Genomic DNA, 55,360 nt, shown 5'->3' with positions numbered 1-55,360 from the left:
CACCCGCCGCACGCCGCGATCTCCCAGGCCCTCGGCCTCGCCACCGCCCTCGACCCGAGCGGCGCCCTGGCCCGCCCGATCCACGCGATCCTCGCCGCCATCGACCGCGACGGCGCCGCCATCGACGCCCGCCTCGCCGCCGGCAAGCCGCTCGACGTCCTCGCCAACCGCTGGTCGATCCCCCGCTGGCTGGCCGGCCGCTGGCTCGCCACCCTCGGCCCCGACGTCGCCCTCGCCCGCGCCCGCGCCCTCGCCAGCCCGCCCGCCGTCGAGCTCCGGGTCGACCTGTCCCGAACGACAGCCGAGGAGGTCGCCGCCGCCCTGCGCGAGGCCGACCCCAGGGCCGTCGTCGAGGTGATCGCCGACCAGCCGCAGGCCCTGCGCGTGCGCGGCGGCGGCGAGCTGGTGCGCCACCCGCTGTACGAGCGCGGCCTGTTCGCGATCCAGGCCCTGGGGGCGCAGCGGGCGGCCCTGGCTCTCGCGCCATGTCCTGGAGAACATGTCCTCGACGCCTGCGCCGGCATGGGCACCAAGTCGCTGCAGCTGGCCGAGCTGATGCGCCGCCGCGGCCGCCTGGTCGCCGCCGACGCCAGCGAGCTGCGCCTCGGCGAGCACGCCGGTCTGCGCCGCCGCGGCGAGCTCGACGCGCCCGGGCTCGAGTTCTCCTCGGTGGTCGCCGACCTCGCCGCCCCCGAGCCGCAGCCCGGCGTCGACGAGGCGACCTACGACGCCGTCCTGCTCGACGCCCCCTGCACCGGCCTCGGCAACCTGGCCCGCCACCCCGAGCTGCGCGCGACCGTGCAGTACGACGACATCGCCGCCTGCGCCGCCCTCCAGCGCCGCCTGCTCGACCGCTGCCGCGCCCGCGTGCGCCCCGGCGGCCGCCTGGTCTACGCCGTCTGCAGCCTAGAGCCCGAGGAGGGCCCGCTGCTGGTCCGCGCCGCCTGCGACGCCGGCCTGTTCACGCGCGAGCACGAGGAGACCTGGACCCCCGAGACGCACCACACCGACGGCTTCTACCTGGCCCGCCTGCGCCCGACCTGAGCCGCGCGACTTCGGCAACCGACCGCGTCGCCGAAATCACCATCCGCAGCGCTCACTCGAGCTCACTCTGTCTTTCGCAGCATGTTCGTCAAGACAGGTCCTCGGCGCCCTGTCCTCGACGACATGGCCTTTATTAAAGCGGCTCCTCTTACCGCTCCGCCGGGTCCGCCCCGCCGGCCGGGGCCGGGGCGACGCCGCCGAGCATCCCCTGCAGCTTGGCCACGTTGGGGTCGTCGGGGGCGGCCTCGATGAACTTGCGGGCGTGGTGCTGGGCCTCGTCCTTGACCCCCGCCTCCCACGTCAGCACCGCCAGGTTGAAGCGGGCCGGGTTGTAGTTCGGGTCGGCCTTCAGGGCCGCCAGGTAGCGGCTGCGGGCGTTGTTGTACTTGCCGCGCTTCTGCGCCACGAGCCCGAGGTTGTAGAGGACCAGCGCGTCGCCGCCGTCGGCCGCGAGCGGCTCGAGCAGGCGGGTCGCCTCGTCGAGGTCCTCGCGGAGGATCGCCAGCTTGGCCGCGAGCAGCTTGGCGTCGCGGCCGGCCCCGCCGGCGATCGCCTGTTCGACGGCGATGCGGGCCTCCTCGTGGCGACCCGCCGCCTCCAGCTCGAGCGCCTCCCGGTACTGGCGCTCGGCCTCCGGCGACGCGGCCGGCTCGGCCGCCGGGGCCTCGGAGGCCGGGCGCGCGGGCGGGGCGGCCGGAGCCGAGCCGTCGCAGGCCACGGGCAACGCGAGCAGGAGCGGGAGCACGACACGGCGCAGACAGGGCTTCATCCAGGACCTCGGTGGGCCCCGCTGTCTTATCATTAAATAGGCGGCCTGCCCTCGCCCATCGACTCGCGAGCGCCCGCGCGATCTCCGCCGTCCCCCTATCCCACCCCGACCGCCGCGCGCCGGCGCTCCACGACCTGTTCTTTCAGTCCTATCGAATGAGACGTCCGCGTCCTCGCTCGCGGAATGCATACATGTCTCTCGGGACATACGCATAAGCAGCCGTGCAGCGGCCGTCGCACCCGCTCGCGCGAAACTGTGCCTTGTCGGCCCGCGACGGCTCGTGATATTTTCGGCGAAATCGCGTCGACCGCCGCGATGCATGGATCGGGGGTGAACATGCGCCGAACCGCGCGTTCGCGCAGGTGTGGGGCTGTTTTGGGTTTGCTGTGTGCCGCGACCTTGGCGGCGAATGGTTGCGCCGACGACACCACCGCCGGCACCGACTCCATTGGTGGTAGCGAGAGCGAGTCGACCGATACCGCCGGTCCGTCTCCGACCACCGATTCGCCGACGTCTCCGCCCACCACCGACACGCCCACCACCACCAATCCGGTGACGTCCACCGATTCGACGACCACCGACCTCCCCACCACCACCGTCGAGCCCACCACCGACACGTCGACCACCACCACCACGGGCGACACCGACACCACGGCGACCACCACCACCACGGACACCGACTCGACCACCGGCGATCCCCTCGTCGGCCGCTCGATCACCCAGACCGTCAACAGCGGCACCGTCGCCTCCAGCCCCAACTTCCGCATGGTCTTCACCCTGGGCCAGCCCACCCAGAATCAGGGCATCTACACCTCCGCCAACTTTCGCCTCCAGGGCGGCCTCATCGGCGCCAACGGGAACCCTCCATGACAACCTGGGCTCGCTCCTCTATCAAAAAGTGGTGGCTCGGCGCCGTGCTCGCGTCCGCCTGGATGCTCCCGTTCGACGCCAGTGCCCTCGCCGTACCGGCCCTCGTCACCCACCAGGGCCGCCTCTTCGACGCCAACGGCGGGCCCGTCACCGGAACCCAGGACCTCACCTTCGCCATCTACGACGCCGAGGTCGACGGCAACGAGATCTGGTCCGAGACCATCACCGTCGACTTCGACGAGGGTTTCTTCTCCGTCCGCCTCGGCGAGCAATTGGTCCTCGACGAGCTCGTCTTCGACGGCTCCACCCGCTGGCTCGGCATCACCGTCGGCGCTGACCCGGAGATGACCCCCCGCGCCGCCATCGTCAGCGTCCCCTATGCCATGTTCGCCGGCGACGTCCGCGGCGAGATCAACCCCACCAATGTCAACATCCAGGGCTTCGGCCAGGTCATCAACGAGAACGGTCAGTGGGTCGGCGATCCTTCAGGATTGATCGGCCCCGCCGGCCCGCCCGGACCTGCCGGCCCCGCCGGTCCTGCCGGCCCCGATGGAGCTGCCGGCCCCGAAGGCCCTGCGGGCCCCGCCGGCCCTGCCGGGCCCGAGGGTCCCGAAGGCCCGGCCGGCCCCGCTGGCGCCGATGGCCCGGCCGGTCCCGCCGGTCCCGCCGGCCCTGCGGGCCCTGAAGGCCCGGCCGGTCCCGCCGGCGCCGACGGCCCTGCTGGCCCTGCCGGCCCTGCCGGCCCTGCCGGCCCCGACGGCCCCGCCGGTCCTCAAGGCCCACAAGGCGATATCGGCCCCGCCGGCCCGCAAGGCCCGCAAGGCGATATCGGCCCCGCCGGCCCGCAAGGCCCGCAAGGCGATATCGGCCCCGCCGGTCCTCAAGGCCCGCAAGGCGATATCGGCCCCGCCGGTCCTCAAGGCCCACAAGGCGACATCGGCCCCGCCGGCCCTCAAGGCCCACAAGGCGATATCGGCCCCGCCGGTCCGCAAGGCCCACAAGGCGATGCCGGCCCTGCCGGTCCGCAAGGCCCACAAGGCGATGCCGGCCCCGCCGGTCCTCAAGGCCCGCAAGGCGATGCCGGCCCCGCCGGCCCGCAAGGCTCCGACGGACCTGCCGGCCCCGCCGGTCCCGCCGGCCCTGCCGGCCCCGCAGGTCCCGCTGGCGCACAAGGTCCTCAGGGCCCGATTGGCCCGATCGGTCCGATGGGCCCCGCCGGTCCTGCCGGCGCCGTTGGTCCTGCCGGCCCTGCCGGCCCTGCCGGCCCCCAGGGCCCGCAAGGCGCCACCGGTGCGCAAGGTCCCCAGGGACCGCAGGGTCCGCAAGGTCCGCAAGGCGTTCCCGGCCCCAGCAGCGTGCCCGCCTGCCCCACCGTGAACTTCGCCAATCAGATGGCCTCGGTGAACACCACCCGCTCGCTGCTGTGCGTGTACCACGAGAACTTCGGCACCAACTGGAACCTGTCCGCGAGCGACTGTTACAACTTCTACGGCGGCGCTCACCTGTGCCGCCACGAGGAGATCCGTCGCGCCTGCATCGCCGGCAACGGATTCGTCCCGATCATCGACTCGTGGCTCGCCGACCGCGTCGACGACGACGACGCCATGTTCGTCAACATCGCCGACTGCAACAACTTCGACGGCCAGACGGGGGTCGGCAACGGCATGACCGGCAAGTACTGCTGCTCCGAATGGCCCAAGTACTGACCGTCCGCCCCGGCCGCACGGCCGGGCGGCGACAATGATCGTACATGTCCCGAAGTTCAGACACCATCGCCCGCAGCGGTCGACGGATCGCCGCCTCCCTCGCCGGCAGCGCCGCGCTCCTGCTCGGCGGCTGGTACGCGTTGTCCGGCGCGGAGCCGCAGCCGCCCCCGCCCGCAGCCGAGCCCGAGCTCGCCGTCGCGCTCGGCGTGCGGCCGGCCGACGTCGACCCCGCGCGGCGGACGTTCGACGACTTCGACCCGCGCCCCGACCACGTCGCCGCCTCCCCGCCGCCGATCGAACCTGTCCCCGAGGACATGTTGACCCCCGAGCGCCGGGCCTGGCTGGCCGACCCCGGGCCGCGCTTCGAGGTCGACACGAGCGCCCAGGCGCGGACCGAGGCCGCTCGCGCCGCGGCCACCGCCGAGCTGCAGAGAGCCCTCGACGGCCAGCGAAGCGGGCTCCTGCGCGCCTGCGGCGGCAAGGACTCGCGCGGCGTCTTCCTTCAGGCCACCTTCGGCGCCGACGGCAAGCTGCTCGCGCGCCAGTTCGCCGACAACGGCAGCGCCGCCGCCGTCAGCGAGTGCCTCCAGTCGCAGCCGTTCGCCATGTCGATCCCTCCCCCCGGCGTCGAGCTCACGGTCCGCGGCGTGGTCGCCCCGCCGTGATCGCGTACCTGTCTTCAAGGACACATCGCTCGGACCCGCGCGCAATGCAGACGTCACTCGTCGAGTGACGAATCGAATCGGCGAGCCGGCTCTGCGTAACTACCTGCGCACCGGCCCGCGCGAAACTGTGGCTTGTGGGCGTGCGGCGATTCATGATACCTTCCAAAATCGCCGCGTTCAAAAAGGCGCGACCGATCTTTGGACTGGGGGGTGAACATGCGCCGAACCGCGCGTTCGCGCAGGTGTGGGGCTGTTTTGGATTTGCTGTGTGCCGCGACCTTGGCGGCGAATGGTTGCGCCGACGACACGACCGCCGGCACCGACTCCATTGGTGGTAGCGAGAGCGAGACGACCGATACCGCAGGTCCGTCTCCGACCACCGATTCGCCGACGTCTCCGCCCACCACCGACACCCCCACCACCACCAATCCGGTGACGTCCACCGATTCGACGACCACCGACCTCCCCACCACCACCGTCGAGCCGACCACCGACACGTCGACCACCACGACCACGGGCGACACCGACACCACGGCGACCACCACCACCACGGACACCGACTCGACCACCGGCGATCCCCTCGTCGGCCGCTCGATCACCCAGACCGTCAACAGCGGCACCGTCGCCTCCAGCCCCAACTTCCGCATGGTCTTCACCCTGGGCCAGCCCACCCAGAATCAGGGCATCTACACCTCCGCCAACTTTCGCCTCCAGGGCGGCCTCATCGGCGCCAACGGGAACCCTCCATGACAACCAGGGCTCGCTTCATTAAAAAGTGGTGGCTCGGCGCCGTGCTCGCGTCGGCCTGGATGCTCCCGTTCGACGCCAGCGCCCTCGCCGTACCGGCCCTCGTCACCCATCAGGGCCGCCTCTTCGACGCCAACGGTGGGCCCGTCACCGGAACCCAGGACCTCACCTTCGCCATCTACGACGCCGAGGTCGACGGCAACGAGATCTGGTCCGAGACCATCACCGTCGACTTCGACGAGGGCTTCTTCTCCGTCAGGCTCGGCGAACAATTGGTGCTCGACGAGCTCGTCTTCGACGGCTCCACCCGCTGGCTCGGCATCACCGTCGGCGCAGACCCGGAGATGACCCCCCGCGCCGCCATCGTCAGCGTCCCCTATGCCATGTTCGCCGGCGACGTCCGCGGTGAGATCAACCCCACCAATGTCAACATCCAGGGCTTCGGCCAGGTCATCAACGAGAACGGTCAGTGGGTCGGCGATCCTTCAGGATTGATCGGTCCCGCCGGCCCGCCCGGACCTGCCGGCCCCGCCGGCCCCGCCGGCGCCGATGGAGCTGCCGGTCCTGAAGGCCCTGCGGGCCCCGCCGGCCCCGCCGGGCCCGAAGGTCCCGAAGGTCCTGCCGGCCCCGCCGGCGCCGATGGCCCCGCCGGTCCCGCCGGTCCTGCTGGCCCTGCGGGCCCTGAAGGTCCTGCCGGCCCCGCCGGCGCCGATGGCCCGGCCGGTCCCGCCGGTCCTGCTGGCCCTGCGGGCCCTGAAGGCCCGGCCGGCCCCGCCGGCGCCGACGGCCCCGCCGGCCCCGCCGGCCCCGCCGGCCCGCAAGGCCCCCAGGGCGACGCCGGTCCGCAAGGCCCGCAAGGCGACGTCGGCCCCGCGGGCCCGCAAGGCCCCCAGGGCGACGCCGGTCCGCAAGGCCCGCAAGGCGACGTCGGCCCCGCGGGCCCGCAAGGCCCCCAGGGCGACGCCGGTCCGCAAGGCCCGCAAGGCGATGTCGGCCCCGCCGGCCCGCAAGGTCCCATGGGCGAGCCCGGCGCGGTCGGTCCCGCCGGCCCGCAAGGTCCGCAAGGCCCCCAGGGCCCGATCGGCCCGATCGGTCCGATGGGCCCCGCCGGCCCCGTCGGCCCGCAAGGCCCGCAAGGCCCGAAGGGCGACCCCGGCGCGACCGGTGCGATCGGCCCGCAAGGCCCGCAAGGTCCCCAGGGCCCGCAAGGTCCCCAGGGCATTCCTGGCCCCACGAGCATGCCGGCCTGCCCCAACTATCCCGCGGCGCAGTTCCACAGCGTCGTCACGGCGCACTCTCGCCTCTGCGTCTACCGGGACAACGTCGGCACGGGCAACTGGATCTACGGCCAGAACCGCTGCCGCACCGCCTATGGCGGCGCCTACCTCTGTCGTTACGAGCAGGTCCAGCGCGCGTGCGCCACCAACATGCCGCTCGTGCAGGGCGTCCTGATGGGCGACCGCATCGGCGACGACGACATCATCGCCACCAACTCCTTCGACTGCGGCAACTTCGACGAGAACCACGGCTACCAGACGAACTTCAACAGTCGCTACTGCTGCCTCGAGTGGATGACGTACTGAGTCGTCGTTCTCTGCCACGACCTCGATCCGCTCGTGGAATTCGTCGACCGGCCGCTCCCGCGGCCGCGAGGGGTCCCGAGCGCCCGGGCCGCGACCCGGCGAGGGCGGCCCGTACACCCTCGCCGGGATCCGCGCCACCGCCCCATGCGCCCTCCGCACCGCTTGCGAGATCGGCCTCGGCGACGCCCACGCGGCGTCAAGGCCGCCTGTCTCGCCGACATCGACCCCGAGCAGCAGCACGGCGATCTGTCCATCGCCGCCGGATCGATCTATAGCGGCATCATCCTCGGCGCCGCCGCCGAATGACCCGACGTGCCGTCATGAACCAACTGCTCCCCTGCGTCGAGGTCGACGCCAAGGTCCCCGCCACCGCCAGCGTCATCTTCCTCCACGGCCTCGGCGCCGACGGCCACGACTTCGAGCCGGCCGTCCCGCTGTTCAACTTGCCGTGGGCGCGCTTCATCCTCCCGCACGCCCCGTCGCTGCCGGTCACCATCAACGGCGGCTACGTCATGCCCGCCTGGTACGACATCCGCAGCCTCGGCTTCGACCCGCACGCCGGCCCGCGCGAGGACGAGGCGCACATCCGGGCCAGCGCCGAGGCGATCACCCGCCTCATCGCCCGCGAGAACGCCCGCGGAATTCCCAGCGAGCGCATCGTCCTCGGCGGCTTCAGCCAGGGCGGCGCCATGGCCCTCTACACCGGCACGCGCCACCCCGAGACCCTCGCCGGCCTGCTCGTCCTCAGCGGCTACGAGGTCCTGCCCGACCGCCGCGACGAACAGACCCGCGCCAATTTCGACACTCCCGCCCTGTTCTGCCACGGCCGCCTCGACCCCCTGGTCCCCGCGTTCGCCGGCCGCGCCGCCTACGAGGCCGCCCTCCGCCCCGGCCGCGACGTCCGCTGGCACGAGTTCCCCATCCAGCACGAGGTCTCCCCCGCAGAGCTCCAGCTCGCCGCCGGCTGGCTGCACGAGCGCCTGCCCCGTTGAGCATGTTTTTCAAAACATGCCCGTAAGGGCATGGTCTGTCGGACATGGTCCATGAGCCATGCCGACAGGCGAGCCTCATCGGAGGGCGGAGCCGCGGCGTTCGTCGCGAGGCGGACGGTCGCGACGCCGGACCTGCCATGCCGATAGCCGCCCACGCGACGCTCGTCATGTCATCGGAGGGCGAGGCCGCGGCGATCGTCGGGGGGCGGACGGTCGCTACGCCGGACCTGCCATGCCGATAGCCGCCCACGCGACGCGCGTCATGCCATCGAAGGGCGGGGCCGCGGCGATCGCCGTGGGGCGGACGGGAGGCGGCGCAGCGGGTCCCGTCGCGACGCCGGACCTGCCATGCCACGTGCTCGCCGCCGATGCTTTGCCGTGTCCGCCGATCGGATCGGCGTCTGCGCGCGAGGCATGAGGCCCCCGGCTGCTCCCACTGCGCCGCCTCCCGTCCGCCCGTGGAGAGCGTCGTGGGCCCCGCTTGTCGCGGTTGAAGAGAATCGCGGCGGTCCAGGGAGGATGAGGAGCCGGCCCTCCTGTTCCCCGGGCCATCCAGGCCCTGTCCCTTCGGACAGCTCAGAACCGCAGCAGGAGCCCCGCCCCGCCGAGCGCCACCTCGGCGCGCCCGGCCTGCCAGCGGAGGAACGCGCGGCGGCGCAAGATGCCATGCGTGAACAGGCCCCAGCCGACCGCCGCCGTCACCAGGCCGCCGCCGATCAGCGGCACGCCGGCGCGGCGGTCCTCGCCGAACACGTCGCTCGTGCGGGCGGCGATGCCGAGGCCGAGCACCACGAGGCCGAGCGTGCCGACGATCGCGCCGACGATGATGCGCGGCGTCCCGTTCGGCGGCGCAATGTTCGGATCGACCGGCGTCTCGGACACCTCCACCACTGCCGGCATCTGCCCGTTCGGCGGCCCCCAGCTGTGCTCCGCGCCGGGCAGCGGGCGCTGGTAGATCTGCCACGTCCGCGGCCGCGATCGGCCCGGCTCCTGCGGCTCGGCCTCGACCGGCACCGCGCCGCCCGGGGCCGTCACCGGAGCAGCGGGCGCCGCTGCGGCTGGAGCCTCCGGTGCAGGGGCCACGGTCTCGCTCGCGGCCGCATCGGTCGGTGGTGCCGTGGTCGTCGCCGCGCTCTCATCCGTCTTCGTCGCCGCGGACGCGGCACCGGTCGCGGGCGAGCCGAAGTTCGCCGGCGTCGTTGCGGGCGCCGCGTTCGCCTCGACGGGAGCGGCGTACACCAGCGACGGGATCAGCGTCAGCGACACCGTCACGCAGATCTCCCGCGAGCGCGCGAACCTCATGGCGGGCGCATCCTCGCACATCCGTGTCGCGAAGTCGCCCGCGTGCGAGCCCCGCGCCGACTCGGTATGCTGCCCGCGCATGGCGCCGCGCATCAACGGAACCCTCGCCCCACCCGGCTCTCCCTGGTACGAGCGTCTGTTCGCCGACCAGCTCTGCACCGTCATGATCGCCTGCGGCTTCGACGAGTACGGCTCCAACCGCTCGCAGGACGACCTGTTGGAGTCGGGCCTCGTCGCCCGCGGCTTCACGCGCGACGACGTCGGCGCCGGCGCGCGGATCGCTGCCGCCGGGCGCGTCGCGCCCCAGCGCCTCGCCGAGCACTGGATCGCCCGCGCCGCCGCTCACGACGTCGCCGGTCGCCCGGTCGACGTCGTCGTCACGCTCGTGCGCACGGGCGACGGCAGCGCCGGCGGCGACGCGGCCTCGGCCTTCCTCGAGGGCCTCGGGCGCTGCGACGTGGCGATGTACGGCGGCCACGGCCGCTACGGCACCGGCCCCGACTTCGACTACAACTTCACCGCCGACCTCGTCGACGGCAAGGGCGCGATCGAGGCCAGCTTCAGCGAGTACAAGGACCTCGAGGAGTTCCTGGTCGAGCGCGGCCGCACGAACAAGCGCTCGCCGCTGGCCGAGTACCGGGCGCTGGTGGCCAAGGGGCGGCTGCAGATCCGCCGCGTCAACTCCGGCAACATCGTCATCAACCTGCGCAACTATCACACCGCCGAGTTCGGCGCGCACGTGATGGTCGACCAGCTGAAGAGCGACCCCAACATCCGCCGCATGTCGAAGCAGGCGTTCGACAAGCGCTACCGGCTGTGGCTGTTCAACGGCTGCCGCACCAACGACTACTTCTACAACCTGCGCAAGCTCAACCCCAAGGTCAACGCCGGCGGCCTCGACCTCATCGGCACCCGTCGCGTGACGTATTGGAGCATGATCGGCGACACCATGCTGAAGCTGCTCGACGAGCTGCTGCAGCGCCGTAACTTCTCGCAGATCTTGCAAGCACTCCACTCGGTCAACCCCGACAACCCGGGCGACGACGCGAAGGGCCCGAGCCACGTCGCCGACCTCGGCCGCCGCGCCTGAACCTCACGGAGCCGACCATGCCGACCCCCGACTTCGAAAGCCGCGTCCAGGCGTTCGCCGACAACCCCTCGCCCGCAGCCGCCAAGGACCTCGCCGCCGCCCACGACGACCGCGCCTTCGCGGCCCTCGTCCAGGCGATGAACGACTTCATGGAGGGCCCCGACGCCGTCGCCTACCGCGAGGCCGTGCGCACCGCCGCCACCCCCGAGGTCCTCGCCAAGTGGATGGCCGGCGACCTCGAGGCCCGCCGCACCGCCGCCCACGCCCTCAGCGCCCGCTTCGCCGCCCACGTGCCGTTCATCGCCCGGGGCCTGCGCGACGCCGACGACCAGGTCCGCGCCGTGTGCCGCCGGGCTCTTCGGTCATGGACTTCGAGCCCTGAACTAAAGGACCTGTTCCTCGAGGCAGTTCGTCACGACGACCCGCGCGTGCGCCTGCTCGCGGCCGAGGGCCTGGGCAAGCTCGGCGACGCCGCCGACCTGCCGGCGCTGCAGGCGGCCCTCGACGCCGAGCAGGACGACCGGACGCGCGACCGCCTGGCCTGGGCGATCGAGCGCATTGAGGACCAGGCGGCGGACGAGCCGGCCTGAGTGACGCGCAGCACGGCCGGCGAGCGGCCGCACCGACCGGACCCGCGGCGACGCGAGCGTCACACGAGCGGAGGACGCGGACCCTCGGCCGGCACGCATCGCCACGCGGCGGCGTAGCGGTCGGCCCCGCGGGTGTGCTAGCTTCCCGCGCCTCCATTCCAAGCCACATGGCCAGCCGCTCCACCGCCCGCAAGCTCCCCCTCGCCGAACAGGCCGACCGCTTCGCCCTCTACCAGGAGGCGGTCAACGCCCCCGCCGACAACATCGAGTTCATCGAGCGCGTCTACACCGAGATGCGCGGCGTCCGGCCCCGCGTACTGAAGGAGGACTTCTGCGGCACCGCCCTGCTCGCCACCGAGTGGGCCAAGCGCGGCCCGCAGCGCAAGTCGATCGGCGTCGACCTCGACGCCGAGGCGCTCGCCTGGGCCCGCCGCCACAACCTCGGCCCCGCCGGCCCGGGCGTGTCCGGCCGCGTCGAGCTGGTCCACGCCGACGTCCTCGCCCCCAACGACCTCCGCGCCGACGTCGTCTGCGCCCTCAACTTCAGCTACTTCCTGCTGCCCACCCGCCAGCAGCTGCTCGCCTACTTCCGCAACGTCCGCCGCTCGCTGCGCCCGCGCGGCCTGTTCATCCTCGACTGCATCGGCGGCACCGAGGCCGTGGCCGACTACCACGAGCAGCGCGAGTACGACGGCTTCTCGTACATCTGGGACCACCAGGAGTTCAACCCGCTCGACCACACGGCCCGCTGCTCGATCAGCTTCGCGTTCCCCGACGGCTCGCGCATCGAGCCGGCCTTCGCCTACCGCTGGCGGGTGTGGACGCTGCCCGAGCTGCGCGACCTGCTCGACGAGGCCGGCTTCACCGCGCCGCGGGTGTTCTGGGAGTACACCGACGAAGAGGACGGGACCACCGAGTACCGCGAGATCGCCCACGAGCAGAACCAGGAGATCTGGCTGACCTACCTGGTCGCTTCGACATGACCTGAGGGACAGGCCGCAATGACGAACCTGCGCAGCGACAACAACGCCGGCCTCGTGCCCGAGGCCCTGGCCGCGTTGGTCGAGGCGGCGCAGGGCGAGGCGCTGGCCTACGGCGGCGACGACGTCACGCAGCGCGCGAGCGCCAGGGTCGCCGCGCTGTTCGGCGCCGACGCCCGCGCGGCGGTGTTCTTCGTCGCCACCGGCACGGCCGCCAACACGCTCGGCATCGCCTCGCTGACCGAGCCGTGGCAGCGGGTGCTGTGCCACCGCTACAGCCACTACAACGAGGACGAGTCGACCGCGCCCGAGCGGATGACGCTGTGCCGCACGACGCCGATCGACCCCGGCTCCGACCCGACGCGGCTCACCCCCGAAGACCTGATGCCGCACCTGCTCGGCCGCCGCGGCGACGTCCACGAGCCGGCGCCCGGCGTGCTCACGCTGTCGAACCCGACCGAGTTCGGCACCGTCTACGCGCCGGCCGAGCTGGCCGCGCTGTGCCGCGTGGCCCGCCAGCACGGCTACCGCGTCCACGTCGACGGTGCCCGCTTCAGCCAGGCGGTCGCCCACGTCATGCAGACGCAGAGCCTGTCCGAAGAGGCAGCCTGCCGCGCGCTCACCGTCGACGCCGGCGTCGACGCGCTGTCGTTCGGCGGCACCAAGGCCGGCCTGGCGCTCGGCGAGGCCGTGGTGCTGTTCGCCGGCCGCTCCGCCGCGGCCGCCCGCGCCGCCGAGCGCCTGCCGTTCCTGCGCAAGTCGACCGGCCACCTGCTGAGCAAGCACCGCTACGTGTCGGGCCAGTTCAACCGCGTGCTCTCCCACGGCGCGTGGGTCCGCCACGCCGCCCACGCCGCGGCGATGGCCGAGCGCCTCGCCGCCGGCCTGCGCGCCCGCGGCCTCACCCCCGCGTTCGCGCGCGAGTCCAACGCCGTGTTCGTCGACATCCCGACGACCCTCGACCGCCGCCTGCGCAGCCGCGGCCACACGTTCTACCCGTTCGCCACCCCCCTCGGCACGCGCGCCCGCCTGATGTGCAGCTTCGCCACCACGCCCGCCGACATCGACGGCTTCCTCGCCGACATCCCGGTCTGATCGCTCGCGGTCACAGGTCGAGCGCGTCGCGACGCGAGCGTCATCGCAGCCACCGCGGCTCGTCGCCCCCGGACACATGGCCAAGAGTCTTTCGAGACATGCCCCTTTCGACATGTCTCTCCAGTCAGCTCGAAACCGCCCACCTGCGGTCTTCTGCCCTCTCTGATATCTGGAGCCAAGCGCGACACACGCCGTGACGGCTAGAGCCGGAATTGGCGCAGAGGCGTGTTTTGAGGCTCAAAGGTCGCGTCCGGGCTGCGCGCTTGCACGCCTGAGCACGACTCTTCACGCTCGGGGGCGATGGCCATCATCTTCGCCTGCACCGTCGCCGCCCTCGTGTTCGCCGCGCCCGTCGCGCCCGCCACCACGGCTCCCGCGACGGTCACCGCGCCCGCCTCGAAGGTCGCGCCGCCGGCCGCGAAGAATCTGTCCTCAGGGACATCCAGCAAGGCGGCCCCCGGCGCGACCGCGACGCTGCAGCTCGACTGGCGCCAGCGCCTCGCCATCGGCGTCGACGCCATGCAGACCAGCGACCCCGCGCGGCTCGCCCGCCTCGAGCAGCTGCAGCCCGATCGCAAGGTCGACGAGGCCGTGTTCTTCTCGCCCGGCGAGCTGCAGGACCCCAAGGTCGCGCCTGTCCTTTTGCGCAGGCTGCTGCGCAGCGCCGACCCGGTCAAGGTCCGCTGCGCGCTGGTGGAGGCGCTGCCGCTGACCGGCGGGGACTGGCAAGAGGGAGCGGCCGCGCTGATCGGCATCGACGCCTCGCCGCTGGTGCGCAAGCAGCTGGTCCAGGTCATGCGCTACGCGTCCGCCCCGTACAACATCGACGGCCTGCGGCGCGGCTTCAAGGACGAGGACCCCGAGGTCAACATCGCCGCCGCCCGCACCGCCGGGTTCGCGCGCAACGGCGAGGAGCTGTTCCCCGAGCTCTACTCGAGCACCTTCGACTCCGACTGGGACCTGCGCGCCGCCGCCGTGCAGGCGCTCGGCATGCTGCGCCTGCCCAAGTCGCGCGACGTCCTGATCAAGGCCCTCGCCGACGACGAGCGCGAGGTCCGGCTGCAGGCCTTCCTCGCGCTCGAGCAGATCGACCCCGAGGGCATCATCTGGCTGCCCGAGCTCGAGTCGCTGGCGAAAGATCGCAAGAGCCACCGGATCGCGCGCAAGGCCGAGCTCTTGCTGCGCAAGCGGCGAGCCGCCGAGAAGGCCGCGAAGAAGGCCGGCCGCACCGCCGGCCCGGGCACGCCCGAGCCGAGCGCGGCGCCTCGGGCCACCGGCGCCGCCGCGAGCGGCTGAACCAGCCGCGAACCTCGGTGACGCGGCATGAAAGCGATCGGTCAGACCATCCACGGCGGCCCCGAGGTCCTGCACTTCGTCGACGTCCCCGAGCCCGAGCCCGGCCCGCGCGACCTCGTCGTGCGCGTCCACGCCACCGCCACCAACCCCGTCGACACCAAGGTCCGACGCGGCGCCACGGCCGGCGCCGCCGTGGCCGCGCCGCCGCTGATCCTCGGCTGGGACGCCAGCGGTGTCGTCGCCGCGACCGGCAGCGACGTCGAACACTTCCGCGTCGGCGACGAGGTCTACTTCGCCGGCGACGTCACGCGCCCCGGTTCCTACGCCGAGTACGTCGCCGTCGACGAGCGGATCGTCGCCCGTCGCCCCAGGACCCTCTCGCACCGCGACGCCGCCGCGATCCCCCTGACCGCCCTCACCGCCTGGGAGGCGCTCGTCGAGAACATGGGGATCGCCCCCACCGATCGCAGCAGCGAGCACGCGCGGACCTTGCTGGTCGTCGGGGGCGCCGGCGGCGTCGGCTCGATCGCCATCCAGATCGCGCGGCAGGTGTGCGGCCTCCGCGTGATCGCCACCGCCTCGCGGCCCGAGACCGTCGCGTGGTGCGCCCGGCTCGGGGCCGACGCGGTGATCGACCACACGAAGCCGCTCGCCGAGCAGCTGCGGGAGCGCGGCGACGACGGCGTCGATTTCGTGCTCAACACCGTCCAGCCGACGCAGAACCTGCCGCAGGTGCTCGAGGTCGTGCGGCCGTTCGGCCACGTCTGCGGGATCGTCGCCCCGAACGGCCCGCTCGACCTCGGCCCGCTGTTCCGCCGGCGCGGTCACATCTCCTTCGAATACATGTTCGCCCGACCCCTCTTCGGCGCCGCGCCCTCGCGCCAGGGAGCGATCCTCGCGCGGGTCGCCGACCTCCTCGACCAGGGGGTTTTGCTCGGCACGCGCACCGCCACCATGCCGTGGGACCAGGTTCAGGCCGCGCACCGGCTGCTCGAGTCGGGGCGTTCGGTCGGCAAGACCGTGCTGGAAGTCGTCCCGTAGCGCCGCGCGAGTGCGCCGCGCGCCGGCGGACTTGGTCTGAGCCAGATCGTCGGCTCGCCCCCCCTCGCCGGGAGTTCCGGGTATAACCCACGCGTCGCCATGCTCAGTCCACGCATGCCCATCCCGACGGTGGAACAGCTCGGTCCGCGCTTCGCCGACTTCCTCCGCGGACTCAAGCGGCCGCTCATCTTCTTCGACACCGAGACCACCGGCACCGACCCGGCGCTCGATCGCGTGGTCGAAATTTCGATGATCCGCCTCAGCGCCGAGCGCGGGGTCGAGCCGGCCCGCACCTGGAGGATCAACCCCGGCGTGCGGATCCCGATCGAGGCCAGCGAGATCCACGGGATCACCAACGAAGACGTCGCCGACAAGCCGACCTTCGGGCAGATCGCCGAGGAGCTGCTGAGCTACCTCCGCGGCTGCGACCTCGCCGGCTTCAACATCGGCCGCTTCGACGTCCGCGTGCTGCAGACCGAGTTCGCGCGCGTCGGCAAGGCCTTCGACCTGTCGGGCGTGCGCGTCATCGACGCCCAGGTCATCTACCACCAGAAGGAGCCGCGCAACCTCACCGCCGCGATGCGCTTCTACTGCGAGAAGGAGTTCGTCGACGCCCACGGCGCCGAGGCCGACACGATCGCCACGCTCGAGGTGTTCGCCGGCCAGCTCGGCCGCTACGGCGAGCTCGGGCTCGACATCGAGTCGCTGCACGAGGTCTCCAACATCACGAGCGCCGGCTACGTCGACGGCGCGCGCCGCTTCATCTGGCGCGACAACGAGCCGGTGTTCAACTTCGGCCGGCTCAAGGGCAAGTCGCTGCGCTGGGCCGCGAGCGAGCCGACCGAGCGCGCCTACATGCGCTCGATCGTCACCGGCAACTTCGACGAGGACACCAAGGGCATCGTCCGCGACGCGCTGACCGGGCGGATCCGCCTGCGCCCGCGCGAAGGCGAGGGCTAGCGCCGCGACCCTCCTCGCGCCTTGCCAGCCCTGTCGGAGCCCGGCGCGAGGACGACTCGAAATGACCCGGTCGAGGTGCTAGCCGAACGGGCATGTCGTGAGGGGCATGTCGCATCGGACATGCCCTGAATGACATGTCCACATAACCATGCGCGCGCGCGTCCGCGGTCGCGCACGCTCTCACCGTCTCTCGGCTCGCCGGTCACGACGTGCCGGGCTTGTCGCCGTTCTTCTCGAGCGCGTGCTTCTCGATCCCGTTCTTGTCGCCGTTGAGGGCGAAGAAGCGGAGCGAGGGCGTGTCGAGGACCACGGTGGTGCCGGGGGGGACGCTGCGGGTGAGCCACACGTTGCCGCCGATCGTGGAGCCGCGGCCGATCACCGTGTCGCCGCCGAGGATGGTGGCGCCGGCGTAGACGGTGACATCGTCTTCGATGGTGGGGTGGCGCTGGACCCTGCGCCCGGCCTCGCGCGACTTGACGGACAGCGCGCCGAGGGTGACGCCCTGGTACAGCTTCACGCGGTTGCCGATGATCGAGGTCTCGCCGATGACCACGCCGGTGCCGTGGTCGATGAAGAAGCTGCGGCCGATGGTCGCCCCGGGGTGGATGTCGATGCCCGTGCGGCTGTGCAAGATCTCCGCGATCATGCGGGGCAGCAGCGGCACGCGCCGGCAGTACAGGTGGTGAGCGATGCGGTGACCGGCGATCGCCGTCACGCCGGGGTAGCTCATGATGATCTCGGCGTCGCTGCAGGCGGCCGGGTCGCCGGCGAGGGCGGCCTGGACGTCGGCGGCGAGGGCGGCGCGGATCGACGGGATGGCCTGCAGCAGGTCGAGCGCGTGCTCGTGGGCGGCCTCGCCGGTCTCGTCGGCGGGGCGGCCGGCGTGGCTGCAGTCGACGGCGAGCGAGCGGGTGACGACCTGCTCGAGGCGGCGCAAGATCCGGGCGCAGCGGGCTCCGACGAAGTAGCGGACCGTGAGGTCGTCGAGCGGCTCGTAGTTGAAGTACCCCGGGAACACGATCGACAGCACGTCGTCGAGCAGCTCCGACACCTCGCTGCGGGCGGGCAGGTTGTTGCCGTCGATGTGGTTGATGTTCCCGTGGTCGCGGTACGACTCGAGGACCCCCTCGACGACGCTCGCGAGCCGGCGTTCGTGGTCGTTCACGGCGAGAACCATATCCGAGGCGCGGGCGGTCTCCACCGCTCGCGTGGATTTTTGGCGTCGCGCGCGGACCGGGTTTAAGCTGGTGCAGGTTTGCCCGCGTTACCGCTCCACATGCTCGTCCAACAGTTGCTCCTCGGTCGCACGGAGGGGCTGAGCGGGCCGCAGCTCGCGGCTTTCTTGTCCGGCTGGACGAGCGTCCTCGAGTTGTTGCGGCGCCCTGAGCTCTGCGTGCCCGACGCCGCACCGGAGGTGCACGAGGCGTTGCGTTCGCTCGCGGAGCAGATCGAGCGCGCGCAAGCGGAGATCTTGAGCGACGACGACGACTCGGACCTCTGAGGTCGGCGGCGAGCTTGTGAATCAGCCAGCGCGTGTCTGAGCGTTGATCGGGCGGGGTCGCGCGGCGCGTTGCGCGGATCGACACCTCGCAAGTCCAGCGCCCCGGCCTTCGAACTCGAGCCGAACCGTTGTTCAGGCTCACTCAACTTGCAGCGAAGTAAAACTGCTTTTTCGGACGTCGCCGAACCGGATTTGGGCGGTTCCGCGCCGGGTCGAGAGTCGACCAAATCTCCTAAACGGCGGTCGACTTCGGGATGTTTTCGCCCATTCTGGCAAAAAATACACTCCTGCCGACTGTCCTCGCGGCCGAGTAAAACTCCCGAAACGATATCCACACCGTAGGTTCGGGTAAAAACTTGGAGAGATCGCCCGTGAGATCTCCCGCCCCTCTACGCGCCCTTTCACGGCCCATTCGCGCTGCCGAGAACGCCGGCGAAAAGCATGCGCAGGCGACGCCGACGGGCTCCTGATGCCAAACAGGGGCGCTTAAAAGGCAACAGCGCGTGACCGGGAGGGTCACGCGCTGTTCAGGGACGGCGGAGGTGAGGAGGCTCCGACGCCCGGGAGGTCAGGAGACCGTCGCGCTCACCGCGGCGGAATCGCTCGCCACGGTGCCGTTCGGACGGGGCCATTCGATGCGGTGCTTGATAATGCGACGCTTGAGGGCGTGGCGAGTGATTCCAAGCAGCTGAGCGGCTTCGACGATGCTGCCGGCGGCGTTGAGCGCTTCCACGCACAGGAGGCGTTCGGCGGCATTCAGATTCAGATCTTCGAGGATGAGGCGCATGGCGGCAGGATAGGCCAAGGCATGGGGACAGGGAAGGACGATTTTGTAAGCCGGCATCCCAAAAGTTCAGTCGTGTATTCTGAACATCGTTTTGTATTATGCAGAAGATAACATCGTTTGTGCGCGAGCTCGCCCCTCGTGGCACCCAACGACAGCCCGACCGGTGGGGTGCTTCACACACTTTGCCGTCGAGGGGAGCTACACTTGCCGGCCTCCTGGGGAACGGTCTGAAAAGCTCAAAACCGATCCGGATGGCACGAGACACCCCCGAGCTCTTGGTGGATTCACCATGGTCCGAGCGCACGGGGCCCGAGGCCGGTCCTAGGTTGCATAAGAGCCCTGTCGCAAGGGCGCGCAGAGTAAGATAGGGAGCCGCGTGCCGCAGAACGCCCGATCGAAGTCGTCCGTCGTGATCCACACCCTCGTCGTGGTCGACGACATGCTCTTGCAGGCGGCGATCGAGCGCCGTCTCAAGCACGAGGGCCACGTCGCGGCGTCGGCGAACGGCTCGCGCGAGGCGATCGACCGCCTGCGCCGCGAGCTGTTCGACGTCGTGCTGTGCGACCTGCACACGACCTCGGGCGACGGCGCCGAGCTGCTGCAGTGGCTCGGCAGCTACTTCCCGTCGGTCCCGGTCGTGCTGATCGTCGAGGCGCTCAGCCCCGAATTCCGCGGGCAGTACGAGGGCGGCGGCTCGGTGCGCATCGTCGAGAAGCCGATCGACCTCGACAAGCTGGTCAAGGCGATCGAGGCGTGCGGGCCCCGCAAGGGCTTCTACGGCAACCAGATCGAGGTCGAGTTCTTCGACTACGTGCAGATGGTCGCCGGCTCGGGCCGCGACAAGGCGGTGGTGCTCACGACGCACGCGGGCACCGGGTACCTGTGGATCGAGCACGGCGACATCGTCCACGCGCAGTGGGGCGAGATGCGCGGCGAGCAGGCGTTCTACAAGATGCTGTCGGTCGGCCGCGGCAGCTTCCGCGAGAACCTGTTCCGCTCGCCGCCGGCCCGCACGATCGTCCGCTCGAGCATGCACCTGTTGATGGAGGCCGCGCGCCAGGCCGACGAGGGCATCCTCGGCCAGACCGACGAGACGGTCGAGGAGCGTGAGGACGAGAAGCCCCGCGCCGCCCCGGAGCCCGAGCCGACGCCGCCGCCGCGCCCGGTGCCCGAGTCGCGCCCGCCTCAGCGCGCGCCGATGCCGAAGCCGGCCACCACGCCCGCGCGCTCGGCCCCGCCGTCGTCGCAGCCGTCGCACGGCGGCAGCGGCCTGCGCCGGGCGTCCGAGATCCGCCCCGACGACATCGACATGGCGAGCGTCGCCGACTCGGCGATCGCTCGCATCGACGACCTGGCGCTGCCGCAGGACGACGAGGAGGTCGAGGCCCGCAGCGCCAAGGCGCCGCCGTCGCGCACGCCGGAGCGCTCGTCCGAACGCTCCGGCGAGCGCGCCCCGGAGCGCTCGTCCGAACGCTCCGGCGAGCGAGCCCCCGAGCCGTCGAACGACGGCGTGCCGGTGCTGCGCCGCCGCGTGCAGACGCTCGAGCGCCGCGTGGCCCAACCCGCGATGCCGACGCCCGCCCGCGGCACCCCGACGTCGGTCCCGGCCCTGCGCGCCACGCCGGCCTCGGTGCCCGCGCGCCACACTCCGGCGTCGATCCCCGCCGTGCCCGCGCGCGCGACCCCGACGTCGATCCCCGCGGTGCGCACCACCACGATCCCGCCGGGCCACGGCTCGGTCGCGGCCCGCGGCGCCGCGCCGCCGCCGCGACCCGACGCCCGGCCGATCAAGAAGGCCAACACCGTCGACCTCCTCGAAGACCCCGAGACGCGCGAGCTGATGCTCGGCCAGTTCTGGCAGTTCGAGGGCGTCAACGGCGTGGCGATCATCTCGAGCACCGGCAAGGTGATCGCCGAGGACATGCGCAACAACAGCACCGTCGTCACGCTCGCCGGCTTCTACATGCGAGGCGCGGCGCGGATCGCCCGCACCCTCGGCTACCACGTGTTCGACGGCGTGATCGCCCGCTCCGCCAGCGGCCAACAGATGATCATGGTCGGCATGGGAGCCACCTCCGCAGTGCTGTCCATCGCGCCGGGACATGACCCCGAGGCCATCCGCGACGCGATTATGGGAGTCGATACCAAACGATGAGCGCCGAGCCGAATCGCCAGCTAGTCAGCCTCCTCGAGGAACTCGACCGGCTCCCCGGCGTGCGCGGCTCGCTGGTCGCGACCGTCGACGGCGGCTACACCGCCAGCGAGAGCAACTTCGACGCCGCGACCGCGACCGACATCGCCAAGACGGTCCGCCGCATGGTCGTCGCCTCGGCCACCGTCGGCTCGCCCATCGAGGAGCTGCTGATCACCTTCCACACCGCGCGCATGATGATCGTCCCCGTCCGCGAGGAGGCGACCCTCACCATCATGCTCGAGCGCGACTCGGCCCAGCCGTCGGTACGAGCTGTCCTGAAGACCAGGCTCGCCGGCCTCCGCTCGTCGATCGGCAGCTCGTCGGCCGAGAGCAGCATGTCGGCCGGCTCCGCCCCCGTACCCGAGCCCGAGGACGAGGTCGACCGCCTGATGCTCGGCGAGCTCGGCCCGGTCCTCCGCGAGGTCCAGAGCGTGTTCACCTCGTACCTCATCCGCGCCGGCAAGACCGCCGGCGAGGCCGGGGTCATGATGCGCGAGCAGATCCGCGAGTGGCTGCTGATGGTCAACCCGTCGCCCTACACCTTCCCGGTGCTGGTCGACGCGCTGGTCCAGCTGACCCTCCGCGACGAGCGCGAGAGCTTCAAGATCGACGTGCAGCAGGCGATGCGTAACTCGCGGCTGTGGCCGAAGAAGAACGTCCGCTGAGTCCGGGCGCCTGCCGGCGCGTGCACGTCACCGTCGGCCGCCCGACGCGCGCCGGCGCGGAAGAGCCACGGGCGTGTCCTCCGTCGGCCTGCCGCTCGACCGCGGGTCGAGCTCCCACCGGCGTACGTCGCGTTCGTCGAGGAGCTCCGCCGGGGTGCGCAGGCCGGCGCCGGAGGCACGGTCATCATCCTCCTCGCTGATCCCGGCGGCTCGACCGATCTCGTCGACGTTGTTCTGGTCGGGCGTGGGATCGCTGGCGCCCGGGAGCTCCTCGCCCGAGAACAGGTTTCCCAGCGGGTCGACGTCCGGATCGCCCGCGCGCAGCACGTCGTCCTGGCCCGGGACCTTCTCCTCCACGCGCTCCGGAAACACCCCGGAGCGCAGCGTCTCCCCGGCGATCGCCGTCAGCGACTCGTCGTGCCGCGGCTCCTCGCCCTCCTCGCTCTCGCTCATGAGCTCCTCGGGGTCGGCGGCGTGCTCTTGCACGTTCTTCTCCGCGAGTTTGTCCGGGTCCGGCACCGACTCGACGGGTACGACGGCCTCGACCGGGATGTCCTCTCGTCGTCGCTTGTTCATGGCATCTCCCTCCTCCTTGCGCGCCTGGCCCGCGACCGCGATCTCGCAGCCGTTCGCCCAGAGGAGTGACGCGCCCGACGCGGGGCTGCAAGCGCGCTCTGGTGCAGCTCCGCGTACTCCCGGGGCTCCACGAGTGGTCCTCACCGGGATGCCGACCTCGACTCGCACTCACACCCGCGGCCGAGCCCGTCGTCCTGCCGCTGCCGACGCTATCGGCGCCGAGCCGGCGGCGAGCGGTCCGAGCCGGACAAAAGGTCCGATCTGGAAACCTCTCGCGCGAGGTCGACGACTCGTTCGTTCGGTCGAGCCTGGCGCTCCCATTTGCTCATGGACAGCGGTCGCCGCATACAGGGAGGCGGAGGCGCACGTCGACGATGCGACACAGGTACGACTGGACGGTCACGAAACCCTACCCGGCGGGCAGCTCCACCGGGCTGGACGCGTGGACGACGCTCCCTCTGACCGGCGGAGCCACCGAGCCGCCCGAGAGCAACTTCGCCGGGCGCGGACCTCGCGGCTACCGCAGGCCCGACGCGTCGATCCGTGAGGAGTTGTGCGAGCGACTGGCGCGCGACCCGAGAGTCGACCCCTCGGACATCGAGGTGATGGTCACTGACGGCGAGGTCTTGCTGACCGGGAGCGTCGACACGCTGGCGACGAGGCGGTGGATCGAAGATGTCGCCTACCGGGTGTCCGGGGCCCGGCACGTCGACAATCGCTTGCGCGTCGGCACCGTCGTTCACGCGCCGCACCCCGAGATCTCGGCCGCCGACTTCGACATGCCCTGGCCACGGGGGTGAGGCGTGCAGTGCTGAGCTGGCCGATCGAGCATGTCCCTTAAAAAATGTCTGAAGGGACATGCCTTGATGAGCATGTCCCTTCGGACAATCACACCGGCACGTCGAACTCGCGCAGCGCCTGATTGAGGCTCGTGCGCTCGTCGGTGCTCTCCTTGCGGCGGCCGATGATGAGCGCGCAGGCGATCTGGTACTCGCCGGCGGGGAAGCGCTTGGGTCGGGTCCCTGGGACCACCACCGAGCGGGCCGGCACGCGGCCCTTGTGGGTGACGGGTTCGGGCCCGGTGACGTCGAGGATCGGCGTCGACGCGGTCAGGGTGACGTTGGCGCCGAGCACCACCTCGCGCTCGAGGTGGACGCCCTCGACGACGATCGCCCGCGAGCCGAGGAAGCAGCCGTCCTCGACGATCACCGGGGTCGCGCCCGGCGGCTCCAGCACCCCGCCGATGCCGACCCCGCCGGAGAGGTGGACGTTGCGGCCGATCTGCGCGCAGCTGCCGACGGTCGCCCACGTGTCGACCATCGTCCCGCTGCCGACGTACGCGCCGATGTTGACGTAGCTCGGCATCAGCACCGCGCCGGCCTCGATGAAGCTGCCGTGGCGCGCCGTCGCCGGCGGCACCACCCGCACGCCCGCGCGGGCCCAGTCGCGCTTCAGCGGCATCTTGTCGAAGTACTCGTAGGGCCCGAGCTCGATCGTCTTCATCTCGCAGACCGCGAAGTAGAGGAGGATCGCCTGCTTGACCCAGGCGTGGACCGTCCACGCCTCGCCGGCGGCCCCGGGCGTGGCGACGCGGAGCTGGCCGCGATCGAGCGCGGCGATCGTCTCCACCACGGCGTCCCGATACACCTGGTCTTTGAGCAAGGTTCGATCGGCGAACGCCTCGCCGATCCGGGCCTGGAGGTCCGCGTGGTCGTGGGACGATTTCTGCATGACCGGGGCATCGCACAGGCCGGCGCCGGGGCGCAAGCGCCCGGCCGGCCGCCCCCGGCGCCGCCGGCCGTGGTACCCTCGGCGCCGAGGTGTCCATGATGTCCTGCCTCCGCCGCGTCCCGCTCGCGCTCGTGCTGTCCCTCGCGTTCGCCCCGCTCGCCCGCGCCGGCGAGCCGCAGACCGTGTCCCCCGCCGAAGAGGAGGCGCTCTACAAGAACGAGCGCGCCACCGCCGTGCCGGCCAAGGAGAAGCCCGCCGGCGTGAAGTTCGCCCGTGAGGGCTGCTTCGCCGACCCGGCCAAGTGCAAGTGCCAGAACAACGACGCCACGCAGAGCCAGTTCTGCGGCACGATGCTCGGCCACTTCTGCCCCGACAGCACCCTGCGCTACCTCGCCGCCGCCTGCATGGACCTGTTCGGCGGCGCCACCCTGTGCCAGTGCGCCGCCAGGCAGCAGATCGAGGGCCACATCAAGGCCGAGGACGCCGCCAAGGCCAAGGCCGAGAAAGAGGCCGCCAAGAAGGCCAAGCAGCAGAAGAAGAAGGCCAAGTAGCGCCTCTTCGTCGGCTGTCCCTCGGGACACCTCGGGAGAGGTGTCTCTCCGAGCATGCCCCGGGGGACAGGCGACCGCTCGGCCGACGGCTCAGCGGTCGAACAGCGCCATCAGCTCGGAGTGGCGGCTGGCGGCGTCCTGGTAGCCGAGCTCGATGAGCTGGCGGCAGTAGTCGGGGTCGAACAGCAGGTACGAGGCGAGGTCGCTCTCCTGCCGGGCGTCGTCGGCGGCGACCGCCCAGCGGATGAGGCGCGCGACGAGCCCCGAGTAGCGGCTGAGACCGGTGCGCCGCACCGTCTCGAACGCGATCCGGCCGATGTCCTGGCTCGGCCGGATCAGCACCGTGTCGATCGACTCGTACGCGGTGGTCTTCTCCTTCTGCATGCCCACCGCGAGCCGCTGGGCGAAGTCGGGCCCGAACTCGCGCGCGCCGGCGGCGAGGATCTGGTTCATCCGCGACACCCGCTCGATGTCGGCCTCGACCTTCTCGAGCAGCAGCACGTTGAGCACCTTGCCGAGCATGAACATGGCGCTCGGGAAGGTGCCCTCGGCTTCGTGACGGATCTGCCGCACCTCCTCCTCGCCGGGGGTGTGGCGCAGGCTGACGACCAGCAGCCGCGTCGCGCCGAGCCGCATCGCCGGCCGCAGCGGCGTCTGCTGGCGCAGGCCGCCGTCGGCGTACAGCAGGTCGCCCACCCGCACGGCCGGGAACAGCACCGGGATCGCCCCCGACGCCAGCGCGTGCGAGGCCGTGATGGGCGTGAGCACCACGTTCTGCCGCTGGCTCTCGGGCCAGCGCTGCGGCAGCTTGCCGTCGGCGGTCTGCACGAAGGTCGTGACGGTCCCGGTCGCGACCTCGGTCGCGGTGCAGGCGACCGCCGAGAGGTGACCGTGGTGCAGGTTCTCGGTGATACCGCGCCACGGCAGGCGCGCGCGCACGAAGTTCTGGATCGCGCGCGGGTCGATGAGCCCGCCGATCTGCTGCCCGTGCCCGACCTTGTCGCCGGTGCGGCCGAACAGCACCTGCGGCAGGCTGCGCATCTGCGTCCAGCCGAAGCGACACACCTCGTCGAGGTCGAGCTCGGTCCACACGCGCGCGAGCAGGCGCCCCTGCGCGCGCGGGCGGTCGGCGGTGGCAGCGACGTAGGCGCCGTTGATCGCGCCGATGCTGCTGCCGGTGATGATGTCGAAGCGACACTCGCCGCGCAGCCGCTCGCGGATGTACCGCAGGACGCCGACCTCGTAGGCGCCCCGCGCTCCGCCGCCCGACAGCACGAGCCCGACCTTGGGCCGCTCACCGCTCACGCGCACGCTCCGGGCGAGACGGCGGCGGCGGCTCCGACGCGCGCGCCCAGCACTAGAACCCGATCTCCTTGCAGGTGCACTTCGACTTGTCCTTGCAATCGGCCGGCGCCTTCGGGTTGTTGATGTTCATCGACAGCGAGAACACGCGGCCCGCGTCCTGCGGATATCGGTAGATCACACCCCACACCGCGTCGAAGTTGTTGGTGCCCGCGATCTCCTTGACATCGGCGTTGGTGAGGAACGGCAGCTCGAGCGTGCCCGTGCCCGTGATCGCGCCGGAGCTCTGCGTCGACAACGGACCGGCGGACGCGTCGATCGTCACGGTCTGACAATTCGCCTTGGGGAACTTGCCGAACGCGTTCGCCGGGCAGTTGGTGCCGACGGCGTCGGGCAGGTACGTCACCAGCACCGCCTCGCACACCGTGCCGTTGCACTTGTACTGACTCTTGAACTTGTGGCCATTCGCATTGATGCACGGGTCGACGCACATCTCGATGTGCACCGGGATCTTGTCGCCCGGCTGGATGTTCGTCGCCGCGCACACCGTGCCGCGGAAGAACGGCAGCGTCTCGGTGAAGGACGCGGGCGCGGGCTCGGGGCCCGTGGCGTCGACGTCGAGCACCTGCGGCTCGCACGTGTTGGTCGCGTCGTCACACGCCTCGCCGCGCTGTGGGCACGGCGCACCGGCACCGCACTCGCCGCTGTCCTCGGCGAAGCATCCGAACACGAACCCGACGAGCGCGAGGCTCGTGACACCGAACACTCTTTGTATGCGATTCATGATGATCTCGTTCCTCTTTTGCTCTCACCTCGAATCGTAGCCGATGTTTCGCCGACCACGCACCCCCGCGATCGCCTGGGTGAGACCTGGCGCCGACCGTTGTTCCCTGGCCGTGCGCGGGCAGATCGGGCGAGCCCACATTTCAACCCTGGGTATCTAGCGCTTGACACCGGGATCGCGGGAGCCGGTACGCATCGCCGTCTGCCGCTCTCCCCTTCTAGGAGTTCGGTTTCATGCGCTCATTCGCCCTTCTCACTCTCTCCACGGTGCTCGCTTTCGCGGCGTGCAACGAAAAAGAATCCGCCACGTCGGCGACGGAAAGCATGGCTGCGGGCACCACGATGGAGCCGGAAACCACGGCAGAGCCGGCAGAAACGACCACCACGACGACCACCGGGGAGACCACGACGACCGCCCCCGGCACCGCCACCGAGGCCATCCCCACCACCGGCCCCACGCCGACGACCGGCACGACCGCCGAGGACGCCACCACCACCACCACCGGCGAGACCACGGCGGAGACGACGACCACCACCGGCGAGACCGAGACCGGCGGCGAGACCACCGGGACCGTGATCCCGTCGACCGGCCCGTTCGAGAGCTGCAACAACGTGACGGACGTCGACTGTGACGGCAACGCGGTCTGCGTCGACGGTGCGAGCACGTCGGGCAAGATCACCGGAGCGTTCTGCGCCCCGAAGTGCATGGGTCAGGGCTCGTGCCCGCAGATCCAGGGCCTCGCCCCCAACGTCCAGCCGGTCTGCGCCTTCGACACCGACATGGACTCGAAGGCCGACATCTGCGCGCTGTTGTGCGTGATGGCCAGCGACAACTGCCCTCAGGGCTCGAAGTGCGAGGACATCGGCATCCCCGAGATGCAGATGATGAAGTTCGGCGTGTGCACCTGGCCGCCGGCCTGACCGGCGACTCGCAGCTCAGGCCGCCGCGGTGGCGGCCTTGAGCTTGCTCTCGAGTTCGCCGTTGGCGTCCATCTCGCGGACGATGTCGCAACCGCCGACGAACTCGCCGCCGATGTAGAGCTGCGGGATGGTCGGCCAGCTGGCGAACTGCTTGACGCCCTCGCGCACGGCGGGGTCGGACAGCACGTTGAAGGTCTCGAACGGCACCGCGTGCTTCTTGAGGATCTCGACCACCACCGCCGAGAAGCCGCACTGCGGGAAGCTCTTGTTGCCCTTCATGAAGAGCATGACCTTGTTGTTGGCGACGAGGTGGGCGATGAACTTCTGGACGTCCTCGTGGGCTTGCATCGTCGGTCTCTCGATCAGGCAGGCGTGGTGCAGACGGGTGCGGGCGGCCGCCGTCCGCGCGCATTCGACCGCGGCGGGCGGCTCTCGCCGCGAGTGATACACGCTGGCCCGCACCCCAGCAAGGCGCCGTGAACGCTCTTCTTGCGGAAGGTCGCCCGCTCGGGTCATAACCACTTCCGCTCGCATGGCCCCGCGGACCCTGCCCTCGCCCCTGTGCTCACGTCGGATCTGGCTGCACGGCCTCGCCGCCGCCGCCGGGGCCGCCCTCTTGCCCAGGCCCGCGCGCGCGGCCGAGTCCGCCCCCGCGGCCCCGGGCAAGCGCATTCTCATCGTCGGCGACAGCATGATCGCCGGCGGCGTCGGCCTGTTCCTCGAGAACGGCCTGAGCAAGACATTAGGCTACGTGGTGCGCCGCAAGGGCAAGAGCAGCACCGGCCTGGCCCGCCCCGACTTCTTCTCGTGGCCGAAAGAGGCGCAGAAGCAGGTCGACGAGTTCCTGCCCGACGCCGCGGTCGTGATGTTCGGCGGCAATGACGTCCAGGGCCTGCGCATGCCCGACAAGGGCTGGATCACCTGGCCCGAACCCGAGTGGCCGGAGGAGTACGCGCGGCGCGTCAACGCGTTCGCCGACATCGTCGCCCCCGGCGGCAAGCCGCTGTTCTGGATCGGCATGCCGGTGATGCGGCCCGAGAAGTTCCACACGCGGGTCCAGCGGGTCAACACGATCTACCGCGCGGAGATGGCGATCCGTCCCGGCGCGCACTTCATCGACATCTGGCGCCTTTTGGCCGACGACGAGGGCAACTACACCGACCGCCTCGATGTCGACGGCGAGCCCGGCGGCAAGAAGGTCCGGGTCCGCGCGGGCGACGGGATCCACCTGAGCGTGGCGGGCGCCCATCACGTCGAGGCCCACGTGCGGGCGATCGTCCACGCGGTCCTGTCCGGCAGTTCGGCCGACACGCCCGTCGACGTGGCGGTGGCAGGCGCGCCTCCCGAGGCCATCCCGGCCGGCTGAACCTGTCCTCACGGCCCTCCCTTCACTACATCGGGACGCGTCTTCACGGCGAAGCGTGTCCGGATCCGTCCGCGCCCACAGGGTCCTCCTGGCCTGCGTGGCAAAACTCGACAAGCAAACTCACCCGCAGAGCGCGCCCGCGTGCACATGCACCTCGCGCTCGGCCGGCCGCTTGGGGCAAGATGGCCCCGCCCGTGCCCGAGGCCCCGCACAAGCGCCTGCGTGAACGGTGGATCGCATGGGTCCTCGCGCAGCACCGCCTCGTGCTCGCGCTGGCGCTGCTGCTCACCGTCGTCTCCGCCTACCTCTCGTCGCAGCTGCGGGTCGACAGCGACCTGCGCTCGCTGCTGCCCGAGGACCACGCGGTCCTCACCAGCCTCGATCGCATCGAGACCTCGTTCGGCGCGCTCGGCAGCGTCAACGTCGTGCTCAAGGAAGGCGCGCCCGAGCAGCGCCGCGCGCTCGCCGACGCGATCGCCGAGCGCACGCGCCAGAGCCCGCTGGTGCGCGACGTCGAGTACCGCCTGCGCAGCGACTTCTTCGCCGAGCACGCGCTCTACTACCTCAGCGACACGGAGATGGAGGCGCTCGACGAGCACTTCCAGGCGTGGACGCACTACGAGCTGTGCCGCGCCGAGCCCGACGTGTGTCTCGACGAGCCCGACCCCGAGGCGCCCAGGGCCCTGCGCAGCTTCATCCGCAGCAAGCAGGACGCGGCGCTGTCGCGCACGACCTTCAAGGACTACTTCGAGCGCGACGACATCTCGGCGCTGGTCCTGCTGATCCATCCGACGAAGTCGTCGAGCGACCTCGACTTCGCCGAGGCGGTGTCGAACCAGATCCGCGGCGACGTCGCGGCGGTGCTCGCCGAGCCGGGCGCGCCGTGGGCCGGCGCGAACATCACCTACAGCGTGGTCGGCCCGTACCCGATCAAGGCCGAGGAGCGCGAGACGATCCGCCGCGACATGCTGCGCAGCGGCGCGTTCGGGGTGCTCGGCGTCGTCGTGATCCTCTACCTGCTGTTCCGCTCCGGCCGCGCGGTGCTGACCCTGCTCGTGCCGCTGGTGTGCGGCGTGACCTGGTCGATGGCGCTGACGCAGCTCGTCCTCGGCCGCCTCAACGCGATCACCAGCCTGATCTCCACCGTGGTCGTCGGCATGGGCATCGACGCCGGCATTCACTTCCTCGTGCGCGTGCGCGAGGAGCAGAGCCGCGGCAGCGACCGCGAGGCGATCACCCGCGCGTTCGCCAACCTGATCGGCCCGCTGCTGATCGCCTCGGCGACCACGCTCGGCGCGTTCGCGGTGATGTCGAGCTCGGTGTTCCCGGCGTTCCAGGAGTTCGGCCTGATCGCCGGCTTCGGCGTGCTCCTGTGCCTGCTGGCGATGCTGACGGTGTACCCGGCGATCCTCTGCCTCGTCGGCGTGAAGCGGGTCGGCGACGCGCAGACCCGGCGACCGGGGCGCGGGGCGGTGACCCGCGTGCTGCTGGCGCGGCCCGGGGTGGTGCTGGGGCTCGTCGCGGCGCTCACCGTCGGCGCGGCCGTGGTCGCGCCCGGGGCCGAGTTCGAGAACTCGACCCGCGAGCTGCAGTCGGCCCGCACGCGCGCGCTCTACAAGCCCGAGGTGTTCCTCATCAGCAAGATCTTCGGCAAGGACATCCACGCCGGGGTGCTGGTGGTCTCGACGCTCGAGCAGGCGCGCGCGGTGCTGACGCAGGCGCGCGCGGTGCAGGCCGAGCGCCTGGCCGATGGGACAGGTACCGTAGTAGCAGAGCTGCTGGCCGCGCCCGACCTCCTGCCCGACCCGGCGATCGACGCCGCCAAGCGCAAGGAGGCGATCGCGGCGATGACGGGCGACGTCCCCGAGCGCACGTGGAAGCGGCTCGAGGAGCGCGCGGCCGGCCGCGGCGAGGACGGCGACGAGGCCCTGACGCCCGAGGACGCGCGCCGGCTGCAGAACATGCTGAAGGCCGAGCCGGTGACGGTGGAGCGCCTGCCGCCGGCGATCCGCGACAAGGTGTACAGCCGGGACGGGCGCTTCGCGGTCTACGCCTACCCCAACTTCGACGCGGCCGACATCTCCATGGGCCTGAAGTTCATGGAGGAGACGGCGAGGTACACCGAGGGCGTCGAGGGCTTGCAGGCGGACGACGCGCTGTTCGTCGGCGAGACCACGGTCTACGCGCTGATGTACGAGTTGATGCAGTCCGAGGCGCCGACGGTGCTGGCGATGGCGCTCGGGCTGATCGCGGTGATCGTGGTCGCGCAGATCCGTTCGCTGCCGCGCACGCTGCTGACGCTGGCGCCGCTGCTGCTCGGGTTGCTGTGGCTGGTCGGCCTGATGGCGGCCGCGGGCGTGCGCTTCACCCTGTTCAACATCCCGATCCTGCCGGCGATCCTCGGCATCGGCGTCGACAACGGGGTGTACTTGACCGACCGGATCCGTCACATGCGCGACGAGGTCGGCGGCCTCGCCCACGCGCTCGGCGAGACGGGCGCGGCCATCGGCGCGGCGACTGCGACCACGGCGATGGGCTTCGCCGCGTTCATCATCGCCGACTCCGGCGGCCTGCGCGGGATCGGGGTGCTCGCCGTGTGCGGGATCGGCATCGCGGCGGTCACCGCGATCCTGGTGCTGCCCAGCGTCGCCGCGCTCGCGGCCCGGCTCCGCCGCAGACCGTGACCCGCGCCGGCCGGCGACATGCCTCCTTCGACATGTCGGATCGGACATCTGCCGCGCGGCTGGCCGGGCGACCGGCGAGCTGGTAGCGTGCGGACGTGGGCGAGGCGACCGGCGAGCGGGGGTCCGAGCTTCGGGGCGCGGCGGTGTTCGCCGCGGCGATCGCCTTGCTGGGGGGAGCGCTCGCGCTGGTGCAGGCGCGGCTGCAGCCGCCGCCGGCGCGCGGAGAAGATGCCCCCGAGGACATGTTCTCTGCGACACGTGCGCTCGCTCGCCTCGACCGGCTGATCGGCGACGACGCGCCGCACCCGGTCGGTTCGCCCGCGGCGGCGCGGCTGCGCGAGAAGATGCTGGCCGAGTTCGCGGCGCTGGGCGTCGCCGCCGAGGTGCAGGAGGGCTTCGCCTGCGGGCCGCGCAGCGCCGGCTGCGGGCGGGTGTGGAACGTCGTCGCGGCGCTGCCCGGGCGCGAGGAGGGCCCGGCGTTGCTGGTCTCGGCCCACCACGACTCGGTGGCCGCCGGGCCCGGCGCAGGCGACGACGGCTCGGGCGTGGCGACCGCGTTCGAGGTGGCGCGCGCGCTGCTGGCCGGGCCGCGGCCGCGCAACCCGGTGGTCTTCGTGCTGGTCGACGGCGAGGAGTCGGGCCTGCTCGGCGCGCAGGCGTTCGTCGACGCCCACCCGCGCGCGGCCTCGATCGGCGCGGTCATCAACCTCGACGCCGGGGGCACGCGCGGCGTCACCTCGCTGACGCGCACCACCGCGAGCAACGACGGCCTCGTCGCCGCGGTCGCCGAGGCGGTGCCGCGGCCGTACGGCGCGAGCGTGATCGGTGCGGTCTACGGGCTCACGCCGTACGACACCGACTTCACCGTCTACAAGAACGCCGGCTGGCCGGCCCTCGACTTCGGCTTCGGCGAAGACAAGGCCCACTACCACACGCCGCTGGACCGCCTGGCCAACCTCGACGCGCCGAGCGTGCAGCACCTCGGCGACACCGCGCTGGCCAGCGTGCACGCGCTCGCCGAGGCCGACCTCGCGGCGCTGCCGGAGCGCTCGCGCGTCTACGTCGACGCGCTGGGCGGGGCGCTGCTGCACGCGCACGCGCTGTGGATGCCGGTGTTCGCCGCGCTCGCGCTCGCCGGGCTGTTGCCCGCAGCGCGCCGGCTCGCGCGCGCGGGCGGCGGCGATCGACGGGCGTGGTGGCGACGCGGGCTCGGCTTCGCGGCGCTGGTCGCCGGCCCGACGGCGGTCGGCGCCGGTTTGATGGCGGCGATCGCCTGGCTCGGCGGGGCCGAGGTCGCCGGGCACGCGCATCCGCTGGCGCCGCGGATCGCCCTGTGGACGGCCGTGCTCGCGCTCGGCGGCGCCATCGTCGGCGGGCTCGCGCGCGGCGACGCGGTCGCGCGGGCCTGGCTGTGGCTCGGCCCGTGGCTGGCGCTGGCGCTGATCGCCGCGATCACGGCGGTCGCGCTGCCGGGCGCCAGCGTCGGCGTGCTGCCGCCCGCGCTCGTCGCTGCGCTGCTGGCTCTTGCGACATGTCGTTTCCGCCATGCGCCTTCGAGCATGTCGTGGAGGACATGGCCTTCGGGGTGGGCGGTCCTGCTCGGCCTGGCGCTGCCGGCGCTGATGTGGCTGCAGGCGGCGGTGCGCGTCGAGGCGGTGTTCGGCCTCGGGCCCGCCGCCGCCGGCGTGCTGGCGCTGCTGGGTTCGTTGCTGGCGCCGCTGTGGTTCGGGCTGGGTCGGCTGCGCCGGCCCCTCGTGGTCGGGCTGGCGGGCGCGAGCGTGGTGGCCACGGCGATCGCCGTCACGCAGCCGGCGTACACCGAGGAGCGCCCGCGCCGCCTGAGCCTGCTCTACCACCTCGACGCCGACAGCGGCGCCGGGCGGTGGATCGTCGGCGCCGACGCGCCGCTGCCGGACGCGCTGCAGGCGGCCGCGCCGTTCGGCGCCGAGGGGCCCGCGTTCGCGTGGGACACCGACGAGTCGCCGAGCTTCGTCGCGCCGGCTCCCGCGTCCGAGCTGGCCCCGCCGGTGGTCGAGCTCGAAGCGGACCGCGAGCCGCCGCCGACCGAGGGGCGCCGGGTGACCCTGCGCGTGCGGTCGGCCCGCGGCGCGCGGGTGATGGCGATGTTCGTGCCCGAGGCCGCGGAGCTGCGCGGCGTGGCGATGAACGGGACCGTGCTGCCGCCGTATCCGGAGCACCGGCGCAGGTACGTCGCCGGCGGCGAGGTCTACGGGATCGTCGCGCCGCCGCCCGAGGGCGTGGTCGTCACGCTCGAGCTGGACAACCCCGCGTCGGTCGAGGCTGTTGTTTGGGACCTGTCGGAAGGGCTGCCCGTGGCGGGTGACGCGCTGAGGGCGGCGCGCCCGGCCTGGGCCATTCCCTCGCACGGCGGCGACCGGACCATGGTGTCGCGCCAGATCTCGCTGTGACGACCCGCGCGCAGTTCCGTCCACATCGCCGCAGATGCCCCGCGACGCAGGTGGCGGGCCGTGCGGGTCGATGGCCCTCGGGCGACCCCGAACGGCGGTCCCCCTGCGCGACTGCCGGGCCGCGTCGGCGAGCTCACCCGCGGCGCGAAGCTGCCCCGATCTGTCGCCCTCCGCACGTCCGGCGGCGACGCTCCGCGACATTTGCTATGGTGATCAGGAAGGCGGCACGCCGCGCGAGCGACGGGCCGTGACAACCCTTCACGACGGACTACTCTGGCTCACTCATGAATCGCCTCCGGCCCACGAAGGGGCGTCGACCCCTCGGCACTGCGCGTCGCCTGCGCCCCGACCTCGCACGCGAGGGCGCGCTCGAGGTCGATCGTGAGGCCGCGGAGTCGCAAGCGCTGGTGCGGCGCGGCGTCGGCTGGGACCAGTCGGCCGCGCTCGAGGCGGCGCCGTTCCGCGAGACCGACCCGCTCGATTCGCCGCTGTCGGCGCGGATCTTGAGCCTGCTCTCCGACCCGCGGATCGACTTCCTCACCGTCGCCTCGGCCGCCGACGCGCTCGGTTCGCCGCGGCAGGACATCGAGAACGCGCTCGAGGCGATGCGCCAGGCCGGCGTGCTGGTGGCGATCGGCGGCGGCTCGGTGGTCCGCTACGGCGTCACGCCCGAGACCAAGGGCGAGCTCGAGGCCGAGTTCCGCGCCGCCGCGCAAGAGCTCGGCGAGCACGCGCTCCTCGCTCGCCTGTCCACCGAGACAGCTCTGGTCCCGTTCGAGGACGAGGAGCCGCGCCTGCCCGCGACCGCCGGCCTGCTCAGCCTGTTCCTGCCCGGCACCGGCCAGCTGCTCAACGGCGACATCGGCCGCGCCTCGCTGGTGTTCGCGGTGTGGAGCCTCGCGTGGATCACCCACCTCTCGCCGGTGTGGACCTTCGTGTGCCTGTACGCCGGCGCCGAGGCGTTCCTGACCGCGAAGATCCGCAGCATGGAGCGCAAGCTCGCCGAGGACAACCACGCCCTCCCGCCGGGCGCCGCCGGGCCGAAGAAGCTGCCCTCGCCGCGGCCGACCTGAGCTTGCCTCGAAGGACATGCTCGTGAGGGCATGCCCGCACGGACATGCCCTCGCAGACATGTTCACTCAGCCATGGTCGACCGGGCCGGCCTGGACGCCGCGGGCGCGGCTCGGCAGGGTCAGCGGCACGTAGGGCAGGCGCTGGGCGCCGGTCAGCTCGGCGGGGGCGTGGATCCACCGGTAGCTGAGCCAGCGCTCGAGCACGGACTGGGTGTACGCGCGGGTCTCGTCGTAGGGGATCGCCTCGATGAAGAGGTCGAAGTCCCAGTCCTTGCGCTTGTCGAGCCACTTTTCGACGGCGCCGGCGCCGGCGTTGTAGCTGGGGATCGCCAGCGGCACCGCCGACTCCTCGCCGCCGAAGCGACGCACGAGGTTGCCGAGGTAGAGCGTGCCGAGGTCGAGGTTGAGCGACGGGTCGAACAGGCGCGCGTCGTTGAAGCCGTCGACGCCGGCCTGGCGCGCGAGGTCCTTGGCGGTCGCCGGCATCAGCTGCACGAGCCCGCGGGCGCCGGCCCACGACGTCACGCCGGGCTCGAAGCGGCTCTCGGTCTGCATGATGGCGAAGGTGAGGAACCACGGGACCTGGTGCGCGCCCTCGCCGGCGCGCACGAGGTCGGAGAACGCCAGCGGGTGGGCGATCGTCCACAGCTCGCGGTTGGGCCCGACCGGCGGGGTCTGGCGCCAGCCGCTGCCGAGTGCGCCGAGCAATCGCTGCGACTCGCCGTAGAGGCCGGCCTGGGCCAGCACCGCGGCCGCGGGCCAGCCGTCGATCTTCGCGTCGCTGAGCTCCTCGCGGGCCTCGTCGCCGAGGCCGAGGCGCGCGAGCAGCAGGGCCCGCTCGGCGGCAGGCGTGGGCGGCAGGTCGAGGCGCACGGCGGCCTGGGCCTCCGACTTCTCGAGCGCCGCGATCGCACGCGCGAGCGGCTCGTCGCCGGCCTCGCGCAGGCGTGACATGGCCTGAAGGCCAGGATAGCTCAGCGGCGCGGTGGCGACGACGTCGAGCCACGCGGCCACGGCGTCGTCGGCCCGGCCGAGGCGGTGCAGGCCGCGGCCGCGGAAGTAGTGCAGCTTGGCGCGCTCGCGCAGGTCGAGGCCCTTCTGCGTCAGGCCGTCGTCGGCCAGCTTGAGCGCGTCGGCCGGGCGGTCCTGCGTCAGCGCCAGCACCAGCAGGCGGCGCCGCGCCTCGAAGGCCATGTCGCCGCCGGGGAAGCGCTCGAGCATGCCCTCGTAGGCCTGGCGCTCGCGCGGCTTGTCGCCCTTCTCGGCCCACGACTCACCGGCCAGCAGCAGCGAGTCGTCGGCGTAGCTGTGGTCGGGGAACTCGTCGGCGACCGCCTGGAATTGCTTGGCCGCGCGCTCGTACTCGCCCTCGGCGTAGCGGCCGCGACCGGCCTGGTACAGCGCCTTGACGAGCGTGTCCTTGCGGCCAGCTCCGGCCTTGCGGCACGACGCCGCCGCCTGCTCGAACACCGGGCGCGACTTGGCCCGCTTGCGCTGCTTGAAGATCGCCGTGCCCTTGAGGAACAGCGCCTCGCAGCGGTCGGCCTCGGGCGGCTGCAGGCCCAGGAACTCGTCGACGTCGCGGATGACCGCGGCGTAGCGGCCGCGCGCCTGCTCGTCGCGGATCTTCGCCAGCGTCCGCTGGCGCGCGGCCTCGCGGTCCTCGGCGAAGCTGCGCCGCAGCCCGATCTTCTGCGCCAGCGCCGGCAGCCGCTCCTCGGCCTCGCGGCCGTAGTCGGACAGCGGCACGTCGAGCAGCAACTTCTCGTACAGCTCGATCGCCTCGCGCAGCTCCTCCGGCGCCTCGCCCTCGGCCAGCAGCCGCGCCCGCTTGGCCCGCACCTCGTGCCGCCGCGGCGACTGCGGGTACTTGGCGATGAACGCCGCGTACTGCGCGAGCGCGCCGGCGCGGTCGTTGGTGCGCGCCCTGGCGTCGGCGCTGGTGATCGTCGCCGCGGCCTCGATCGCGGTCCCGGCGGCCGCCTCGACGAGCCCCGCCAGCGGCGCGCGGGCCTTCTCGGGCATGCCGGCGTCGAGCCACGCCTGCGCCTCGAGCAGGCGGATCCGCGGCGCCACCGCGGCCAGCCCCGGCGCGGCGCGGGCCTCGGCCAGGCGCCCGGCGGCCTCGGCGAATCGCTGCGCCCGCAGGTCCTCGAGCGCGCGCAGCCACAGCGCGGCCGCGCGGTCGTCGGCGGCGAGCGAGCTGTCCTGCAGCACCTCGTCGAGCAGCTTGGTGGCGGCGGGGAAGTTCTGCCGCTCGCGCGCGAGGATCGCGTCGCGGCCGGGTCCGCTGGAGAACCACAGCTTGCGCTCGGGCTCGGCGACCGCGGCCGGCTCCTTGTCGACGTCTTTCTCGGGGCGGGTGAGGTCGCCGGTGAACAGCGGCGGCGTCGGCTCGCCACGACATGCCCCCAAAGACAGGCTCATCAGGGCGAGCAGGGCGATCGGGCCGCGAATCGATGGGCGTTGCATCACCTGCTCCTTAGACCAGCCGCGTCGGCTCGTTCTCGGGGTCGTAGATCTCGACGCGGTCGCCGCCGGCGCGGCGGGCGATCGTCAGCGCCGACTCGGCCGCCTTGATCAGCGCGTCGGCGGTCGGCTCGTGCAGCAGCGCCAGGTCGGCGACGCCGAGCGACAGGGTCAGCCGCAGCGACTCGGGCCCGGCGAGCTCGCGCGCGGCGATCGTCTCGCGCAGGCGGCGGGCCGCCCGTGAGGCGCGCAGGGCGTCGACGTCGCGGCACAGGAACGCGAAGTCCTCGTCGCCGAGGCGGGCCAGCAGGTCGTCGCTGCGGGTGCTCTCGACGATCGTCAGGCACATGTTCCGCAGGACATTGTCCGCGGCGCCGTCGCCGAGGGCCTCGCGCACGCCGGCGAAGCCGTCGAACTCGAAGCGGACCAGCGCGAGCGGCTTGCCGTGGCGCAGCGCGACGGCGACGTCGCTCTCGAGCCGGTTGAGGAAGTAGCCGCGGGCGAACAGCCCGGTCAGGCGGTCGCGCAGCGTCGACTCGTACAGCTCACGCTGGTGGTCGTCGTCGCTGTCCTCGTGGAAGGTGAAGCGGAGCACGCTGGCGGCCCCGAGCTGGATCTTGTCGCCCTCGCGCAGGGGGTGGCGGTCGACGCGGTCGCCGTTGGCGAACGTCCCGTTGGTCGAGCCCGCATCCGAGAGGTAGTACACGCCCTTGTCGACCGTTACGGCCGCGTGGGTGCGGGAGATTCCCTCGTCGTTGATCCGCACCGTCGCCGTGAGCCCGCGGCCGATCGTCGTGTACGCGGGGTCGAGCTCGAACATCTCGCCCATGCGGTCGCCCGCGAGCACGACGACGAACGCCTTCCGCGGCCCCTCCTTGTCGGAGGCGCGGTCGGGGGCTTGAAAACGTCCTGGCGCGGCGGCCACTTGCACGCATCGTAGGGCCGCAGTCCCCTTCAGGGCAACAATTGGGCCCTTCTGCCGCCGAGGCGCTCGCGGCGCGCACCCGCGGCCTTGCGCGGGCTCTCAGGCCGACTCATACTCGTCGTTCTCACCGAGGCGCCCGTCGCCTCGGCGAAGTTCTCTTCCACGTCCACACGGGGGTGTCAGGTTTCGACGGGGGTACTGAACGTGACGGATCGCGTGCCGGGGCTGCTCACTCAGCCACGTAAAAATGAGTGGGAATCATAGCTGCCAACGACAACAGCTACGGCCAGATGGCCCTCGCGGCGTAAGAACCCGCGACATCCCCGCCCGAGAGGCTCCGATAGGAACGGGGGTGTGATTACCGGAGCTGGCGTGAGCGCCTCGCCCCGAGCGCACACGTGAGATGAGGGGATCGCACCGGAGAGGGCCTGCCGTGGGCATGCTCCGGGGCTAAATCAAATACAGCGGCTACGCACGTAGTGGTCCCACCGGATGGCTCGCGGACCCGGGTTCAATTCCCGGCGCCTCCACTCACGCCGCACCAGCCCTTCATGCCTGGTGCGGCGACCCTCTTCGCACGGTGACGAGCGCGGTCTCGTCGACCATGCCGCCTCGCTGGCAGTCCGCTGTCCAGGGCCTCGCGCCCTCGACGCGGCCTGGGCAAGGCGTTCTTTCTTGGGTCGCGCTCGCAACGCGACGCACGACCTCGAGCGCAGACGCGGACATGCGCGCCGACGATCTCTGCCGTCGCTGCGTCTGCCGCCCCCCGCGCACTCGCGGCTAGGAGATGCCGTCGATGCAGTCGGCCACCGCGAACAGCGCCTGGTCGCCGGCATCGTCGGGGTCGAAGCTGGTCTCGTCCACACTGTGGGCGCCCGCCGGCAGGGCGGCGATCCGGCGAAAGCCCTGGCCGGGCCGCAGCCGCGGCGAACGCAACAAGTAGACCCGTCCGCGCGCGACGTAGAAGACCCGGCGATCGTCGGCGTAGAAGCCGTCGCGCACGCGCACGAGCGCGAAGTCCTCGCCGTACACGTGCATGTCGTGGGTCGTCGGAGCCGGGCGCTCGGCGACCCGCGTCTCGGGGGTCATGAATGTCTCGAAGTCCAGTTGCACGCCGGCCTCGTAAGCACGCATCGATCCCCTCCGACTCCAGGGACATTTAACAGCGGCCACCGCCGCGCCCGTCAAGCGAGATCGATCGCGGGCCCGCGAGCCGGCCGACCGCGATCGTGAATTCGCGCCGCGGAAGGCCCCGCAAACCCCGTCCGGAGCAGCGAGCATGGTCACGACGGCAGGCTCATGCGTGACCTCGACCGCGACCGGCCCGGAGACCGCGCACTCGCAGCGGACCGGCAGCGCGCGCGGACGCGCGCACGCGATCTGGCTGCGCGGACATGTCTGTTGCGACATGTCCGTTCGCGCATGCCGTCCAGGACATGCTCGAACGGACCGCCGCGGCGCTCAGCCGAGCTCGACGCGCACCGTGGAGATCAGGCGGCGCAGCGCGCGGGCGACCACGTCGGTGTCGGGGTGGCGGAGGATCGCGTAGCCCTCGCCCTCGTACGACTCGGCGCGCGGCTGACCGACCTGCGGCAGCTTGACGTCGACGACGAGGTCGCCGAGCTCGCGCTGGGCCTCGGCGAGGCCGTGCACCGCGACGACCCGCGCGCCCGGGCGGACCTTGCCCTGGCCGCGGAAGAACGCCGCGCCGGCGGCGTACTTGCGCGGCGGCGCGTCCCACTGGTCGAACACGACCAGCCGCGCCCACCGCTCGTAGAAGTCGACGCCGTGGGCGTACGAGTTGATGCTGACGATCTGCGCCCCCGGAGGCCGCGCGCCGACCTCGGAGATCGCCACCGGCGAGCCGCCCGGACGGTCGCGGCGGAACCACTCCATGTGCGACAGCCCGGTGCCCATCCCGAGCGCCTGCAGGGCCGCCAGCGCGTGCGGCCGCGCGAGCCGGGTGTCCTCCGTGTCCTCCTCGCGCGGCATCAACACGGTCCACTGGATCCACGGGTTCTCGAGCACGTGCAGCGGCGGCGGGTCGTACAGCGTCGACGAGAACCACACCGGCTTGCCGCGGATCGTCACCGTCTCGAACGAGCGCTCGCGGCCGGTGACGAACTCCTCGGCCACCGCCGGCCGCTCGGGCGACGGGCGCAGCGCCGCGAGGGCGTGCTGCAGGGTCTCGGCGTCGGTGACGCGGAAGGTGCCCTTGGCGGCCGCCGAGTCCGGCGGCTTCAAGATCAGCGGGTAGCCGACGTCGAGCGCGAAGGCCCAGCCCTCGCCGGTCGAGGTGATCCGGCGGTGGCGCGCGCACGGCACTCCGGCCCGCTGCAGCGCGTCCTTCATGCGCGCCTTGTCGCGGAAGTTGCGCGAGGCCTCCGCGCCCATGCCCTCGATGCCGAGCCGGTCGCGCAGCTGGCCGAGCTGGACCTGCAGCTGCTCGAGCGTGCCGAGCAGGCGGTCGACGCCGCCGAGCCGGCCCGCCACCGCCTTGACCGCGCCCTCGAGGTGGCCGACGTCGAGCGCGTCGGCGACCCGCTCGTACGCCGCCAGCCGGCGCCGCAGCTCGGGCCCGACCCGCTCGAGCGGCTCCTGCGAGATCAGCCCCAGCCGCACGTTCGGCAGCGCCGCCACGGCGTGGACGAAGCGCATCGTCACGGGGAGGTGGAAGGGCGCGATGAAGATGACGGCGGTCATGGTCGAGTGTCTCTTCGCGCAGGTGCGTTCGGACAGGTCCTTTTGGCCGGCGCAGCCGCGCTCAGGAGTGCTCGGCCAGGTACTTCGGCAGCATCTCGCGCCAGGTCGGCCAGTCGTGGTCGTGGTCGGGGCCCCACAGGTCGACGCGGTTGGGCACGCCGCGGCGGCCGAGGACGCTGGCGATCTCCCACGAGTTGCCGGGCCTGTCCCACCGGCCCTCGCCGACGGCGAGGATCGCCAGGCGCGTGCGCAGGCGCCTCAGCTGCTCGCCCTCGGGCAGCTGCGGGAGAAAGTGGAGCGGCGAGAAGTAGTGGAGGTCGAGCGTGTGCACGCCGTCCATCCAGCCGGTGAGGTTGTAGGTGCCGCTCATGCCGATCGCCAGGGCGAACGCGTCGGGGTGGCGGACCAGCGAGGCGACCGCGTTGAGCGCCCCGATCGACGCGCCGGCGGTGACGATCTCGATGTCGGGCGTGCGGCAGTCGCTGCGGATCGCCGGCACCAGCTCCTCGGCCACGAACGCGTCGTACTGGTTCTGCAGCCACGCTTTTTGCTGCGGCGAGCGGTCGTCGCGGATCCAGTTCTTGCCGGCGACGCTGTCCGGCGAGTAGACCTTGATCCGGCCGGCGTCGATCAGCGGCGTGAGCACGCGGATCATCAGCATCCGCTCGCACTCCTCGCAGTCGCCCCCCGCGGTGGGGAACAGCAGCACCGGGCGGCCGTAGGTGCCCCAGCGGGCGAACGAGACCTCCGTGCGGAGGCGCGACGAGTACCAGGTCGAGCGCGTCTTTTCCATGGCAGGGGACGAACCTCGAGGCGGCTGCCGGCGGCCCCGCTTCGCGGCGCGGGGCGAGCCGGTTCTTGCGGACATGTCCTTCGGCACAGGCTAGTTCTTGACCTTCTTGCCCTTGCCGCCCTTGGGCGAAGTGCTGGGCGCCTTGACCGGCGCGGCCGCGGCCGGCTCGGCCGCGGCCGGCTCGGGCGCCCGCACCGGCTGCGCGGCCTCGATGGCGGGCACGACCTCGGCGGCCGGCGCCGACTCGACCGGCGGCGCGACCTCTTCAGCCGGCGGCGCGGCCGGCTCGACCGGCGGCGCGGTCACGACCTCGGTCGCTGCCGCGGCCGCGGCCGCCTGCTCCTTGACCGCGTTCATGCGGTCGGCCTCGCACTTGCGCCAGAACTGGATCAGGCCGAAGAAGTGGTCGGTGAACGCGTTCACCTCGTGGGCGGGGAACAGCGCCGCGACCTTGGCGCGCACGAAGCTCTTGGCGAGGTCGGTGCCGAAGAACTCCCACGTGACCTCGTCGAGGTGCGACAGGTGCTTGGCGACGAACTCCTGGAAGCGGTCGTTCTCCATCCGCTCGCGGGCGATCTTGGCGTAGCCGGCCAGGCGCTCGCGGTACGGCAGGTCCTTCCTGGCGATCTCGAAGAACGGGGCCCAGTCGAGGTTGAGCGCCTTCTTGCGCCCGGTGGCCGCGCAGAACAGCGACCAGCGGACCATGTTCTTGACCAGCTCGGGGAAGTGGAAGTGCAGCGACGTGACCTGGAAGTCGGGGCACGCGTTGGCGAAGTCGATCGGGTGGAAGACGCCGTCCTTGCGCAGCGACTCGCACGAGTTGAACTCCCAGCCGAAGAACGCGTTGATCGTCAGGCACGTGTCCTGGAGGACGCTCCACTCCTCGCCGTCGACGAAGAAGAAGTCGACCTTGTAGCGGTCGTGCAGCGGGGCGTCGGGGTCGTAGCGGACGATGTGGACCTGCGGGCCGATGCCGATCGCGCGCACGAACAGGTCGAACGGGTCGACCGCGCGCTGCAGGTGCATCACCCGCCGGCCGCTCTGCTCGTAGGCCTTGAGCAGCTGCTGGGTGTTGTTGATCTTGGTGACCCCGACCCACGCGCCGCCGTCGTACGGCTTCATGAACAGCGGGTAGCCGAGCTTCTCGCCGATCTCCGCCAGCTCGAACTTACGCCCGTAGCGCTCGAGCGTCGGGTAGATGTCGGGGTTGTCGGGCGAGAGCTCGCGCGGCGGCACCATCCACGTGTCGGGGATCGGCATCCCGAGCGCCATCATCGCCGCGTAGGTCGTGTGCTTCTCCATCGACTGGAGCGACCAGGGGTTGTTGAGCACGTAGAGGCCGTCCATCACCACGGCCTTCTTGATCCACTCGCGGCTGGTGTGGAACCAGTGGGTCAGGCGGTCGAGCACCATGTCGTAGCGACACGGCTGGCGTAGGTTGAACGGCTCGACGCTGACGCGCTCGACGTGGAACTTGATCGCGTCCTCGCCATAGGGGATGTTGAGATCGAGGCGCTTGACGATCTCTTCGTAGCAAGCGGGCCAGCACAGATCGGCCCCGAGTGACAATCCGATGTTCTTGGTGACGTTGGCCATGTCGGCTCCTCCTACGGCAGGCGCGACTCTTGCCAAAAACGCCCGCGTTTGCAAGGGCCGCCGCCGGCGCCGGCGCTACTCGTAGACCATCCACAACGGCCCGGGGAACAGCCACGACAGCCCGCTCCGCAGGCGGTCGCGCCAGTTCTCCCAGTTGTGCCCGTCGCGTGCCTCCTCGTACTTCACGTCCATCCCGGTCGACTGCAGGAGCGGCACCAGCGACCGATTCTCGTAGATCAGGCTCTCGTAGGTGCCGCAGCTGAGGTAGACCTTGTCGCTGGGCCTGCCGGGGCTCTCGCGGAAGGCGTTGACGAAATCCACCACCCTGGCGAACACCGGTCCGCGCTTGCTCTCGCCGATGTCGGTGAAGGCGAAGCTCCCCGATTGCAGGAGCAGGCGCCCGAACGTGCCCGGGTAGCGCCACGCGGTCGAGAGGGAGGCGACGCCGCCGAAGCTCGCGCCCATGAGGCAGCGCGCCGCGGGCGCCGCGTACAGCGGGTATCGCTTCTCCATGAACGGCAGGAGGTGCTCGGCGATGAAGGCGGCGTGGCTGGGGTTGTTGGGGTACTCGCCGATCCGGTCGCCCGGGTGCGTCAGCGCGGCCACCAGCGGCGCGACCTCGAGGCGGTGGATCAGGTTGTCGAGCACCGTCTTCAGCGCCGCGTAACGCAGGTAGTCGCCGCCGTCGTGGACGATGAGCAGCGGATACCGCCGGCTCTCGCGGAAACGCGCCGGCAAGTAGATGCTGACCCGCTGGGTCCCGAGCGGCGTGCCCTCGAGCGAGGCCTCGACCATCGAGCCCGGCCTGGCCTCCGGGTCATGTTCCGTCCAGTTCGGCGTGCGGTAGCCCTGGCCGTGGGCCACCGAATTGGCGCCGAACGGGTCGTGGGCGAGGTTGGGGTTGAGCGGGTCGCGGATCCACGTGCCGACGCCGCCGAGGATCACCTCGAGCTTGTACTCGACCCGCGACTGCGGCGGCAGCTCGAGCGTGTGGTACCAAAAGTCGGTGTTGCCGACCCGCGTGAACGGCTGCGACGAGCCGAGCCCGAACACCCAGTGACGCAGGTTCACCTGGTCGCCCGGGCCGCGGTACACGAACGTCGCGTTGCGGCCCTCGATCAGCGGGAAGCTGTGCGACCGCAAGAACTTGTCGATCGCCGCCGCGTCGACCGGACCGTGGGCGAGGAAGCTCTGGATCGCCAGCTTCGTGGGCGGGGTCAGACGGGTGTTCATGGCCGACATCAGTGCAGCGCCACCAGGTGGCCGTCGGTGCGGAGCTGGAACGTGTTGGCCCCGGCGCTCCAGCGCGGGCCGTCGAAGTGGAGGAAGCAGCGCTCGTCGAGCGCGACGCAGGTGGCCGGCGCGAACCGCCGGGCGAACACCGTGATGCGCCCCGGATCCTGCAAATTGAGCCGCCGGCGCGCGTGCGGCAGCGGGACCACGCCCGGGAACAGCCCGAGCCCGCCCTCGAGGACCTCGGCGTTGCCGCGGCCCTGCGGGGGGCTGTCGTGGAACAGCACGATCCGGCTGGCGACCACCATCGCCCCGGCCGACCAGGCGATGATCGGCAGGTCGGCGAGCCGCGGCCCGAGGTCGAACAGCCGCAGCCGGTTATAGAGGACGGCGACGTGCCCGCCGGCGATCGCCACGCCCGCGCAGGTGGCCAGGATCGCCTCGATCTCCTTCAGTTGCTTCACCACCGCCGGCCGCTCGAGCGGCTTCACTTTGCGGTCGAAGTCCTTCTGGATGTGGTGGGTCTTGACCACGTGGTGGGCGTCGAGCAGGCGGATCGCCTGGACCGCCTCTTCCAGCTCCGACTCGATCAGGTCGCGCGGCGCCTGGGCCTGCTGCACGCGCCGCGCCGCCTTGAGGTGGCTGGCCAACCTCAGGCGGTAGAGGTCCTGCAACTGCCGCAGCCGGTCCTGCTTGGCCCGGTGGGCCGCGAACAGCTCCGGGTCCTCGCGGAAGGCCGTCTCGGCGCGCGCGTGCAGCATCAGGTTGACGGCCCGGTTGCCGAGCGCGGCGCACAGCTCCTGGTCCTCGGCCTCGCGCTCCTGCCAGCCCGCGGTGACGGCGGCGATCCGGCCGTCGATGCCGAGCATGTCGGCGGCCTTGTCGACGATGGGGTGCAGGCGCTGGGGACCGAGGAGCACACCACGCGTCATGGAGTTGTTCTCCTGCGTACGGCCGTGGTAAGGCCCGTCAGGGACCCCTTCGCGTCGACCCGTCCGACGCAATCGGCGGCCCGGAGGGGTACAATCTCGTCATGCATGTCCTGTTCGTCGCCCCGCACTTTCCCTCTTACCAGAGGCATTTTGTCCGCGCCATGCATTCGGTCGGCGCCCGCGTGACCGGGATCGGCGAAGCGCATCCGTCGCAGCTCGACGACGAACTCAAGAGCTGGCTGCACGGCTACGAGCAGGTCCCCTCGGTCGTCGACGAGGGCGCCCTCTACGACGCGGTGCGTCGATGTCAGCGACGCGAGTGGGTCGACCGCCTCGAGTGCACGATCGAGGCCCACATCATCACCACCGCCAAGGTGCGCGAGGCCACGCGGATCCCCGGGCCCTCGGTGCAGTCGGCGATGCTGTGCCGCGACAAGCCGATGATGAAGGAGTTCTTGCGCAAGCACGACATCCCGTGCGCGCAGTCGACCGGCGTCGACTCGCTCGAGGAGGGCGTCGCCTTCGCCCGCCGGGTCGGGTTCCCGCTGATCGTCAAGCCGCGGGCCGGCGCCGGGGCGTCGGGCACCACCCGCGTCGATGGCGAGGAGCAGCTCGTGCAGACCCTCCGCGAGATGAACGTCGGCCGCGGCGCCTCGGTCGCGCTCGAGGAGTTCATCGAGGGCCACGAGGGCTTCTACGACACGCTCTCGATCAACGGCCGCCCGGTGTTCGAGTTCGTCTCGCACTACTACCCGAACGTCCTCGACGCGATGCGCAACCGCTGGATCACGCCCTACATCGTGTCCACCAACCGCATCGACGCCTCCGGCTACGACGAGCTCAAGGCGATGGGTCGCAAGGTGATCGAGGTGATGGAGCTCGGCACCACCGCGACGCACATGGAGTGGTTCTACGGGGCCAAGGGGCTCAAGTTCTCGGAGATCGGCTCGCGCCCGCCGGGCGTCGGTCAGTGGGACGTCTACGCCGACGGCAACGACATCGACATCTATCGCGAGTGGGCCAACGCGGTCGTGCACGGGCGCGTCGAGCGGCGGCCGTCGCGGCGGTTCGCCAGCGGCATCATCGCGCTGCGGCCCGACCGCGACGGGCGGATCCGCGGCTACGAGGGCATCGAGGAGGTCCAGCGCCGCTTCGGCCAGTACATCTGCCGGGCCCACCTGCCGCCCGCCGGCTGGCCGACCCAGCCGATCGAGGCCGGCTACATGGCCAACGCGTGGCTGCAGATGCGTCACCCCGACTACGACTCGATGCGCGAGATCTTCGAGATCATCGGGCGCACGGTGAAGGTCCGCGCCGGCTGAGGAGCGACGAGTCCATGAAGGTTCTCTTCATCTCCCCCCACTATCCCGAAGAGATGCAGGACTTCACCCGCGGCCTCGCCGAGGTCGGGGCGCAGGTCTACGGCGTCGGCGAGATGCCGAAGGCCGGCCTGCCGGCGAAGGTCCAGCGGCACCTCCGCGACTACCTGCAGATCCCCAGCCTGTTCGACGAGGACTCGGCCGTGCGCCACATCGTCCAGGCCGCCCGGCGGATCCGCCCCGACCGCGTCGAGTGTCTGTGGGAGCCGTGCGTCGTGCTCGCGGCGCGCGTGCGCCAGGAGCTCGGCATGCCGGGCATGACCCCCGAGGTCGCCATCGGCTTCCGCGACAAGCCGATCATGAAGCAGCGCCTGTTCGACGCCGACCTCCGCGTGCCGCGGTTCGCCCGCGTCCGCACCGCGCGCGAGGCGTTCGAGGCCGCCTACGCGATCGGCTACCCGGTGTGCGTCAAGCCGGTCGCCGGCGCCGGCTCGGCCGACACCTACCGCGTCGGCGACGACGCCGAGCTGCGCGCGGTCCTCGGCGCCGTCGAGCGCCACCCCGAGATCAACCTCGAGGAGTTCATCGAGGGCGAGGAGTTCACCTACGACACCGTCTGCATCGACGGCGAGCCGGTGTTCGAGAGCGTCGCCCAGTACTTCCCGAAGCCGCTCGACGGCCGCGCCAACGAGTGGATCACGCCGGCGCAGGTGGTCTTCCGCGACCCGTACCAGCCGGCGCTGATGCCCGGCATCGAGCTCGGGCGCAAGGTGATCAAGGCGCTCGGCATGACCACCGGCTTCACCCACATGGAGTGGTACAAGAAGCCCAACGGCGAGGCCGTGTTCGGCGAGATCGCCGCCCGCTCGCCCGGCGGCAAGCTCGTCGACCAGATGAACTTCGCCAACGACTTCGACGTGTACCGCGAGACCGCCCGCGCGATCTGCTGGAAGAGCTTCGAGGCCAAGCCGCAGCGCCGCTACCACGTCGCCGCGCTGTTCAAGCGCGCCATGGGCCAGGGCAAGATCCGCCGCATCGAGGGCCTCGAGGACATCAAGCAGCGCCTCGGGCCCAGCCTGGTCGTCACCGACCTGCTGCCGATCGGCCACCCGCGCCGCGACTGGAAGCAGACCCTGCTGTCCGACGGCTACATGATCCTGCGCCACCCGGACTTCCGCACCTGCATGGACATGATGCGCTTCGCCATCGCCACGCTGCGGATCCACGCGGGCTGAGGCCGTCTGACACGAAAGGACATGCTCCGCGGAGCATGTCCTTTTTCACAGGCGTGAAAGGGCATGCCCCGGAGGACATGCCCTTTCGACCCGGCTCAGTCGGCCTTGACGCCGGCGGCCGCGTCGCGGGCGCGGTCGCGGACCCACTTCGAGATCGCCCGCAGCGGCTCGGCCCTGTCGCCGAGCGGCGCGGCGATCGCGTCGCACTCGCCGACGAGTTGGTCGACGCGGGTCAGGGCCTGCGCGCGCAGGGCCTTCTGGTCGTCGTCGAGGACGTCGTCGGCGTGCTGGAACGCGATCCCGAACTTGAGGCCCCACGTCTCGAGCGCGCGCACGGTGTCGGGGTCGGAGCCGGCGTAGAGGGCCCCGAGCGCCCCGCCGGCGGCGTAGAGGGCCCCGGTCTTGAGCGCGTGGACCTGCTCGAGCACGCCGAGGTCGTGGACGTCTTGCCCGAGGGCCAGGTCGAGCGCCTGGCCGCCGACCATGCCGTCGACGCCGGAGTGGTGGGCGAGCACGCGGACCGCGGCGACCAGGTTGGCCGGCGGCACCTTGTCGGCCCCGCGCATCAACGCGGCGAACGCCTGGGTGAGCAGCGCGTCGCCGATGAGGATCCCCCCGGCGTGGCCGAACGCGACGTGCACCGTCGGCTGGCCGCGGCGCTCGAGGTCGTTGTCCATCGCCGGCAGGTCGTCGTGCACGAGCGAGTAGGCGTGGACCATCTCGAGCGCGCAGCAGGCCGGGAGCGCGGCCTCGGCGGTCCCGCCCGCGGCCTCGCAGGCGGCGATGATCACCAGCGGTCGCATGCGCTTGCCGCCCTGCAGCACCGCGTAGCGCATGCCCTCCTTGAGGCGTCCGGGGTCGGCGGTGCCGGCCTCGGGCAGGGCGCGGATCAGGGCCTCGTCGACCAGCCGGCGGCGCTCGCCGAGGTAAGCGTTGAGTTCAAAAGTTCTCGTCATCGTCGTCACTCTCTTCTGCCTCGCCGGCCCCCGGGAACGGCACCACCTCGTCGCGGCCCTCGAGCAGGACCTCGACCCGTTGTTCGACCGCGTCGAGGAGGGTCGTGCCGCGTCGCGCGAGTCGCACGCCGTCCTCGAAGCGCTGCAGGGCCGTCTCGAGCGGGAGGTCACCGGCCTCGAGCTCGGCGACCACGCGCTCGAGGCTGGCGAGCACCTGATCGATGGCCGGGCCCTCGCGCGCCGGCTCCGCCGCCGGGTCGGCGGGTTTCCCGGCTACGGGGCGTTTGGATGGGTTTGGTTTGCCCGGGGACGCCATTTGGCCGCGGAGTATAAGGGCCGGAGATCCGGCCTCGCAACGCTTGCCGCGGCGGCTTTGCCGCGATAGCTTTCCTGCCGATGCACGACCGTCGGCAATCCACGGTGCCCGACATCGAGAGCTTGATGGGGCAGTTCCACGCCTACCTCAGCAAGAAGCAGCTCAAGTCGACCCGTCAGCGCGACCTCATCGCGCAGAAGTTCTTCGCCGCTCACGGTCACGTCAGCATCGAGGAGCTGCTCAACCTCAGTCGCGCCGAGAACCCGCGGATCGGCTACGCCACTGTCTACCGCACGTTGAAGCTGCTCGCCGAGTGCGGCCTCGCGGCCCAGCGCCGCTTCGGCGACGGCCAGACGATGTACGAGACCGCCGGCGACACCGAGCACCACGACCACCTGATCTGCATCGAGTGCCAGCACGTGCTCGAGTTCCAGAACGACGACATCGAGCACGAGCAGGAGCGGGTGGCCCGGAGCTTCGGGTTCAGCCTGGTCCGCCATCGGCTCGAGCTCTACGGCCTTTGCCCCAGAGCGCGTGGGATCAAGGGCGGCTGGTGCCCGAACGAGGAGCAGCGCAAGCTCAGCGACTGACGTACGCTGGTTGTGCTCCGCGTCACCATGCCCGAAGCCGATCTCCAGGTCCTGCTGCAGCAGCTCGCCGCGCTGGCCGCCGTCGCCCTCGCGGCCGGCTGGCTCACCGCGCGGTGGCTGATCCGGCGCAAGGCCGAGTGCGGCGGCTCCTGTGCCCGCTGCGAGGGCGCCGGCGCGTGCGAGAAGGCCGCCGGAGCAGTCTCGCCCGGGCCCGCGACGCCCGCCGGCCCGCCCCGCGGCGTGCGTTCTCCCGCCCTGCGCGTCATGCAGTCGGGCCCCGGATCGGCGACGCCCGCGGGAAATCTGCCCGGCCCTCCCGCCGTCTGACGCCGCTACCGGTCGCACTCGTCTGCAGCTGTTTCGCCGCAGCCTTCCCGCGGCATCATCGGAGCCTCTCATGCGTAAAGCCTCGCTGTCCCCCCTCCTGCTCTCCCTCGCCCTCGCCCTCGGCGGCTGCGCCGGCGGTTATTCCGGCAAGTTCAAGGGCAACGGCACCAACGCCGGCGGCGGGCAGGTGCCCGCCTCGCAGGTCCAGACCATCGCCTCCCAGGCGGCCCTCGGCGACACCGCCCACACCGTGCTCGGCACCGCCATCGGCAAGGCCCCCACCGCGCAGGAGGCCGTCGACCTGGCCAAGCAGCACTGCGGCATGCACGGCGGCAACCTGTTGATCCTCAACACCGAGCCCTATCTCTCGGGCAAGCGCTACATCGCCGACGCCGCCTGCGCCACCGACGGCACGGCCCCCGCCGCCGCCAACAAGGCCGGCAAGGGCAAGCCGGCCCGCTGAGCGGCCCGCGCCCCTGAGCGCCCGCCGACGCCTCGGCGGGCGCGCTGTCTTTCGGGACCTGTCCCGACGGACCTGCTCCGGGGCACCTGTCCCGGCGAACCTGTCCCCGGCGACCTGCCCTAGAGGTCCTGGTCGAACGAGCCGGACTGGCTGGCCCGCTCGTTCAGCAGCCGCTCGCGCCGCAGGCTCTCGTTGGCCTCGTCCTCGCGGCGGGCGTGCTCCATCAGCAAGTAGGTCACCGACAGCGGCTCGAGCGAGAGGTCGCCGAGCTCCCGCGGCTCGAGGGTGAAGAACTCGAACTGCCCGCTCTCCCAGGCCAGCAGGTCGAACACCCGGTCGATCGCCGAGGCCGCGTAGCCGAGGTTCTTGACGTCGCGCAGCACGCCCTGCACCAGCCGCAGGACCGCGCTGTCCTGGCCGCTCTCGAGCCGCAGGTCGCCGGTCTTCTTCTCGGCCTCGAGGAACGACAGCACGCTGCCGAGGCGGACGTGCTGCAGGTCGCCGCGCAGGCCGCGGTTCTCGGCCGCGCCGAGCCCCGCGCGGCGGGCCACCACGCCTTGCAGGCGGGCGACGATCTCGTCCGGCGACAGGTCCTTCGGCAGGTAGTCGTCGACCCCCATGCGATAGCCCTGGAGCCGCGACATGTCGTCGGACAGCGCGGTCAGGAACACGATCGGCAGGTGGGCGAGCTTCTTGCGGCCGCGGGCCATCCGCAGCAGCGTCCAGCCGTCCATCTCGGGCATCTCGACGTCGGTCAGCAGCAGGTCGGGCTCGCTCTTGAGCGCGGCGGAGATCGCCATCAGCCCGTTGTCGGCGGTGGTGATGTTCAACCCGCGGGCCCGCAGCGCGGCAGCCATCTCCGCGCGCACGCTGGCCGAGTCGTCGACCAGCAGCACGTTGAGCGGGCGCGCCGGCGGCGGCTCCGCCTGAGGGGACGTCGACGCGTCGAGCACCGAGTTCACGCACAGGCCGAAGATGCGCTCCTGCTCGGCCGTGAAGGCGGCCAGCTTGATGAGCGTGCCCTTGCCGCCGTCGGCCCCGAGATCGAACGCGCTCCCGCTGAGGTACAAAATGGCGCGGTTCGGCAGGCTGAGCTTGACCCGAACCGGCTGATTCGCCTCGAGGCTGCGCACGCCCGGGAGCATCAGAAACCCGCGTCGCAGGTTGTCTGTGTACTCCACGAGGAAGTCGTCGTAGGATTCGAAGCGCACGCCGAACGTGGCGATCTTCGCAGGCTTCGGCGCGTCAGCCATTCCCGTCGCGACATCCTACGGGTTTTCCCCGCGAGGATCCAACGACAGTCTTCACCGGCCCCCACGGCACTCACTCGAGATAGTATCTGCAAGTGAACATTTCGCGCAGCGCCCCGAGGCACGCCAGGTCGGCCATGAGCGCGTCCGCGGCGCTCAGCTCGCTCGGCGCCTTTGCGCTCGTCCTGGCCTCGATGTTCGTGGTGCCGTTCGCGCTGTGGTGCAACTTTTCGCTCGCGCGCACCGCCCAGCTCGACGCTCGTGTCGGCGCCGCGTGGCTGTGGCTGCTCGCCTTCATCGTCACGCTGGGCCTCCCCGTCGCCCTCGCCGTGTGGAAGTACGGCGCCGACAGCCGCCGGCTGTCCGCGGCGATGATGTGGCTGCCGCTGCTGTGGAACCTGGGCGCGATCCTCCTCTGCACTCAGGTGATCCCGGGCCTCCTCGTCGAGTCGCTGCGCGCGCAGGGCGACCTCGCCGGCAAGCGCTTCGGCGACAGCCACAAGGTCGCGCGGATCCTCAGTGCGGTCGGCAACGGCCTCGCAGATCGCCTCGCCCCGCCAGTCCCCGCCCCTCCGCGCGCCGGCGCGCGTCCCGGCGAGATCGCCGCCGTCCCGACCCCCGTCGTCGCGAAGGCGGGCGCAGCGCCCAACGACGCGATCGCCGTGCCGTTCTCCGCCGCCGGCAACGCGATCCTCATGAACGTCGAGCTCGAGGGCCCCGCGGGTCGACTCTCGCTGCCCTACCTGTTCGACACCGGCGCGTCGTTCACCACCGTGCACACCGAGACCGCCGCGAAGCTCGGCCTCACCGTCCCCGACGACGCGCCGACGCTGCAGTTCAACACCGCCAGCGGCCCGCGCGAGAGCCGGATGGTCTACCTGCCGAAGCTGCGCCTCGGCGGCATCGAGCTCGAGGGCCTGCTCGTCTCGGTGTGTGACGGCTGCGCCAACGACCGCTCGCAGGGCCTGCTCGGCCTCAACGTCATGCGCGAGTTCCTGGTCGAGATGGACTACCAGGCCGAGCGCATGAAGCTGCTCCCGCGCCCGCACGACGGCCGGGCCAACCGCGCCTACGACATCTACCCCGCGGTGCAGATCGAGGTCGAGGGCTCGCCGGAGATCTGGCTCGGACGGATCCGCTGGGTGCTCCTGGTCAAGAACCGCAGCACCGTGGCGATCGAGAACGTCGTCCCCGAGGTGCACTTCTCCGACGGCCAGCGCATGGTCGGCGCCGCGATCGCCCGCATCGAGCCGGGCGGCTCCGGCCGCTCGCTGGTCGAGGGCAAGACCTTCGCCGAGGACCACGAGAAGCTCGGCTTCACCCTCGCCCTCGCCGAGGCCTACTGGTGATCGCCATGCTCGACGATGCCGCCGCCGCGCCGGCCTTCGAGTGGTCGTACGTCGTCCTCGCCGTCCTGATCCCGGCCGCGATCCTCGTCTACATGCTCGGCATGTCCCGCGCCAAGCGCATCGGCAGCGCGCGCAACCTCGAGCCCAAGGGCCGGCGCATGCCCAAGGGATCGCTCAAGAGCGATCCACAATTCGCGGGCTTCGTCGGGCGCGCCCTCCAGCGCGGCGTCCTCACCCCGATCGCCGGCGCCGAGGCCCAGCCGATCATGATCCGCGGCGTCATCACCTCCGCCGACGGCAACCTCGGCGGCGCCCCCGGTCGCGAGTGCGTGTGGCGCAACCGCAGCGGCGCCCCGCGCGACGCCGCCGTCGCCGCCGAGCTCGTCGTCGTCGCCGACAGCACCGGCCGCCTCACCCTCGAGAACCTCGACCACGCCGAGGTCATCGCCCCCGAGGAGAAAGCCGGACCGCGCGTCGCCAGCTACGGGCTCTACATCGGCGACGAAATCGAAGTCATCGGTCGGTTCAAACCCGAGCGCTTCGGGACCGACCCCGACCCCACGCGGCTCGTCTACGGCTCGATGGGCGGCGACGGCAACCTCTACGTGCGCGTCCACAGCCGCCCGATCGCGCCCGCCGCAGCAGAAACTGCCGTCCGCGCCGGCGCCGAGGCGTTATCCTCCCCTCCCTCCCCCGCACAGGCCCCGCCGGAGTCCACCGAATGAAGCGAATCCTCGTCTGCCTCACCGCGTTCAGCCTGATCGGCGCCTGCAAGAAGGGCGCGGACACCACTCAGCCGACCGACGGCACCCCGCCCAGCGACAGCGGCACCGACACCCAGCCGCCCGTCGCCACCACCGAGCCCGACCCGCCCGCCATCGCCGAGGCGCGGAGCAAGTACATCGCCGGCCAGTACAGCCAGGTCATCGAGAGTCTGAAGCCCCTCGTCGACGACCTCAAGTCGAAGCAGAAGGCGCGCGCCTCGGGCCTCGGCGCCGCGTGGTTGGCGCTCGCGCTCGCCGAGGATGTCATCGAGAACGCCAAGGAGCCCGCCGACCACGCCCAGGCGATGGCCGACCAGACCGGCGACCCCGAGGTGAAGATCGCCGCCAAGCTGGCCCAGGGGACCTACAAGCTCAAGACCGAGGACTTCGCGGGCGCCGCCGCCGACTTCGAGGAGGCCTACAACCTGCAGAAGGACGGCCCCAACGCCGGCCTCGCCCTCGTCATGTACGGCAACACCAAGATCAACCTCGCCTTCGGCGGCGAGGACAACGCGATCGTCAACCCGGGCGAGCTCGACTCCGCCGCCTCGACCTTCGTCAAGGCCCAGCGCCTGGTCGAGAAGCAGCCCGGCAACGAACTCATCGGCGCCCGCGCGCTCGAGGGCCAGGCCGCCGTCGTCCGCTACAAGGACAAGAAGAACACCCCCGAGGCGTGCCGCCTGATCGGCGAGGCCACCAAGATCTACACCAGCAAGGGCGCCGGCCAGCCCTTGATCGACGCGGCCAACGCGCTCCAGGACGAAGCCAACTGCGGCCCCGCCCCGGCTGCTGCGCCCTGAGCTCGCGGCTCGCCACTCGAAACGCCGGCCGTGGCGCCGCGGACACG

At 71.6% G+C, this 55,360-nt stretch carries 54 protein-coding genes and 1 other RNA gene (1 of these 55 cut by a window edge); 35 read left to right on the top strand and 20 right to left on the bottom strand.

What is annotated here, in order from left to right:
• Positions 1-1,044: the 3' portion of an RsmB/NOP family class I SAM-dependent RNA methyltransferase gene (locus K7C98_RS41045; protein WP_224197392.1), read on the top strand. It extends 285 nt beyond the left edge of the window; 1,044 of the gene's 1,329 nt are visible here — the last part of the coding sequence; the start codon falls outside the window, past its left edge; it ends in the stop codon at positions 1,042-1,044.
• Between the two features lie 148 nt (positions 1,045-1,192).
• Here K7C98_RS41045 and K7C98_RS41040 read toward each other — a convergent pair whose 3' ends face one another.
• Complete coding sequence (locus K7C98_RS41040) at positions 1,193-1,813, bottom strand: tetratricopeptide repeat protein (protein ID WP_224197391.1); 621 nt, start codon at positions 1,811-1,813, stop codon at positions 1,193-1,195.
• Positions 1,814-2,212: 399 nt separating this feature from the next.
• Here K7C98_RS41040 and K7C98_RS41035 point away from each other — a divergent pair, with 399 nt between their 5' ends.
• The 8 genes from K7C98_RS41035 (at position 2,213) to K7C98_RS41000 (ending at position 8,376) form a co-directional block, all read left to right on the top strand.
• The gene (locus K7C98_RS41035) at positions 2,213-2,683 is read left to right on the top strand and encodes a hypothetical protein (protein WP_224197490.1); all 471 of its coding nucleotides are present in this window, start codon (positions 2,213-2,215) and stop codon (positions 2,681-2,683) included.
• Between the two features lie 549 nt (positions 2,684-3,232).
• Positions 3,233-4,060, top strand: a complete 828-nt coding sequence (locus K7C98_RS41030) for a hypothetical protein (protein WP_224197489.1) — start codon at positions 3,233-3,235, stop codon at positions 4,058-4,060.
• A complete protein-coding gene (locus K7C98_RS41025; protein WP_224197390.1) occupies positions 4,057-4,389 on the top strand; it encodes a hypothetical protein in 333 nt (110 codons plus the stop codon). The genes K7C98_RS41030 and K7C98_RS41025 overlap by 4 nt, the downstream gene beginning before the upstream one ends.
• A gap of 44 nt (positions 4,390-4,433) precedes the next feature.
• Positions 4,434-5,054 carry a hypothetical protein gene (locus K7C98_RS41020; protein ID WP_224197389.1) on the top strand — a complete coding sequence of 207 codons (621 nt, stop codon included), beginning with the start codon at positions 4,434-4,436 and terminating at the stop codon, positions 5,052-5,054.
• A gap of 279 nt (positions 5,055-5,333) precedes the next feature.
• Positions 5,334-5,804, top strand: coding sequence for a hypothetical protein (locus K7C98_RS41015; RefSeq protein WP_224197488.1), 471 nt, complete (start codon positions 5,334-5,336; stop codon positions 5,802-5,804).
• Positions 5,801-7,384 carry a hypothetical protein gene (locus K7C98_RS44525; protein WP_276572761.1) on the top strand — a complete coding sequence of 528 codons (1,584 nt, stop codon included), beginning with the start codon at positions 5,801-5,803 and terminating at the stop codon, positions 7,382-7,384. Before K7C98_RS41015 ends, K7C98_RS44525 begins: the two co-directional genes overlap by 4 nt.
• A 162-nt stretch (positions 7,385-7,546) precedes the next feature.
• Entirely contained in the window at positions 7,547-7,690 is a 144-nt protein-coding gene (locus tag K7C98_RS41005) for a hypothetical protein (protein WP_224197388.1), read from the top strand.
• A 14-nt stretch (positions 7,691-7,704) separates the two neighbouring features.
• On the top strand, positions 7,705-8,376 hold the full coding sequence (locus K7C98_RS41000; RefSeq protein WP_224197387.1) for an alpha/beta hydrolase: 672 nt from the start codon (positions 7,705-7,707) through the stop codon (positions 8,374-8,376).
• 576 nt (positions 8,377-8,952) lie between these two features.
• Here the strand turns inward: K7C98_RS41000 and K7C98_RS40995 are convergent.
• Positions 8,953-9,678 (bottom strand): hypothetical protein, encoded by a 726-nt coding sequence (locus K7C98_RS40995; protein ID WP_224197386.1) that lies wholly within the window; start codon positions 9,676-9,678, stop codon positions 8,953-8,955.
• Positions 9,679-9,757: 79 nt separating this feature from the next.
• Between K7C98_RS40995 and K7C98_RS40990 the strand changes: the two genes are divergently transcribed.
• From K7C98_RS40990 to K7C98_RS40960, 7 genes are all read left to right on the top strand, one after another.
• Positions 9,758-10,768, top strand: coding sequence for a hypothetical protein (locus tag K7C98_RS40990; RefSeq protein WP_224197385.1), 1,011 nt, complete (start codon positions 9,758-9,760; stop codon positions 10,766-10,768).
• Positions 10,769-10,785: 17 nt separating this feature from the next.
• Entirely contained in the window at positions 10,786-11,358 is a 573-nt protein-coding gene (locus K7C98_RS40985; protein ID WP_224197384.1) for a HEAT repeat domain-containing protein, read from the top strand.
• Between the two features lie 167 nt (positions 11,359-11,525).
• Positions 11,526-12,341: a class I SAM-dependent methyltransferase gene (locus K7C98_RS40980; protein ID WP_224197383.1), complete on the top strand. Its 816-nt coding sequence runs from the start codon at positions 11,526-11,528 to the stop codon at positions 12,339-12,341.
• Positions 12,342-12,359: 18 nt separating this feature from the next.
• Complete coding sequence (locus K7C98_RS40975) at positions 12,360-13,433, top strand: threonine aldolase family protein (RefSeq protein ID WP_224197382.1); 1,074 nt, start codon at positions 12,360-12,362, stop codon at positions 13,431-13,433.
• 300 nt (positions 13,434-13,733) lie between these two features.
• Complete coding sequence (locus K7C98_RS40970; RefSeq protein ID WP_224197381.1) at positions 13,734-14,729, top strand: HEAT repeat domain-containing protein; 996 nt, start codon at positions 13,734-13,736, stop codon at positions 14,727-14,729.
• 27 nt (positions 14,730-14,756) lie between these two features.
• Entirely contained in the window at positions 14,757-15,770 is a 1,014-nt protein-coding gene (locus tag K7C98_RS40965; protein WP_224197380.1) for a zinc-binding alcohol dehydrogenase family protein, read from the top strand.
• A 114-nt stretch (positions 15,771-15,884) separates the two neighbouring features.
• A complete protein-coding gene (locus tag K7C98_RS40960) occupies positions 15,885-16,730 on the top strand; it encodes a 3'-5' exonuclease (RefSeq protein ID WP_224197379.1) in 846 nt (281 codons plus the stop codon).
• Positions 16,731-16,932: 202 nt separating this feature from the next.
• On the opposite strand, the gene epsC is transcribed toward K7C98_RS40960, so the two are convergent.
• Entirely contained in the window at positions 16,933-17,895 is a 963-nt protein-coding gene (epsC, locus tag K7C98_RS45340) for a serine O-acetyltransferase EpsC (RefSeq protein WP_224197378.1), read from the bottom strand.
• 90 nt (positions 17,896-17,985) lie between these two features.
• Here epsC and K7C98_RS40950 point away from each other — a divergent pair, with 90 nt between their 5' ends.
• Positions 17,986-18,231, top strand: a complete 246-nt coding sequence (locus tag K7C98_RS40950) for a hypothetical protein (RefSeq protein ID WP_224197377.1) — start codon at positions 17,986-17,988, stop codon at positions 18,229-18,231.
• Positions 18,232-18,799: 568 nt separating this feature from the next.
• On the opposite strand, the gene K7C98_RS40945 is transcribed toward K7C98_RS40950, so the two are convergent.
• Positions 18,800-19,018 (bottom strand): helix-turn-helix domain-containing protein, encoded by a 219-nt coding sequence (locus K7C98_RS40945; protein ID WP_224197376.1) that lies wholly within the window; start codon positions 19,016-19,018, stop codon positions 18,800-18,802.
• Between the two features lie 376 nt (positions 19,019-19,394).
• On the opposite strand from K7C98_RS40945, the gene K7C98_RS40940 reads away from it, so the two are divergent.
• Positions 19,395-21,173: a response regulator gene (locus K7C98_RS40940; RefSeq protein WP_224197375.1), complete on the top strand. Its 1,779-nt coding sequence runs from the start codon at positions 19,395-19,397 to the stop codon at positions 21,171-21,173.
• Positions 21,170-21,877: a roadblock/LC7 domain-containing protein gene (locus tag K7C98_RS40935; protein WP_224197374.1), complete on the top strand. Its 708-nt coding sequence runs from the start codon at positions 21,170-21,172 to the stop codon at positions 21,875-21,877. Before K7C98_RS40940 ends, K7C98_RS40935 begins: the two co-directional genes overlap by 4 nt.
• A 27-nt stretch (positions 21,878-21,904) precedes the next feature.
• Here the strand turns inward: K7C98_RS40935 and K7C98_RS40930 are convergent, their stop codons facing one another.
• Positions 21,905-22,453: a DUF6335 family protein gene (locus K7C98_RS40930; protein WP_224197373.1), complete on the bottom strand. Its 549-nt coding sequence runs from the start codon at positions 22,451-22,453 to the stop codon at positions 21,905-21,907.
• Between the two features lie 374 nt (positions 22,454-22,827).
• Between K7C98_RS40930 and K7C98_RS40925 the strand changes: the two genes are divergently transcribed.
• Positions 22,828-23,253, top strand: a complete 426-nt coding sequence (locus K7C98_RS40925; RefSeq protein ID WP_224197372.1) for a BON domain-containing protein — start codon at positions 22,828-22,830, stop codon at positions 23,251-23,253.
• 88 nt (positions 23,254-23,341) lie between these two features.
• Here the strand turns inward: K7C98_RS40925 and K7C98_RS40920 are convergent, their stop codons facing one another.
• Complete coding sequence (locus tag K7C98_RS40920) at positions 23,342-24,184, bottom strand: 2,3,4,5-tetrahydropyridine-2,6-dicarboxylate N-succinyltransferase (RefSeq protein ID WP_224197371.1); 843 nt, start codon at positions 24,182-24,184, stop codon at positions 23,342-23,344.
• Positions 24,185-24,282: 98 nt separating this feature from the next.
• Between K7C98_RS40920 and K7C98_RS40915 the strand changes: the two genes are divergently transcribed.
• Positions 24,283-24,735, top strand: a complete 453-nt coding sequence (locus K7C98_RS40915) for a hypothetical protein (protein WP_224197370.1) — start codon at positions 24,283-24,285, stop codon at positions 24,733-24,735.
• 90 nt (positions 24,736-24,825) lie between these two features.
• Here the strand turns inward: K7C98_RS40915 and K7C98_RS40910 are convergent, their stop codons facing one another.
• Entirely contained in the window at positions 24,826-26,040 is a 1,215-nt protein-coding gene (locus tag K7C98_RS40910; protein ID WP_224197369.1) for a patatin-like phospholipase family protein, read from the bottom strand.
• Between the two features lie 52 nt (positions 26,041-26,092).
• Complete coding sequence (locus K7C98_RS40905) at positions 26,093-26,821, bottom strand: hypothetical protein (protein WP_224197368.1); 729 nt, start codon at positions 26,819-26,821, stop codon at positions 26,093-26,095.
• A 341-nt stretch (positions 26,822-27,162) separates the two neighbouring features.
• Here K7C98_RS40905 and K7C98_RS40900 point away from each other — a divergent pair, with 341 nt between their 5' ends.
• A complete protein-coding gene (locus K7C98_RS40900; RefSeq protein ID WP_224197367.1) occupies positions 27,163-27,741 on the top strand; it encodes a hypothetical protein in 579 nt (192 codons plus the stop codon).
• Positions 27,742-27,756: 15 nt separating this feature from the next.
• Here the strand turns inward: K7C98_RS40900 and grxD are convergent, their stop codons facing one another.
• On the bottom strand, positions 27,757-28,089 hold the full coding sequence (gene grxD / locus K7C98_RS40895) for a Grx4 family monothiol glutaredoxin (RefSeq protein ID WP_224197366.1): 333 nt from the start codon (positions 28,087-28,089) through the stop codon (positions 27,757-27,759).
• Positions 28,090-28,273: 184 nt separating this feature from the next.
• Here grxD and K7C98_RS40890 point away from each other — a divergent pair, with 184 nt between their 5' ends.
• The 4 genes from K7C98_RS40890 (at position 28,274) to K7C98_RS40875 (ending at position 35,293) form a co-directional block, all read left to right on the top strand.
• Entirely contained in the window at positions 28,274-29,107 is an 834-nt protein-coding gene (locus tag K7C98_RS40890) for an SGNH/GDSL hydrolase family protein (protein WP_224197365.1), read from the top strand.
• Between the two features lie 194 nt (positions 29,108-29,301).
• The gene (locus tag K7C98_RS40885; RefSeq protein ID WP_224197364.1) at positions 29,302-31,791 is read left to right on the top strand and encodes an efflux RND transporter permease subunit; all 2,490 of its coding nucleotides are present in this window, start codon (positions 29,302-29,304) and stop codon (positions 31,789-31,791) included.
• 95 nt (positions 31,792-31,886) lie between these two features.
• A complete protein-coding gene (locus K7C98_RS40880; protein ID WP_224197363.1) occupies positions 31,887-34,220 on the top strand; it encodes a M20/M25/M40 family metallo-hydrolase in 2,334 nt (777 codons plus the stop codon).
• Between the two features lie 284 nt (positions 34,221-34,504).
• Complete coding sequence (locus tag K7C98_RS40875; RefSeq protein WP_224197362.1) at positions 34,505-35,293, top strand: hypothetical protein; 789 nt, start codon at positions 34,505-34,507, stop codon at positions 35,291-35,293.
• Between the two features lie 66 nt (positions 35,294-35,359).
• Here the strand turns inward: K7C98_RS40875 and K7C98_RS40870 are convergent, their stop codons facing one another.
• Together K7C98_RS40870 and K7C98_RS40865 are read right to left on the bottom strand one after the other, a co-directional pair.
• Positions 35,360-37,765, bottom strand: a complete 2,406-nt coding sequence (locus K7C98_RS40870) for a transglycosylase SLT domain-containing protein (RefSeq protein ID WP_224197361.1) — start codon at positions 37,763-37,765, stop codon at positions 35,360-35,362.
• Positions 37,766-37,775: 10 nt separating this feature from the next.
• The gene (locus K7C98_RS40865; protein WP_224197360.1) at positions 37,776-38,687 is read right to left on the bottom strand and encodes a diguanylate cyclase domain-containing protein; all 912 of its coding nucleotides are present in this window, start codon (positions 38,685-38,687) and stop codon (positions 37,776-37,778) included.
• A 172-nt stretch (positions 38,688-38,859) separates the two neighbouring features.
• Between K7C98_RS40865 and ssrA the strand changes: the two genes are divergently transcribed.
• Positions 38,860-39,220, top strand: a transfer-messenger RNA (tmRNA) gene (ssrA, locus tag K7C98_RS40860).
• Between the two features lie 247 nt (positions 39,221-39,467).
• On the opposite strand, the gene K7C98_RS40855 is transcribed toward ssrA, so the two are convergent.
• The 6 genes from K7C98_RS40855 to K7C98_RS40830 all read right to left on the bottom strand — a co-directional run bounded on the left by K7C98_RS40855 (position 39,468) and on the right by K7C98_RS40830 (position 45,944).
• Positions 39,468-39,821 carry a hypothetical protein gene (locus K7C98_RS40855; protein WP_224197359.1) on the bottom strand — a complete coding sequence of 118 codons (354 nt, stop codon included), beginning with the start codon at positions 39,819-39,821 and terminating at the stop codon, positions 39,468-39,470.
• 327 nt (positions 39,822-40,148) lie between these two features.
• Positions 40,149-41,390, bottom strand: coding sequence for an ATP-grasp domain-containing protein (locus K7C98_RS40850; protein WP_224197358.1), 1,242 nt, complete (start codon positions 41,388-41,390; stop codon positions 40,149-40,151).
• 61 nt (positions 41,391-41,451) lie between these two features.
• Positions 41,452-42,183: an esterase family protein gene (locus tag K7C98_RS40845; RefSeq protein ID WP_224197357.1), complete on the bottom strand. Its 732-nt coding sequence runs from the start codon at positions 42,181-42,183 to the stop codon at positions 41,452-41,454.
• 90 nt (positions 42,184-42,273) lie between these two features.
• Positions 42,274-43,779 carry an ATP-grasp domain-containing protein gene (locus K7C98_RS40840; protein ID WP_224197356.1) on the bottom strand — a complete coding sequence of 502 codons (1,506 nt, stop codon included), beginning with the start codon at positions 43,777-43,779 and terminating at the stop codon, positions 42,274-42,276.
• Between the two features lie 75 nt (positions 43,780-43,854).
• Positions 43,855-45,012, bottom strand: a complete 1,158-nt coding sequence (locus K7C98_RS40835; RefSeq protein WP_224197355.1) for an alpha/beta hydrolase-fold protein — start codon at positions 45,010-45,012, stop codon at positions 43,855-43,857.
• A gap of 8 nt (positions 45,013-45,020) precedes the next feature.
• Positions 45,021-45,944, bottom strand: a complete 924-nt coding sequence (locus tag K7C98_RS40830; RefSeq protein WP_224197354.1) for a Type 1 glutamine amidotransferase-like domain-containing protein — start codon at positions 45,942-45,944, stop codon at positions 45,021-45,023.
• 161 nt (positions 45,945-46,105) lie between these two features.
• Between K7C98_RS40830 and K7C98_RS40825 the strand changes: the two genes are divergently transcribed.
• Together K7C98_RS40825 and K7C98_RS40820 are read left to right on the top strand one after the other, a co-directional pair.
• Positions 46,106-47,266 carry an ATP-grasp domain-containing protein gene (locus K7C98_RS40825; RefSeq protein WP_224197353.1) on the top strand — a complete coding sequence of 387 codons (1,161 nt, stop codon included), beginning with the start codon at positions 46,106-46,108 and terminating at the stop codon, positions 47,264-47,266.
• Between the two features lie 14 nt (positions 47,267-47,280).
• Complete coding sequence (locus K7C98_RS40820) at positions 47,281-48,498, top strand: ATP-grasp domain-containing protein (RefSeq protein WP_224197352.1); 1,218 nt, start codon at positions 47,281-47,283, stop codon at positions 48,496-48,498.
• A 95-nt stretch (positions 48,499-48,593) separates the two neighbouring features.
• Here the strand turns inward: K7C98_RS40820 and K7C98_RS40815 are convergent, their stop codons facing one another.
• Both K7C98_RS40815 and xseB read right to left on the bottom strand, forming a co-directional pair.
• On the bottom strand, positions 48,594-49,454 hold the full coding sequence (locus K7C98_RS40815; protein ID WP_224197351.1) for a polyprenyl synthetase family protein: 861 nt from the start codon (positions 49,452-49,454) through the stop codon (positions 48,594-48,596).
• Positions 49,438-49,770 (bottom strand): exodeoxyribonuclease VII small subunit, encoded by a 333-nt coding sequence (gene xseB, locus K7C98_RS40810; protein WP_263430256.1) that lies wholly within the window; start codon positions 49,768-49,770, stop codon positions 49,438-49,440. Before xseB ends, K7C98_RS40815 begins: the two co-directional genes overlap by 17 nt.
• An 80-nt stretch (positions 49,771-49,850) precedes the next feature.
• On the opposite strand from xseB, the gene K7C98_RS40805 reads away from it, so the two are divergent.
• The 3 genes from K7C98_RS40805 to K7C98_RS40795 all read left to right on the top strand — a co-directional run bounded on the left by K7C98_RS40805 (position 49,851) and on the right by K7C98_RS40795 (position 51,150).
• The gene (locus tag K7C98_RS40805) at positions 49,851-50,360 is read left to right on the top strand and encodes a Fur family transcriptional regulator (RefSeq protein ID WP_224197350.1); all 510 of its coding nucleotides are present in this window, start codon (positions 49,851-49,853) and stop codon (positions 50,358-50,360) included.
• Between the two features lie 27 nt (positions 50,361-50,387).
• Positions 50,388-50,687, top strand: a complete 300-nt coding sequence (locus tag K7C98_RS40800; RefSeq protein ID WP_224197349.1) for a hypothetical protein — start codon at positions 50,388-50,390, stop codon at positions 50,685-50,687.
• Positions 50,688-50,757: 70 nt separating this feature from the next.
• Positions 50,758-51,150 carry a hypothetical protein gene (locus tag K7C98_RS40795; protein ID WP_224197348.1) on the top strand — a complete coding sequence of 131 codons (393 nt, stop codon included), beginning with the start codon at positions 50,758-50,760 and terminating at the stop codon, positions 51,148-51,150.
• A 119-nt stretch (positions 51,151-51,269) separates the two neighbouring features.
• Here K7C98_RS40795 and K7C98_RS40790 read toward each other — a convergent pair whose 3' ends face one another.
• Positions 51,270-52,403, bottom strand: a complete 1,134-nt coding sequence (locus tag K7C98_RS40790) for a response regulator (protein ID WP_224197347.1) — start codon at positions 52,401-52,403, stop codon at positions 51,270-51,272.
• 134 nt (positions 52,404-52,537) lie between these two features.
• Here K7C98_RS40790 and K7C98_RS40785 point away from each other — a divergent pair, with 134 nt between their 5' ends.
• The 3 genes from K7C98_RS40785 to K7C98_RS40775 are packed head-to-tail and all read left to right on the top strand — an operon-like array spanning position 52,538 to position 55,313.
• Positions 52,538-53,749 carry a retropepsin-like aspartic protease family protein gene (locus K7C98_RS40785; RefSeq protein WP_224197346.1) on the top strand — a complete coding sequence of 404 codons (1,212 nt, stop codon included), beginning with the start codon at positions 52,538-52,540 and terminating at the stop codon, positions 53,747-53,749.
• A 5-nt stretch (positions 53,750-53,754) separates the two neighbouring features.
• Positions 53,755-54,474 carry a hypothetical protein gene (locus K7C98_RS40780; protein WP_224197345.1) on the top strand — a complete coding sequence of 240 codons (720 nt, stop codon included), beginning with the start codon at positions 53,755-53,757 and terminating at the stop codon, positions 54,472-54,474.
• On the top strand, positions 54,471-55,313 hold the full coding sequence (locus K7C98_RS40775) for a hypothetical protein (protein ID WP_224197344.1): 843 nt from the start codon (positions 54,471-54,473) through the stop codon (positions 55,311-55,313). Before K7C98_RS40780 ends, K7C98_RS40775 begins: the two co-directional genes overlap by 4 nt.
• The last annotated feature ends 47 nt before the right edge of the window (positions 55,314-55,360 follow it).

It is taken from the genome of Nannocystis pusilla, from assembly GCF_020073745.1.
Taxonomy (GTDB): Bacteria; Myxococcota_A; Polyangia; order Nannocystales; family Nannocystaceae; genus Nannocystis; species Nannocystis radixulma.
The sequence above is the reverse complement of the archived record's forward strand: the minus strand, read 5'-3'. Positions and strand labels throughout refer to the sequence as shown.

Coding starts and splice junctions, on each gene's coding strand:
- K7C98_RS41040 (WP_224197391.1), bottom strand. CDS start 1,813: ATGAAGCCCTGTCTGCGCCGTGTCGTGCTCCCGCTCCTGCTCGCGTTG.
- K7C98_RS41030 (WP_224197489.1), top strand. CDS start 3,233: ATGGAGCTGCCGGCCCCGAAGGCCCTGCGGGCCCCGCCGGCCCTGCCG.
- K7C98_RS41020 (WP_224197389.1), top strand. CDS start 4,434: ATGTCCCGAAGTTCAGACACCATCGCCCGCAGCGGTCGACGGATCGCC.
- K7C98_RS44525 (WP_276572761.1), top strand. CDS start 5,801: ATGACAACCAGGGCTCGCTTCATTAAAAAGTGGTGGCTCGGCGCCGTG.
- K7C98_RS41000 (WP_224197387.1), top strand. CDS start 7,705: ATGAACCAACTGCTCCCCTGCGTCGAGGTCGACGCCAAGGTCCCCGCC.
- K7C98_RS40995 (WP_224197386.1), bottom strand. CDS start 9,678: ATGAGGTTCGCGCGCTCGCGGGAGATCTGCGTGACGGTGTCGCTGACG.
- K7C98_RS40990 (WP_224197385.1), top strand. CDS start 9,758: ATGGCGCCGCGCATCAACGGAACCCTCGCCCCACCCGGCTCTCCCTGG.
- K7C98_RS40985 (WP_224197384.1), top strand. CDS start 10,786: ATGCCGACCCCCGACTTCGAAAGCCGCGTCCAGGCGTTCGCCGACAAC.
- K7C98_RS40980 (WP_224197383.1), top strand. CDS start 11,526: ATGGCCAGCCGCTCCACCGCCCGCAAGCTCCCCCTCGCCGAACAGGCC.
- K7C98_RS40975 (WP_224197382.1), top strand. CDS start 12,360: ATGACGAACCTGCGCAGCGACAACAACGCCGGCCTCGTGCCCGAGGCC.
- K7C98_RS40970 (WP_224197381.1), top strand. CDS start 13,734: ATGGCCATCATCTTCGCCTGCACCGTCGCCGCCCTCGTGTTCGCCGCG.
- K7C98_RS40965 (WP_224197380.1), top strand. CDS start 14,757: ATGAAAGCGATCGGTCAGACCATCCACGGCGGCCCCGAGGTCCTGCAC.
- K7C98_RS40960 (WP_224197379.1), top strand. CDS start 15,885: ATGCCCATCCCGACGGTGGAACAGCTCGGTCCGCGCTTCGCCGACTTC.
- K7C98_RS40945 (WP_224197376.1), bottom strand. CDS start 19,018: ATGCGCCTCATCCTCGAAGATCTGAATCTGAATGCCGCCGAACGCCTC.
- K7C98_RS40935 (WP_224197374.1), top strand. CDS start 21,170: ATGAGCGCCGAGCCGAATCGCCAGCTAGTCAGCCTCCTCGAGGAACTC.
- K7C98_RS40930 (WP_224197373.1), bottom strand. CDS start 22,453: ATGAACAAGCGACGACGAGAGGACATCCCGGTCGAGGCCGTCGTACCC.
- K7C98_RS40925 (WP_224197372.1), top strand. CDS start 22,828: ATGCGACACAGGTACGACTGGACGGTCACGAAACCCTACCCGGCGGGC.
- K7C98_RS40920 (WP_224197371.1), bottom strand. CDS start 24,184: ATGCAGAAATCGTCCCACGACCACGCGGACCTCCAGGCCCGGATCGGC.
- K7C98_RS40915 (WP_224197370.1), top strand. CDS start 24,283: ATGTCCTGCCTCCGCCGCGTCCCGCTCGCGCTCGTGCTGTCCCTCGCG.
- K7C98_RS40905 (WP_224197368.1), bottom strand. CDS start 26,821: ATGAATCGCATACAAAGAGTGTTCGGTGTCACGAGCCTCGCGCTCGTC.
- K7C98_RS40900 (WP_224197367.1), top strand. CDS start 27,163: ATGGAGCCGGAAACCACGGCAGAGCCGGCAGAAACGACCACCACGACG.
- grxD (WP_224197366.1), bottom strand. CDS start 28,089: ATGCAAGCCCACGAGGACGTCCAGAAGTTCATCGCCCACCTCGTCGCC.
- K7C98_RS40890 (WP_224197365.1), top strand. CDS start 28,274: ATGGCCCCGCGGACCCTGCCCTCGCCCCTGTGCTCACGTCGGATCTGG.
- K7C98_RS40875 (WP_224197362.1), top strand. CDS start 34,505: ATGAATCGCCTCCGGCCCACGAAGGGGCGTCGACCCCTCGGCACTGCG.
- K7C98_RS40870 (WP_224197361.1), bottom strand. CDS start 37,765: ATGCAACGCCCATCGATTCGCGGCCCGATCGCCCTGCTCGCCCTGATG.
- K7C98_RS40855 (WP_224197359.1), bottom strand. CDS start 39,821: ATGCGTGCTTACGAGGCCGGCGTGCAACTGGACTTCGAGACATTCATG.
- K7C98_RS40850 (WP_224197358.1), bottom strand. CDS start 41,390: ATGACCGCCGTCATCTTCATCGCGCCCTTCCACCTCCCCGTGACGATG.
- K7C98_RS40845 (WP_224197357.1), bottom strand. CDS start 42,183: ATGGAAAAGACGCGCTCGACCTGGTACTCGTCGCGCCTCCGCACGGAG.
- K7C98_RS40840 (WP_224197356.1), bottom strand. CDS start 43,779: ATGGCCAACGTCACCAAGAACATCGGATTGTCACTCGGGGCCGATCTG.
- K7C98_RS40835 (WP_224197355.1), bottom strand. CDS start 45,012: ATGAACACCCGTCTGACCCCGCCCACGAAGCTGGCGATCCAGAGCTTC.
- K7C98_RS40830 (WP_224197354.1), bottom strand. CDS start 45,944: ATGACGCGTGGTGTGCTCCTCGGTCCCCAGCGCCTGCACCCCATCGTC.
- K7C98_RS40825 (WP_224197353.1), top strand. CDS start 46,106: ATGCATTCGGTCGGCGCCCGCGTGACCGGGATCGGCGAAGCGCATCCG.
- K7C98_RS40820 (WP_224197352.1), top strand. CDS start 47,281: ATGAAGGTTCTCTTCATCTCCCCCCACTATCCCGAAGAGATGCAGGAC.
- K7C98_RS40815 (WP_224197351.1), bottom strand. CDS start 49,454: ATGACGAGAACTTTTGAACTCAACGCTTACCTCGGCGAGCGCCGCCGG.
- xseB (WP_263430256.1), bottom strand. CDS start 49,770: ATGGCGTCCCCGGGCAAACCAAACCCATCCAAACGCCCCGTAGCCGGG.
- K7C98_RS40805 (WP_224197350.1), top strand. CDS start 49,851: ATGCACGACCGTCGGCAATCCACGGTGCCCGACATCGAGAGCTTGATG.
- K7C98_RS40800 (WP_224197349.1), top strand. CDS start 50,388: ATGCCCGAAGCCGATCTCCAGGTCCTGCTGCAGCAGCTCGCCGCGCTG.
- K7C98_RS40795 (WP_224197348.1), top strand. CDS start 50,758: ATGCGTAAAGCCTCGCTGTCCCCCCTCCTGCTCTCCCTCGCCCTCGCC.
- K7C98_RS40790 (WP_224197347.1), bottom strand. CDS start 52,403: ATGGCTGACGCGCCGAAGCCTGCGAAGATCGCCACGTTCGGCGTGCGC.
- K7C98_RS40785 (WP_224197346.1), top strand. CDS start 52,538: ATGAGCGCGTCCGCGGCGCTCAGCTCGCTCGGCGCCTTTGCGCTCGTC.
- K7C98_RS40780 (WP_224197345.1), top strand. CDS start 53,755: ATGCTCGACGATGCCGCCGCCGCGCCGGCCTTCGAGTGGTCGTACGTC.
- K7C98_RS40775 (WP_224197344.1), top strand. CDS start 54,471: ATGAAGCGAATCCTCGTCTGCCTCACCGCGTTCAGCCTGATCGGCGCC.